This window comes from Sphingomonas sp. Leaf208 (assembly GCF_001421415.1).
In the GTDB taxonomy this organism is placed as follows: domain Bacteria; phylum Pseudomonadota; class Alphaproteobacteria; order Sphingomonadales; family Sphingomonadaceae; genus Sphingomonas.
Genome location: NZ_LMKH01000009.1, coordinates 1 through 57,671 on the forward strand (window position 1 = coordinate 1; position 57,671 = coordinate 57,671).

General features: G+C 56.5%; 35 protein-coding genes, 2 tRNA genes and 14 pseudogenes. 20 read left to right on the forward strand and 31 right to left on the reverse strand.

Going from position 1 to position 57,671, the window contains the following annotated elements; genetic code table 11:
• The 7 genes from ASE69_RS05585 to ASE69_RS05615 form a co-directional block, all read right to left on the reverse strand.
• Nucleotides 1–668 (reverse strand): IS66 family transposase zinc-finger binding domain-containing protein (locus tag ASE69_RS05585; RefSeq protein WP_082452933.1); only part of this gene is annotated, 668 nt, incomplete at its 3' end.
• Between the two features lie 162 nt (nt 669–830).
• Nucleotides 831–1,178, reverse strand: a complete 348-nt coding sequence (gene tnpB / locus ASE69_RS05590) for an IS66 family insertion sequence element accessory protein TnpB (protein WP_056484176.1) — start codon at nt 1,176–1,178, stop codon at nt 831–833.
• A 90-nt stretch (nt 1,179–1,268) separates the two neighbouring features.
• Nucleotides 1,269–1,727: IS66-like element accessory protein TnpA (tnpA, locus tag ASE69_RS05595; protein WP_235518167.1), on the reverse strand; the 459-nt coding region annotated here is incomplete at its 5' end.
• A 964-nt stretch (nt 1,728–2,691) separates the two neighbouring features.
• On the reverse strand, nt 2,692–3,054 hold the full coding sequence (locus ASE69_RS05600) for a response regulator (RefSeq protein ID WP_056484179.1): 363 nt from the start codon (nt 3,052–3,054) through the stop codon (nt 2,692–2,694).
• A gap of 284 nt (nt 3,055–3,338) precedes the next feature.
• Nucleotides 3,339–4,136 (reverse strand): TIGR02281 family clan AA aspartic protease, encoded by a 798-nt coding sequence (locus ASE69_RS05605; protein ID WP_235518169.1) that lies wholly within the window; start codon nt 4,134–4,136, stop codon nt 3,339–3,341.
• 287 nt (nt 4,137–4,423) lie between these two features.
• On the reverse strand, nt 4,424–7,102 hold the full coding sequence (locus tag ASE69_RS05610; RefSeq protein ID WP_156362178.1) for a PAS domain S-box protein: 2,679 nt from the start codon (nt 7,100–7,102) through the stop codon (nt 4,424–4,426).
• Nucleotides 7,103–7,364: 262 nt separating this feature from the next.
• Nucleotides 7,365–7,703 (reverse strand): response regulator, encoded by a 339-nt coding sequence (locus tag ASE69_RS05615; RefSeq protein WP_056484186.1) that lies wholly within the window; start codon nt 7,701–7,703, stop codon nt 7,365–7,367.
• 48 nt (nt 7,704–7,751) lie between these two features.
• Between ASE69_RS05615 and ASE69_RS21135 the strand changes: the two genes are divergently transcribed.
• A complete protein-coding gene (locus tag ASE69_RS21135) occupies nt 7,752–8,129 on the forward strand; it encodes a response regulator (RefSeq protein WP_082452911.1) in 378 nt (125 codons plus the stop codon).
• Between the two features lie 1,693 nt (nt 8,130–9,822).
• Here the strand turns inward: ASE69_RS21135 and ASE69_RS05620 are convergent.
• The gene (locus ASE69_RS05620) at nt 9,823–10,119 is read right to left on the reverse strand and encodes a hypothetical protein (protein WP_056484189.1); all 297 of its coding nucleotides are present in this window, start codon (nt 10,117–10,119) and stop codon (nt 9,823–9,825) included.
• Between the two features lie 313 nt (nt 10,120–10,432).
• Here ASE69_RS05620 and ASE69_RS05625 point away from each other — a divergent pair, with 313 nt between their 5' ends.
• Complete coding sequence (locus ASE69_RS05625; protein ID WP_056484192.1) at nt 10,433–10,795, forward strand: HIRAN domain-containing protein; 363 nt, start codon at nt 10,433–10,435, stop codon at nt 10,793–10,795.
• A 378-nt stretch (nt 10,796–11,173) separates the two neighbouring features.
• On the opposite strand, the pseudogene ASE69_RS22785 reads toward ASE69_RS05625, so the two are convergent.
• Nucleotides 11,174–11,328: pseudogene (locus tag ASE69_RS22785) on the reverse strand (IS630 family transposase); the annotation flags it as partial.
• 996 nt (nt 11,329–12,324) lie between these two features.
• Here ASE69_RS22785 and ASE69_RS23365 point away from each other — a divergent pair.
• Both ASE69_RS23365 and ASE69_RS23370 read left to right on the forward strand, forming a co-directional pair.
• On the forward strand, nt 12,325–12,663 hold the full coding sequence (locus ASE69_RS23365; protein WP_082452912.1) for a PilZ domain-containing protein: 339 nt from the start codon (nt 12,325–12,327) through the stop codon (nt 12,661–12,663).
• An 835-nt stretch (nt 12,664–13,498) separates the two neighbouring features.
• Nucleotides 13,499–13,924 (forward strand): helix-turn-helix domain-containing protein, encoded by a 426-nt coding sequence (locus ASE69_RS23370; protein WP_414882955.1) that lies wholly within the window; start codon nt 13,499–13,501, stop codon nt 13,922–13,924.
• A gap of 868 nt (nt 13,925–14,792) precedes the next feature.
• Here ASE69_RS23370 and ASE69_RS23375 read toward each other — a convergent pair.
• Nucleotides 14,793–15,494, reverse strand: coding sequence for an N-acetylmuramoyl-L-alanine amidase (locus tag ASE69_RS23375; protein ID WP_082452913.1), 702 nt, complete (start codon nt 15,492–15,494; stop codon nt 14,793–14,795).
• 1,091 nt (nt 15,495–16,585) lie between these two features.
• Between ASE69_RS23375 and ASE69_RS22385 the strand changes: the two genes are divergently transcribed.
• Nucleotides 16,586–17,233, forward strand: coding sequence for a hypothetical protein (locus ASE69_RS22385; protein WP_235518173.1), 648 nt, complete (start codon nt 16,586–16,588; stop codon nt 17,231–17,233).
• Between the two features lie 2,421 nt (nt 17,234–19,654).
• Here ASE69_RS22385 and ASE69_RS05640 read toward each other — a convergent pair.
• Nucleotides 19,655–20,614, reverse strand: a pseudogene (locus ASE69_RS05640) (IS630 family transposase).
• Between the two features lie 601 nt (nt 20,615–21,215).
• Here ASE69_RS05640 and ASE69_RS05645 point away from each other — a divergent pair.
• Nucleotides 21,216–21,291, forward strand: a tRNA-Val gene (locus tag ASE69_RS05645).
• Between the two features lie 900 nt (nt 21,292–22,191).
• Complete coding sequence (locus ASE69_RS23380) at nt 22,192–22,617, forward strand: BLUF domain-containing protein (protein WP_082452915.1); 426 nt, start codon at nt 22,192–22,194, stop codon at nt 22,615–22,617.
• Nucleotides 22,618–22,662: 45 nt separating this feature from the next.
• On the opposite strand, the gene ASE69_RS21165 is transcribed toward ASE69_RS23380, so the two are convergent.
• Complete coding sequence (locus tag ASE69_RS21165) at nt 22,663–23,055, reverse strand: response regulator (protein ID WP_156362181.1); 393 nt, start codon at nt 23,053–23,055, stop codon at nt 22,663–22,665.
• A gap of 534 nt (nt 23,056–23,589) precedes the next feature.
• The gene (locus tag ASE69_RS21850; RefSeq protein WP_156362182.1) at nt 23,590–24,072 is read right to left on the reverse strand and encodes a hypothetical protein; all 483 of its coding nucleotides are present in this window, start codon (nt 24,070–24,072) and stop codon (nt 23,590–23,592) included.
• Between the two features lie 1,621 nt (nt 24,073–25,693).
• On the opposite strand from ASE69_RS21850, the pseudogene ASE69_RS05655 reads away from it, so the two are divergent.
• The 3 genes and pseudogenes from ASE69_RS05655 (at nt 25,694) to ASE69_RS05665 (ending at nt 31,615) form a co-directional block, all read left to right on the forward strand.
• Nucleotides 25,694–26,809: pseudogene (locus ASE69_RS05655) on the forward strand (IS3 family transposase).
• A gap of 1,305 nt (nt 26,810–28,114) precedes the next feature.
• Nucleotides 28,115–30,310: a putative bifunctional diguanylate cyclase/phosphodiesterase gene (locus tag ASE69_RS05660; protein ID WP_235518199.1), complete on the forward strand. Its 2,196-nt coding sequence runs from the start codon at nt 28,115–28,117 to the stop codon at nt 30,308–30,310.
• 381 nt (nt 30,311–30,691) lie between these two features.
• Nucleotides 30,692–31,615, forward strand: coding sequence for a crotonase/enoyl-CoA hydratase family protein (locus tag ASE69_RS05665; protein ID WP_082452918.1), 924 nt, complete (start codon nt 30,692–30,694; stop codon nt 31,613–31,615).
• Nucleotides 31,616–31,625: 10 nt separating this feature from the next.
• Here ASE69_RS05665 and ASE69_RS05670 read toward each other — a convergent pair whose 3' ends face one another.
• Complete coding sequence (locus ASE69_RS05670; protein ID WP_162236851.1) at nt 31,626–33,446, reverse strand: putative bifunctional diguanylate cyclase/phosphodiesterase; 1,821 nt, start codon at nt 33,444–33,446, stop codon at nt 31,626–31,628.
• Between the two features lie 709 nt (nt 33,447–34,155).
• Between ASE69_RS05670 and ASE69_RS05675 the strand changes: the two are divergent.
• The 3 genes and pseudogenes from ASE69_RS05675 (at nt 34,156) to ASE69_RS21170 (ending at nt 37,726) form a co-directional block, all read left to right on the forward strand.
• Nucleotides 34,156–34,983: pseudogene (locus ASE69_RS05675) on the forward strand (IS5 family transposase).
• 530 nt (nt 34,984–35,513) lie between these two features.
• The gene (locus ASE69_RS05680; RefSeq protein WP_235518174.1) at nt 35,514–36,401 is read left to right on the forward strand and encodes a replication initiator protein A; all 888 of its coding nucleotides are present in this window, start codon (nt 35,514–35,516) and stop codon (nt 36,399–36,401) included.
• Between the two features lie 512 nt (nt 36,402–36,913).
• Nucleotides 36,914–37,726 (forward strand): helix-turn-helix domain-containing protein, encoded by an 813-nt coding sequence (locus tag ASE69_RS21170; protein ID WP_082452919.1) that lies wholly within the window; start codon nt 36,914–36,916, stop codon nt 37,724–37,726.
• A gap of 290 nt (nt 37,727–38,016) precedes the next feature.
• Here ASE69_RS21170 and ASE69_RS22795 read toward each other — a convergent pair whose 3' ends face one another.
• The gene (locus tag ASE69_RS22795; RefSeq protein WP_082452920.1) at nt 38,017–38,409 is read right to left on the reverse strand and encodes a transposase; all 393 of its coding nucleotides are present in this window, start codon (nt 38,407–38,409) and stop codon (nt 38,017–38,019) included.
• Nucleotides 38,357–38,638 carry a transposase gene (locus ASE69_RS22800; RefSeq protein ID WP_235518175.1) on the reverse strand — a complete coding sequence of 94 codons (282 nt, stop codon included), beginning with the start codon at nt 38,636–38,638 and terminating at the stop codon, nt 38,357–38,359. The genes ASE69_RS22795 and ASE69_RS22800 overlap by 53 nt, the downstream gene beginning before the upstream one ends.
• A 305-nt stretch (nt 38,639–38,943) precedes the next feature.
• Between ASE69_RS22800 and ASE69_RS05690 the strand changes: the two genes are divergently transcribed.
• Nucleotides 38,944–39,020 (forward strand) — tRNA-Pro (locus ASE69_RS05690).
• Nucleotides 39,021–39,239: 219 nt separating this feature from the next.
• On the opposite strand, the gene ASE69_RS05695 is transcribed toward ASE69_RS05690, so the two are convergent.
• The 5 genes and pseudogenes from ASE69_RS05695 to parA form a co-directional block, all read right to left on the reverse strand.
• Nucleotides 39,240–39,730: integrase core domain-containing protein (locus ASE69_RS05695; protein WP_156362199.1), on the reverse strand; the 491-nt coding region annotated here is incomplete at its 5' end.
• Nucleotides 39,731–39,790: 60 nt separating this feature from the next.
• Nucleotides 39,791–40,581 (reverse strand): annotated as a pseudogene (locus ASE69_RS21180) (IS3 family transposase); the annotation flags it as partial.
• Nucleotides 40,582–41,528: 947 nt separating this feature from the next.
• Complete coding sequence (locus tag ASE69_RS21860) at nt 41,529–41,714, reverse strand: hypothetical protein (RefSeq protein WP_156362184.1); 186 nt, start codon at nt 41,712–41,714, stop codon at nt 41,529–41,531.
• A gap of 152 nt (nt 41,715–41,866) precedes the next feature.
• Nucleotides 41,867–42,163 (reverse strand): ribbon-helix-helix domain-containing protein, encoded by a 297-nt coding sequence (locus ASE69_RS22805; protein WP_082452921.1) that lies wholly within the window; start codon nt 42,161–42,163, stop codon nt 41,867–41,869.
• A complete protein-coding gene (parA, locus tag ASE69_RS21190; protein ID WP_082452934.1) occupies nt 42,160–42,846 on the reverse strand; it encodes a ParA family partition ATPase in 687 nt (228 codons plus the stop codon). Before parA ends, ASE69_RS22805 begins: the two co-directional genes overlap by 4 nt.
• Nucleotides 42,847–43,574: 728 nt before the next feature.
• On the opposite strand from parA, the pseudogene ASE69_RS22810 reads away from it, so the two are divergent.
• Together ASE69_RS22810 and ASE69_RS22820 are read left to right on the forward strand one after the other, a co-directional pair.
• Nucleotides 43,575–44,512, forward strand: a pseudogene (locus ASE69_RS22810) (IS110 family transposase); the annotation flags it as partial.
• 1 nt (nt 44,513) lies between these two features.
• Nucleotides 44,514–44,817 (forward strand): annotated as a pseudogene (locus ASE69_RS22820) (transposase); the annotation flags it as partial.
• Nucleotides 44,818–45,052: 235 nt separating this feature from the next.
• Here the strand turns inward: ASE69_RS22820 and ASE69_RS05725 are convergent.
• Together ASE69_RS05725 and ASE69_RS05730 are read right to left on the reverse strand one after the other, a co-directional pair.
• Nucleotides 45,053–45,397: pseudogene (locus tag ASE69_RS05725) on the reverse strand (transposase); the annotation flags it as partial.
• Nucleotides 45,398–46,239: 842 nt separating this feature from the next.
• Nucleotides 46,240–46,767 (reverse strand): annotated as a pseudogene (locus ASE69_RS05730) (transposase).
• A gap of 240 nt (nt 46,768–47,007) precedes the next feature.
• Between ASE69_RS05730 and ASE69_RS05735 the strand changes: the two are divergent.
• Nucleotides 47,008–47,877 (forward strand): 3-hydroxyacyl-CoA dehydrogenase NAD-binding domain-containing protein, encoded by an 870-nt coding sequence (locus ASE69_RS05735; RefSeq protein ID WP_056484218.1) that lies wholly within the window; start codon nt 47,008–47,010, stop codon nt 47,875–47,877.
• 271 nt (nt 47,878–48,148) lie between these two features.
• Complete coding sequence (locus tag ASE69_RS05740) at nt 48,149–48,496, forward strand: hypothetical protein (RefSeq protein WP_156362185.1); 348 nt, start codon at nt 48,149–48,151, stop codon at nt 48,494–48,496.
• 86 nt (nt 48,497–48,582) lie between these two features.
• On the opposite strand, the gene ASE69_RS21865 is transcribed toward ASE69_RS05740, so the two are convergent.
• The 3 genes and pseudogenes from ASE69_RS21865 to ASE69_RS05750 form a co-directional block, all read right to left on the reverse strand.
• Nucleotides 48,583–48,960, reverse strand: a complete 378-nt coding sequence (locus ASE69_RS21865; protein WP_156362186.1) for a hypothetical protein — start codon at nt 48,958–48,960, stop codon at nt 48,583–48,585.
• Nucleotides 48,961–49,058: 98 nt separating this feature from the next.
• A pseudogene (locus ASE69_RS05745) lies at nt 49,059–49,361 on the reverse strand (integrase core domain-containing protein); the annotation flags it as partial.
• Nucleotides 49,362–49,365: 4 nt separating this feature from the next.
• Nucleotides 49,366–50,121: pseudogene (locus ASE69_RS05750) on the reverse strand (IS30 family transposase); the annotation flags it as partial.
• A 109-nt stretch (nt 50,122–50,230) separates the two neighbouring features.
• Here ASE69_RS05750 and istA point away from each other — a divergent pair.
• Nucleotides 50,231–50,845, forward strand: a pseudogene (istA, locus tag ASE69_RS05755) (IS21 family transposase); the annotation flags it as partial.
• Nucleotides 50,842–50,940 (forward strand): annotated as a pseudogene (locus ASE69_RS21200) (ATP-binding protein); the annotation flags it as partial. The pseudogenes istA and ASE69_RS21200, both read left to right, overlap by 4 nt.
• A 295-nt stretch (nt 50,941–51,235) precedes the next feature.
• On the opposite strand, the gene ASE69_RS05760 reads toward ASE69_RS21200, so the two are convergent.
• From ASE69_RS05760 to ASE69_RS05775, 5 genes and pseudogenes are all read right to left on the reverse strand, one after another.
• On the reverse strand, nt 51,236–51,772 hold the full coding sequence (locus ASE69_RS05760; RefSeq protein WP_056484227.1) for a type II toxin-antitoxin system YhaV family toxin: 537 nt from the start codon (nt 51,770–51,772) through the stop codon (nt 51,236–51,238).
• Nucleotides 51,773–51,775: 3 nt separating this feature from the next.
• A complete protein-coding gene (locus ASE69_RS05765) occupies nt 51,776–52,225 on the reverse strand; it encodes a type II toxin-antitoxin system PrlF family antitoxin (RefSeq protein WP_235518176.1) in 450 nt (149 codons plus the stop codon).
• A complete protein-coding gene (locus tag ASE69_RS22825) occupies nt 52,226–52,399 on the reverse strand; it encodes a hypothetical protein (protein WP_235518178.1) in 174 nt (57 codons plus the stop codon).
• 369 nt (nt 52,400–52,768) lie between these two features.
• Nucleotides 52,769–53,011 (reverse strand): annotated as a pseudogene (locus ASE69_RS22830) (recombinase family protein); the annotation flags it as partial.
• A 1,539-nt stretch (nt 53,012–54,550) separates the two neighbouring features.
• On the reverse strand, nt 54,551–57,622 hold the full coding sequence (locus ASE69_RS05775) for a TonB-dependent receptor domain-containing protein (RefSeq protein ID WP_056484230.1): 3,072 nt from the start codon (nt 57,620–57,622) through the stop codon (nt 54,551–54,553).
• Between the last annotated feature and the right edge of the window lie 49 nt (nt 57,623–57,671).

Genomic DNA, 57,671 nt, shown 5'->3' on the forward strand with positions numbered 1-57,671 from the left:
GCGGCTGCCTGACCGACCCAGCCCGCCAGCGTCGAGCGGTCGATGTCCAGGCCTTGGGCGGCCATCATCTCGGACTGCCGGTAAAGCGGCAGATGATGGTCGAACTTCGAGACGACAACATGCGCCAACGTTGCAAATGTCGCCTTCCCGCGGGCGACCGCCTTCACCGGGGCAGGCGCCTGGACGATCTTCTCACAGGTCCGGCAGCTATATTTCGGTCGGACGTTCCGCACCACGCGCCAGTGCACCGGCAGGACGTCGAGCATCTCATGGGCGTCCTGCCCGAGGCGGCGTAGCGCACCGCCGCAGTCCGGGCATGTGCAGGCGCCGGAGGCGGGTTCGTGGACGACCTCCTCGCGTGGCAGGTGGTCGGGCAACGCACGGACTGGTGCCAGTCGCCCGGGCGTGTCTGGCAAGGCCGCGCCGATCTCCGGGACTGCGCTCTCGGTTTCCAGTTCTTCGAGCGCGAGTTCGAGTTGGGCGATCTCGCGCGTCAGCTTCTCGGAGGATGCGCCGAACTGCATCCGCCGCATCCGGGCGATCTGCCCACGCAGTGTCTCGATGAGCAGGTCGCGGGCGGCAAGTGCTGCATTGGCCCGGGCGAGCGACGCCTCCAGCACGGCAATCCGCGCCTCGGCATCAGATGGGGCAAGAGGGGCTTGCGACACCTCGTTTCCATAACAGTTCGCGCACTCTCACACGAGCAAAAATGGCGGAAAAGCTATGTTTTCAGCCGGCCAATGTTGGTGCCCATGTCCGCTCTGGGCGGCGCCAGTCGATGCCCTCCAGAAGCATCGACACCTGCGCCGATGTCAGAAAAAGCTATGTTTTCAGCCGGCCAATGTTGGTGCCCATGTCCGCTCTGGGCGGCGCCAGTCGATGCCCTCCAGAAGCATCGACACCTGCGCCGATGTCAGCGCCACTGTGCCTGTCGCGGTCACCGGCCAGACGAAACGCCCCCGGTCCATCCGCTTCGAAAACAGGCAGAGTCCCTGACCGTCGAACCACAGCAATTTGATCAGGTCGCCGCGCCTGCCGCGGAACGCGAACAGCGCACCGGAATGTGGTTTCTCCCGGAGCACCTGCTGCACCAATACCGCAAGGCCATCGAAGCCCTTGCGCATGTCGGTGACGCCGCACGCCAGGAATATCCGCGTCGATGTCGGCTGCGGGATCATCGCGTCAGCACGCCGATCACGNATCGAAGCCCTTGCGCATGTCGGTGACGCCGCACGCCAGGAATATCCGCGTCGATGTCGGCTGCGGGATCATCGCGTCAGCACGCCGATCACGCGCGACAGCGCCTCGGCGTCGACCGTGCCGTCGACGGTAAGTCGCACACCCGAAGGCAGCTCGATGCCGATCTGCCCCGCGGTCCGGGCGTCCGCTGGCGCCTCGACGGGCGGCGCCGGCAGCATCATGGGCGGCTCGCTGATTTGGACTTCGGCAAATGCGGTCTGAGGCCGGGCCGGCACTCCGCTCAGTGCACCCGACATCGCCTGGCGCCGCCAGGTGTAGATCGCGCCGCTGCCGACCTCGTGACGCTCGACCGCCGCCCGGACCGACCCATCCGGCCCAAACGCATCGCGCAGGATCGCCAGCTTCTCCTCGACCGTCCAGCGGCGTCGACCCGACACCCGCCCGACAATCTCGATACGACCACTCATACGACCGGTCGTATGACTACTCGCTACATCTGCAGCTGGTTCGATAGTCTCGTCCGACATNCCCGACACCCGCCCGACAATCTCGATACGACCACTCATACGACCGGTCGTATGACTACTCGCTACATCTGCAGCTGGTTCGATAGTCTCGTCCGACATTACGGCCCCGTTCAAAGAGCTGCCATCAACCCGTTGAACGCTCCGCCTACAAGGCGGCCCTCAGACCGCGCTTACGATGCACCACAGGTGTCGTGACCGCTCCACTGATGGTGTCGTAATAGCATGCTACTTTGGGTGCCCGGCACTAGCACTGCTGCCCTTCCGTTCTCCGGTGGGCATCAGGCTGCGGCACTGAAGCTTGAGTAGGCTGTCGGACGTAGTCTGCCTGCTTCCTACCCGTGCCTTACCGAACCACGCCGCCTCAAGTTCAAAACGAGAGGCAGTTGGAGCGCGTTCGCTCTTCTCGTTGAGAATAAACCAAAACCCCAACGCTAAACCCGGCGAACCACGCAGACACCGCTTCGCGATCCTGCACAGGCCATGGACACGTTGGGGGCGGTACAAAATGCATCCTCCCCGCCTGTAATCCCTGAGCGTGCGCAAGCGCTACTGGATGAAGGGAGCCAGCCATATAAGCAAAATACCGAAGTCTCTAGTTTTTACAACAGCATAGCGCTGCCTTTTATTGTCGTCCTGGCCATTCAAGCGGTGCACCGACGCCGCGTGCTGGGGCCGTTAAAGGCAAGGTATTCGACCCGACCTTCGCTGAGGTAGGCCATGCATGAGCGGTTGCAGCGTTGCCGACGACCCATATTCTTGAACGCACCGGTGACTTGTACATACGCCACGGAAACCAAGGGCTGCGGGAAGCCGCCTGACACGCGCCGAGCAGCGCGGCAGAAAATCTCACCCAAGACAGCGGGACGTAGCACTGCGCCGCCAGGGCCAAAGTCCGACATGGCGAAGGCTATTGCCATTGCCGCTAAGCGACGGCCCGAATTTAGCCGGTATATATTTTCCTGAATCACACCAAAGCGTTCACTGCGTCTAAGAACCCCGTCAGGGTTATCGGTTTCGAGATATAGGATTGCGCACCAGCTGCCCGGATACGTTCCTCATCGTCAGGTCCGGCATAAGCGGTCACGGCCATTATCGGGATCGTTCGCAGATCCTTGTCGGTCATCATCTCAAGGATCAACTCGTAGCCTGTGACGTACGGCATCTGTATGTCCATTATGATCAAATCAGGATTAAATTCACTAGCCCGCGCCAGAGCTTCGCGACCATCGCGTACGGGCTCGACAACGAACTCATGCGCTTTCAATAAGTCACAGAAAAGCTTTAGGTTCAGCTCGTTATCTTCAACGATTAGTACCCGTTTGCCCATGATTTCACCTATTCCTTTAAGTCACGACAACATCCGGATGATTATAAAGACTCATTTTGCAATGATATAAATGCACGAAGTATTTTCTATTTTACTATTATTGATGAGTATAGTCTTGGATGACGACTAGTGTGATGATTAAAATCATCGTATTGCCGCCGTGAGTAACTCGATAGCCGTGCATGATCCATGAACCGAGTGTGGTTGCCTCCCCCCAATGCTTGGACGAGTTTCATTCTGTCGGCGGGTAACCGATTGCAACGATGAGTCCGCCTGACATGGTATCAGCGCAAGGCGTACTGGACACCCCGGGGGGTGATAGTCATGACACCGTCTTCGATGACGACGCGGCCAAGCCGAGCGATCTCGGTCTGGCCAAGAAGCGTGTAGGCAATGCCACGCTGCCCGATGCGAGCTATCATGCTGCCGAACTGCTGTCCGGCAACTTCCATCGTGCGGAGCTTGGCGACTGCCACCGTGGTCATACCGCCGATGCCGATGGCCGACTCGTTTCGAATGATTGACTGGTAGGCGCCGACCGCCTGTGCCGCTTCAGGCGTTAGTAGCGTGTAGGTCGCCCCGGTATCTATGATTGCCTTGATCGCGACGCCGTTGATGTGGATGTTCGCAATGAAGTGTCCGCTCCAGCCATCGCGCTTGATGCGCATTATCTTGGGCATCGAGGATGGCTGCTCGTCCGAGAGTTCAGACGGGTCCGGTTTGAGGCGTGGTGGCACATAAGTAGGCTGGCGATAGATAGCCTGCTGGTAGGTTGGAGCCCGCGCCGTATAGGCGACGCGCGGCGGTTCGGCATGCGTGACGACCTTGCGCGAAAGAACCCGTCCGTGGCCGTCCTCTTCGACGGTCTCGGTGGTAACGACGACACCGGAGGCAACTTCGACACCGATCTGGCCAGCCCATGGCTGATCGGATATCTGTTGCCCACCGCCCGGCGAGTAGGTGATAACGCGCATTGTGCCGGCGGGCACGTCGATGGCCTTACCGTTGACGGTGACGCGCACCTGCGCGACGGCAGGCACCGTCACGATGGCCGCGGCAGCGATAACAAAGATGCGCAGCATGATCATACCCTTCGGGTAGGGCGCAGAGGTTGAGGTCTGGTAAATTTCAGACGACGACGGTATCGCCGAGACGTGAAGGGCGGATCTGATCACGGACGCTGGACTATCGAACCGCCGACCCCAATCTCGAGAATGAGCGTTGGTGTGGGTTGATCCGAACCGGGCGCTACCAACTACCGCTTTACAAAACTCTTACCAGTACAAGGCCTGCGAACAGGCTACTTTGCACCCTACGATAGACAGAAGCGGCAAAAGCTGCGCAGTTCAATATTGTTCTTTTCAAAATCTCATAGCGCCGCGAGTATTGCGGCTAGCTCGGCGCTTCGGAAGGGTTTTACCAATCGAGGCAGATCCGGAGCAAGACCCTCGAGATCGGCATAGCCAGAAATGATCAACACCGGCAGATTGGGCAACGTTTTTCGGAGCTCTGATGCCAGCTCCACCCCACTCATGCCGGGCATGAGATGGTCCGAGACCAGCAGGTCAGGAAGCAATCCGTTGGTAACAAGTGCCAAGGCCGTTTCAGCGGAGTTCGCTTCGCGAACCTCGTATCCGTATTCTTCGAGCATATCGGCTGTGCTGGCCCGAACAGCGTCTTCGTCATCGACGAGGAGTGCAAGGCCGCTCGCTGTGTTAACGGGTGCAACGTCTGCGGGTGTCTCGCCGCCGTCAGGAGAAACGGCGCTGACCGGCAACCAAAGTTCGACATTGGTTCCGACACCCTCCTGGCTCTGAATAGTGAGCGCACCGCCTAATTGAGCTGCCAGTCCGTGTGCCATTGAAAGGCCAAGGCCGGTGCCCTTGCCGATACCCTTAGTGGAAAAGAATGGCTCGATCGCGCGAGCCAACGTGACCGGATCCATTCCGGCGCCAGTGTCGGCGACCCCTAACCGGACATAATGCCCCCGTTTGAGCGCCCCACGTGGGGTGCGGATGCTAGCGCGATTTGCGGTTATCCGGAGCGTGCCTCCCTGGGGCATAGCGTCGCGCGCATTCACGCCTAGGTTCAGCAGCGCCATCTCCAGCTGGTTTGGATCTGCTTTGGCGGGGGGCAGATCGTCCGCCAGGTCGACAACCACTCGAACCTGAGGGCCGGTCGTGCTGATAAGAAGGTCCGCCATTCCCGCGACGAGTTTGCCGATGTCGACGGCAGATGATTGCAGTGGTTGCCGTCGCGCGAACGCTAAAAGACGCTGAACGAGTGTTGCAGCCCGGTCGACCGATTGGATAGCACCTTCGATCAGCCGTTGTTCGCGGTCGCCTCCGACGCCTCGCCGCTGTAGCATATCGAGCGCTGCCAGGATCGGCGTGAGCAGATTGTTAAAGTCATGTGCGACGCCACCAGTAAGCTGACCCATCGCCTCCATCTTCTGGCTCTGGCGGAGTGCCTCCTGCGCATATTCAAGCTCTTGGGCGGCAGCCTTCTCTGACGTGACATCGCGCCCGACTGCGTAGAAGACATCGCCTTCAGGCACGAGCGTCCAAGAAATCCAACGCCATGATCCATCGGCATGAGCGATCCTGTCCTCGAAGCGCTCGACGGTCTCGCCGCGAAGCAACCGCTCCATGACGCTCTGGACCGCATCATGATCATCAGGGTGGACTTGCTCACGGAACGATAGAGACAACAGCGTCGCGGCATCGCGGCCAAGTGTGGCCTCCCACGCCGGATTTATGGCCTTTCGAGAACCGTCGAACCCCATGATAGCGAGCAGATCGCGGCTCATCTCCCAAACCCGGTTGCGCTCGGCAGTTCGTGTGGTGACCTCGTGTTCGAGGCGTTCGTTAAGCTGATGAAGGTGGATTTCGCCTGCCTTCCGCGCCGTGACGTCGATGGCGGTCCCGATCACACGAAGGCAATTACCTTGCGCATCAAACAGGCCACGCCCCTTTGCTGCGACCCACCGGGTAATGCCGTCCTCCTTGCCGATGGTCCGGTACTCGACGTCGTACAGAGCGCGGCGATCAGGGTCACTTGCGGACTCGTAAGCCCTGCGTGTTTTCTCCCGGTCCTTCGGATGCACGCCGTTATGAAAATCGTCTAAGGTGACCGGAACGCCCGGAGAGATACCGAACATCGCCTTAACCCGCGGTGGCCAGAACATGTTGCCAGTGGCCTGATCCACGTCCCATTGGCCAATTTCGGCAACCTCTAAAGCAAGTCGCAATTGCTCTTCGCTGACCGCCAGCCGCTCCTCAGCTTCACGCCGTTCGTCAATGTCGATTACGGAGCCGGCGTAGCCTAAGAACTCCCCATCGTCACCGAACCGCGGACTCGCAGCATCGATCGCCCAGCGGTAGGTGCCTGATGCGTGCTTGAGACGATACTCGAAGCGGAAGGGTTCATGTTTGGCATTTGCCGCGAAGAAGGCAGCCTCCGTACGTTTGCGATCACCGGGATGAGTAGCCTCTAGCCAGCCGTATCCGTGCGCTTCCGCAATCGTCTGCCCGGTAAATTCATACCACTGCCGGTTAAGGTACGTGCAAAAGCCAGTCGCATCGGTGACCCACATTATAACCGGAGCGTGATCGGCCATATTGCGGAACCGGCTCTCGCTTTCCCGCAGCGCAGCCTCTTTCGCTTTTTCGGCCGAAAGATCGCGCAATTCAATGATCGTGCCGACAGGTTGACCGTCATCACCCGTGATTGGGGACGCGGTGAACGCGACGGGATAGAAGTATCCGTCCTTGTGGACGAATACCTCCTCGCCGTACATCTGTTCAAAGTCGGGGAATGCCCGATCGATTGGACATTCAGCCAACGGGTATGGTGTACCATCCGGGCGCTGGTGATGAACGAGATCGTGCAGGGGGCGGTCGACGGCTTCTTCCAAACGGTAGCCAGTCAATGCCTCTGCTGCTCGATTCATGAAGACGCAGTGCTGACGTTCATCCATGAGGAAGATCGCCATCGTGCTGTTATTCACGATGGCGTTCAAACGACGTTCGCTTGAATCGATAGTCACTTCGCGCCCCCAAACGCCCTCCCATGAGGGTGAGCGTCTTACAGTTAGGCCATACGCTTTCTATCTGCGTCAACTGGTTACTCTTGTTCCGTGACGAGACCGCATATTCACAATCTGTACCCGCTGACCGACGAGCATATGGCGCTGCATGAAATGCATGTCCTCCAAGGACCAGCGCAACCCGCAGTGCCGTAATGCACAACCTTTGCTATCGCAATCGCCGCGAACGTCACCCTTTGACTACGTTCAGCAAGATCAGACTCTAACTGCGAATAGCTAAATCAAGCGTTCTTGTGGTAAAAGGTTTGCTTAGATAGCGCGTACCGCTTGGCAGCGCGTCAGGTTTTGGACTTCCCGACATCAGCACGACAGTTTGCGGCATATCAATTTGCTCGTCCGCGATCAATTCGACGCCGGAAAGCCCTCCCCCTAACGAAATGTCGCTAAGCAGTACGTCTACACCGCCTTCACGAAGACAATCTATTGCCGCCTCTGCCGTGCTAACCGGTATCGGGATATAACCCATATCCTCAACCATATCAGTAATCATTGACAGAATAACGACGTTGTCGTCAACGATGAGCACTTTTAGGGTATCCATGTTGCCTCTTAGGGATATGATTCAGATCAGAGATCTGAGAGGTTTGTGATGAGAAACGGTTACGGAAATACCATTCTGGTCGTTGACGATGAAGAACGGATCCGCTCTATAATTGGCGAGCACCTGCATGAATGTGGGTTCAAAACAGTTCTAGCTTGTAATGGTGATGATGCATTATTGCTTGTAAAAAAATGTCCTGAGATCGATTTAATCATAACTGATGTCAAAATGCCGGGTATATTAAACGGGTTTGATTTTATTGAGAGCGCTTTGGCGTCTCGACCAACCCTTCGCACGATAATCATGTCCGGCTTCACAGACGAAGCCGAAACTCGCCGACATGTTGCCCAACGTTTTCTAATAAAACCATTTACCATGAGCTATTTGGAAAACGAAGTTTATGGCCTCTTAGAGATCGACTCGTAATTCGAACTTAGCAATACGGCCCGCCATTCCCTTGATGGATGACCGATAATCCAAGCCTCGGACGAGGCGATGGAGGTTTTCAGTCCTTTGCAAGACGTCGACATCGACTGAACAATGCCAGGGAGCGCTAAACGACGCAGCGACGCGATAGATTGACCAAACCCGTCACGATCTCGACTGTCAGATGATCAACGCGCGCGCTTGCGGCTTCAAGCTTCCTGCCGCCATAGCCGCCATCATTGAGCTTAGTGAACGTGGGTACGCGTCGCAGGATTGCTCGATCAGGCCGAACACCCCGTCACAGCCCTTAACATTGGCAGGCCATCGAGCAGTTTCGGAAACAATTGAGGACGGACACCGCAGCGGGGAGGCGTCTTGGGGAAAGCTCAACCCGCTGCGATGTCATGTAATTGACACTTATCAGTAAGGTAAGCAATCTTTAACGATTCCCAAATCGGAACAGTGCCGCGACGAGCGCGTGTGACGAGCACGGAACTGGAATGCTCGCCGCGACGGATCACGGTAGTCCCAGTGCTTACCGGGCAGCAACCGCCATCTCATAAAATGCCGCCTTGCAGGGCGATCGTTCGATGGGTCGATAGCAGCACCTTAAACGGAGCCGTGATGCCAGGCGGCTCTATTGAACGAACCAACGGCAGCCACAGCACCCGCTTTATAAGTAGTCATATCGAGATGTCGGTCGGGTGTCCTTGGTCGACACGCGAGGAACCGAAACCTACATCGCCGATGTCACTGGAAGGCTGCAGCTGATTAGAAAGCGGTGCAATGGAACGAGCTCCTGCCATGGAACAGATCCGCGCAAATTGCGGAGCCATAGGCGCAAGCTGCATAATCTGGGGCCCGCCGGGCACGCTACCGTAGCCCGCTCCATGAGCTCTTCCACATATGCGCGCCGACATGCCCGATTACCGCATCTTTTTGTTGCTCGTTCAGATCCGACACCGTGACAACATATCCAACCTTGCGCGTTCGTTCCCGTTGCGTTCCATAGCGTAATGCATCGGCAGAGGCGAATCACAATTGATTTAGCGGTCCAGATCTTGCGCCAGACGCTTGACCAGACCAGCGCGGGGCGAGTGGAAACAGTTCCAGTCCGTCTCGCGCTACGATGCCTATGGGGACACTGCCCCGATCGATGGCCACTGGTAATGTTCTGGGAAGCGGCTCAGCAGGATAACGAGATTGGCAGCCAAAGCGTTTCGGCATCTTTAAGGGCATCGTGAGGCAGTTGCAGCGATCGGACGCCTACTCAGACACCGTGCCTTGACGTTGACCCGGTCGGACAACAACTGCTCTAACGCCCATTCCAGCAATGGTGACGTAAACCTTAGATTTACTTGCGCGAGCAAACTTTAAGGCAATCAACTCATCAGCCGTTTCAACAGATAGATATCTTAAAATCCATCTGGTGCCGTTAAACACCGAGTTCTGTAACGCATACCTTGCCAATTCCGACAATCCGGCAGCAAGCCCAGCGTTTTTGTAAACGCGATCGCTCTTGGAGGCGTAAAGTACACAAGATTGTCGACTGCTGCAGCTACCCGATGCCGGTGCTCAATACGATATTTCGAGTTTAAGATTCTATTAAACGAGTTTGGCACATAGCTTACCGGTTCCTCGCCGCGCAACGCGACAAATTCCGTGGCCTTCGACCGCACGTTCCGATCGCCTATCATATATTAAGGTTACGCCGTTCGATCTCAGCAAGAAGGGCCTTGGCATCTAGTTCGCCGGCTTCACCGTCGGTTTCTTGGTGAGCCTTAACCAAGTCCGTGTCCGTAGCCTCGGCCAGTAATACGCTAATTTCCCGCTGCATGCCTACGATCGCCGCTGCAGGCATCGGGTCATCTGACATCGTACCGACAGACGTGTCGAGCATTGGCGCTGGCATAAGCGCGACTGCCTCCTGAGCGCTTAAAACGCGCCGCAATTTGGATAGGAGGGGTGAAGCGTTGAGCGAATCGGTCATGGGCGAAGCCTATGCTCGGTCGACCATTCGGGCAAACCATCTGCTCAAACGATTTATGCAGTGCATTCAAGGCCACGAGGGGTCTTGGTCTACAATCTCGAACTTCCCTATCTTAAGAATTTCACTCGTTCGGTATGGGCGGCGAGCTCATCAAGCTTCCAGATAGATGCTTATACAACGGTTTTTATTCGTCGGGTCAGTCGTTCCCGCTTCAGCCCAATCTGAAACTGCGCGCCGGCGAAAATACTCGCTCATTACGGCTGTTTTAGAACTTGACCTGTCCGAAACTCGGCCGCAAGGCTAGGGAAGGTCGATGAGCGAACTCACCACCTCCATTGTCGGCTTGGACTTTCCGAACGAGGATAAATCGAAGAGCAGCAGGGTTATGGAGTGCATGCTCTGCAGGCCTGGCGAGATGGTCGAGCTTCGCCTTGAACCGAAGACCCCATACGACCAGAACGCCATTACCGTATGGTCCAGACGCGGTGTACAGATGGGCTACGTCAGCGCCGAGCATGCGCGCCTGATTGGCAAGCGGATGGATAAAGACGAGGTTAGCGCGATCTTCCAAACCATGCACAGGAGCAGGGCTTACATCCGGATCCGGTTCGGAGGCGGGCTTCCCACCCTGCCCGACCCGGTCCCTGATGTTCCGAATTACGCCCCCCCAAGATGAAGCCAGCGCAGCGGCCGGTGCACGATCTTTACGCATTCTATCTTGATGAAGGAAGTCCCGAGGTCGGGCCTTAGTTCACTCCGTGGAAAGGATTTGGGTTTTACCGCCTCCGTCATGCGAGGCATTGAACGAATGATGGAGCAAACTTTTGAAGCTGGTCGGGTTGCAGGCCGGACAATCGACGGCAGTGCACTGGACTGTCCGTACGAAGAACGGCTTGCGCCGAACCTTCGAAACGTTTGGATCTACGGATTTCTGTGCGGCAAGACCGGCCGGGCGTACAGGAAACGATTGCGCTTGAGCTAGAGGCCACGCGGCAATACCAAAACTGCTAACGGCAAGCACAATCGCAGCCGACAGGATGGATAAGTGCGGATTATGGCTGGACAGGTTGTCCATGATGACGACGTTGCCAAGTGAGAGTTCGGACACCAGCACGCGGTCACGTAGGCAATGAAGGCATCACCGTTCATCGGCCCATCGAGAACCTGGGGTGCGATCATGCCCGTACGGCTCAGACCGGCGATGAAAGATCAGGTCCGCGATTCTTTCGGTGGTGATCACCTCCGCCATCAACCGATCTCGCTCTCATGGAACAATACACGGAGTCGCGCGAGATTTACTCAACCGCCGGAAGTCAGCTTTCCATTGCATAGCGAAGGGAGATCAACGGGCGGTTTGCGTCGATGAAAGCGCTTCTCATGTCCGTGTGACAGCGACGGTGCCTAGGAGGGGGCAGCTCAGTGCCTTTGCGCATCGCCTCGGGAGCATGTCTCAAAACGTCCTATGAGGCCTGACCTTTACGCAAAACCGCGCGAAATCGGGCGGAGAACTGATCTACGGGGCGCCGATACTGCCTGCGATCTCGCTGAATTTGATCTTGGTGGACTTACGACAGCGACCTTGCGGTTCCCCTGCCAGATCTCAAGACCGAACGGATTTCTGTGATCAGCACCTTCAGCAATCGATTGCAAATCGTTATCTGCCGATAGGTCTGCCCCGCCTACGATTTCACCACAACTGCCGAGCTCGTAAATTCTATAACGCATACTGTGTCCCCCGCCCCTATCTGACGGGAAAGGGTAAACGACGGGTTAATGCCTTCTGCGAGCTGGCGAGCGACTGACGGAACGGAGAAGATCCAATTCCCGGTCGACGAGCCTCTGCCTCTGCTGGGCTTCCCTCAGATCGGCTGCGTATGCGCCGAGTAGTTGGCGGGAAAGCTCGTCATTCAATCCTGCGACGATACGCCGTACCCGATCACATTCCGTTTCAAGATTTGTCTCAGTCGGCACGTTCGTCTCCATTACGTCGCAGGGAACGACTAATTCAACAACCATCGGAAAATGGTTAACGAGAAGTTAAGCATTTTCGAGGCGTCGACAGGCCGAATCTCGGGCGCGACGAACCGATAAATTTTCAATCATATCGGGGGCGAGCGTTGCTAACGACGACGGCTTTTTAACAGCGAATGGCACAAGTGCGGTGCGATTAACAAAGCCTTCATCCGAAAGTAGGATGAGCGTCGAATGAGCCATGCTGATCATCCAGCCTACTGCCCGCCTTCGTATCCCAGCGATCGACGATCAGCTGTACGATCAAGAATCCACCTATCTGTGTCTCTCATTACACCGGCAGGCGATTTACATGCCGCTACCCTCACGAACATATCGTCGTTGGGATTCAGGATCAGGTCCGAATATGGAGTAACTCTCGGACGCTTCCTGTCGCTGGATATACCCCAACTTACACGATATTCGGGCTGGGTTGCATGGTCTTATTCAGATGAGTTCGGCCTTGATGTGGCCAATCCCATTCCGCAAAAGGTAATTGATCACATTTTGGCGCTCGCGGCAGTCAAAGCCTAAACATAGATTTTGACTTGTCCGTAGCCAACGTCAATCGCGATGTTTCAGCTTGCGTGACCGAGCTGCTGGTCGCAGCGGTCCAAGCGACATAGAGCGCCATCTCGGGAATGGTACCGATTATCAGCATTGGTTCCTTGCCGCCGAACCGGAAGCGCCCGCGGCCGCGGGCTTCGACGTAGAGGGGGCGCTGCCGACCCCGCGTTCTTCTTACAGTGATGGTCAGCAATTTTTACAATCCTGATACAGGTTTGCGCCGGCGTTGCGGCACGAGCTATGAAGCATTGCCATGCAGGGCATAGGGTGCATGACGGAGCGAAGCTTCGAAGCAGGACTGACCAGCAGCCGTAAGGCTGAAGGTAGCCGAGAGGACTGCCCGTACAATGAACGGCTCGCACCAAACTTGAGACGCGCGTGGTTTTACGGCTGGGTGTCCGGCAAGCAGGGTCGCCCTTGCAGGCGAAAGCTAAGACTCAGTTGATGGTGCACGCGACGGAGAAGCCCTTTGCCGCGAACAACGTCTCCCTGCCAGAACGACATCGCAATTAAGGGTTTGTAGTACACCGCTACCACATGGAATAGTACGGAATGACCAAAATCCAGCACTGTACCTTTCCTACAATTTTCTTCGAGCTTAACCTATATTAACCGAGCTTGTTGGTGTTAAGCTATTGTGCCTATCGTACGGCGACGCCTTTCAGATCAACTAATCGCTCTATGTAAGCCTGACGTTCATCGCAATTCCCGTACCTCCCATTCCTAAAGCTTGGAGTGTAACAGTATGGGCGATCTACCCAAGATGCCGAACTACGATCAATTAATGACAATCGAACAAGAGATGATCGCATTACCCCCTCACGATGTAGTCTGGCCCATCCATCTTGATCAAGCTAGCACTTGCGTAACAAATGTTAAGGCCTCCAGCGATCATACCCTGACGGCCAAAGGCCCCCAAAGTTCTCTACGTTCATGGGAACGGGTAGGCACTTTTGCCCATGCGAAACGCGCAGCGCTCGTATCGGCCCTCCAAGATTGCGATTACAATGTTGCAGCGACCGCTACGAGGCTGGAGATTGGCCGGAGCACTATTTACCGCTTATTTGAGGAGTACTGTATTAAGCCGTCCGTTATGAGAGCGTCGGTCGTACTCGAAGATGGCGGACCAATCTGTCGCGTTATTGTAGACCAGCCGCCCAACGTACGGTCGAGACTTTTATTCGAGGGTGGTAAGCTTAAACTCGTGGAACTTGCTGTTCGAAACTGAACTGGAAATGAGATCGCGGCGGGGGATACTTCCGACGCAAACGAGGGCTTTTGTGGTTCAGGGCAAGCCCCCCCCCCCCCCCCCCCCCCCGCGGCCGTCGTCGGCTGTGGACCGGCACCGAAAGCCAGACCCCCGGCAGATTTCGGTTAAACCGTTGATACTGGCCAGCACTTTATAGGCCTGGGGCTTCCCATCGGCACTCATCGGGACCCCATCGCTATCCTCTTTTCCTCAGGTAGTTGGATCAGCAAGAGTCGGGGCTCTGTTCCTGAAGTCTACCTACATACCTCGGCGGCATCTCTCGCCATCTGCCAATCGTGTTTATCATCGTGAGGCGCTTCGTGGCGCCCTTAGGCGCAAAACCGCGAACTCGGCACCTTTGACATGCGGAACTCGCCCGATGATGTCGACAGTGGCTTGAGCGAGAAATCTTTATGAGGTGCGTAGGCACCCGCATGCATCGGCCGCGTGCCGGCCTTCGATTGCGCGCAATTCGTCGTCGACCATGCTCAAGGCTTCGACAAACCTTAACGCAATATCAGTATGGCCACCCTCGTCAGCCAGACGCATCGCTTCTTCCGCTAAGAACCTTATTGTCCGAAGTCGGCCTTCCTTTCGCGCGCGTTCCGGTATGAGCATAAGGCTACGTGCTCGCGCTTCCGATCAATTACTATCCGGGAAAAACCCGGACCTGCCGATCGAACCGATCAAGATTATTTGATCATATTACAAAACTGGCGACGATGCACCGTCGGCAACTCGCCTTTGCCGTGGACGCCGACCGCGCATTCCCAAGAAAGATCCATAAAATCAGCGATGCCGATGACACTTTCGTCACCAAACCGACCTTTCGGGAAGATTTGCGAATTCAGCGGCGCACCGATGCAATGGCGGAAGAGATTTTGTTCGCAATCAAAGTCTGCTGGTTGGGATCAAAGAGCTTGTTTGCATCAGACCGGTTGGTGACATATCCGGTTTCCACAAGGATGGACGGGACACCCGGCGCCTTCAGCAAAGCGAAATTTGCCGTCCTGATCGCCCTCAGGTTCCCCTCCTCTTGGCCAAGCGCAATGCGGATTTTCGACGCCAATTCATATGCAAAGTTTATTGATCCGCGCTGACTTAGGTTTGCCAATATGTAAGCAGTGTCATCGTCGTGATCAACTGACCGGCCTGACCGGGTCAAGCGGCTAACCACGATAGCCTCGCCAGCATCGTTTAAGACATAAATCGAAGGACCACGCGCGGAACTGGGACCGCTGTCAGCATGAATGGAGATAACAAGGTCGGGTGAGCACGACGAGATAACTCGCCGACGTTGAACAAGGGAGAGGTTGCGATCTGTTGCCCTTGTCATGATTACTGCTAACCCCCTCTGCAGGCTTAGCTGTTTCGCCAAGGCGGTTGCGATGCCAAGGGTCACATCCTTCTCATACCTTCGCGGCATGACTGCAGGCGCGCCCACGTCTCTGCCTCCGTGGCCCGCGTCCACAATCACCGTATAGCCCGGTGGCTTTCGCGCAGGCACGCACTGACCAACTGATATAGCGATCGCGGCAAGAAACAGCATTCACATTAGATACGTCAGTGTCATGCCGCAGGCTATACCAACGCCGGCTACTTGGCATTAAGTCGGACGTCGCGTCGGTACGGATACCGGTCTTTGGCACGTCGGCGGCTTCGTTGGCATTGTTGAAGCAGATCAAGGCCTTCCCCAACTATCTTCTCAATCCGCTCCAACGTGCCCCGCGACCAAGGAAGCCTTAGCCATATTTGTGACCGAACAGAAACATCCAGTTTCAAATAACCGAGGCGGTATAAGCTTGTGTTAGCCGGTTATCCTCGTTTTAATCATTATACGTTGAGTTTGCGGACGCCGGATGGGTTGTCCGCCACGCGACAGATAGGGGGGTAGTAGAATGATGTCAGTAGCTTACCCCAGGAAGGGGCTGCCCTGGACTGACGTCGACGATGACACCCTTCGACTATGGTCCGAAACTATGAATACTCGTGAGATTGCGGACTTACTGGGGCGCACGTCACATTCCGTGTACGAACGGAAAAAGGTCCTGGGCTTGAGCCAAAGTCGTTGACCTGCGACAAAGGGCTACGCGTCTCGAACGACAACCGCTACTTATTGCGAGGTAACTTAACAATGATCCCAGAGGTAAGTAACGGCGAAGGCGACACAGCCGAAGAACGTGGGGAAGTTCACTTCCTAGCCGCGATCGTCGACGAATTAATACGGCGCTTAGTGCATACCGGCGCAATGACACAGGGCGATGCGAACGCAATCGAGTCTGCAGTAGCGGACCGGTTAGGAACATCGCCTCGTGCGTGGTGATTGGTCGTTACTGGAAGCACTCCCCCCTGCGGCCCAGGTGTCGCCGCAGCGCCCGGGGCCATACCTTGGTCGCCCCAATCTCGATCTACTACGAAATGCTAGCGGATCCCAAAATGCGCTGGTGCTAATATCACTCGACCATACTATTGGTTAATTAATAAGGTTAATTGATCGAGAGCTGAAACGAAGTGGTTGCTATGAGTCGTTGGGTTGCGTCGTGGTCGGTCACAGGGCTGGGGCTACTGATCGGGTGTACGGCAAAGCCCGAGATCGTCGCGAAAGCCCCGCCGCCCGTTACGGCGCCCGTAGCAGCACCCATGATGCCAAAGGGCGCATCACGGAACATGGTCATTCCCGCGGCGCTCTCTGACGGCAGCTACCCCACCCCAAACCGAAACTTGTCATCTGCCGCCACGGTTTGGCATCTCCGCGCGGCGTTGAACGTAGCAGCGCTTGCTTGCCGTGGCCCTCAAGAACTGGTGATCGTTGCCGCCTATAATGCCTTGTTGTCGGCTCAGCAGCCAGCTTTAGCTAAGGCGCAATCAACATATGCGAGCGAATGGAAGTCAGGCGGTGGGGATTGGCAGGACCGTTATGACGACGCAATGACCCGACTGTACAATTTCTTCTCTCAGTCGCCTTCGAGAGAAGCATTTTGCACATCGGCGAACCGTGTCTTAGCCGACAGCACCGGAGTGTCTCCCGAAGGGCTGCCTGCATTCGCGGCTGAGCGTCTACCAGCTCTGGAGCAGCCGTTCACAGATTTCTATCGCGCGGTTGACGAATGGCGCGGGCGTGGGGTGAGACCGTCTGCACCTCAACTTCGAACTTCGATGGCCGGACTGCCGTTCTCCTCGAGTCGGCCGGCGCAATCAATCACTCAATCGAGTCTTCAGCCGATCTCACAACCAGTCCCACCCGTACAGCAAATCACGTTGAAGATCGATCCGAGTGTCTTTCAATGATTATGCAGAGGGGCGGCCGCTTGCGAACCGGGATCTCCCGCTGACAATTTACACGATCTCACCCCGATGCCGCAACTGGTTATAGGCGACCCGGCAATAGGGCCGCAGCCACTGATGCGGGACGAGTTGTATCGCGAGCTAACCGTGGATTGCGCTACCTTCGAATGCATAAGGAATGGCGCCGCGGCTGATGAGAGCAACCCTTATACCGGCGAACTTCATCCGGCCGAACACGCCTAACGCGGTCACTACTATGGCCAAGGTTCCTTCGCAGATAACAACGGGTTCACCGCGGCGGCACGCGCCTCGACCGTTATCGAACGTCGATCGCCGCCCTGCTGCTGTGGCGCCGGCGTCCCATGCTGGTTTGCAAGCTGCTGCCAACGGACCGCAATCGCGGCGCTAACCGAACCGTACCACCGCCTGTCGACGCGACAGACCGCTCGCGATCGCCGCCACAACCCTGCCCCGAAGATCCACTGAATGCTCGCGCCATCCATGCCAGCCTCCTGCACCGGCAGGAATCCTGAATCAGAAAACCGCGGCGACGGAAATCCCTTATAATTCGGCACGGTGAGAAACCGCTCTAAAGTCACGCAGATGCCGTTGTCGTGGTGATGCTATAGAGGCGGTCGCCGAACACTGCGCGACCATTTAGCGGGTATCGAGGAGGTCCGAAAACGTCCCCCATCCGTTACTACTCTTCCGCACGTCTATAATGTGCAACAGAGCCACTGCGTTTCACGGAATAATGCGGAAGACGGTCTTTTCTGACAACGCTGGACGTACGCATGTCAGGGAATGGGCTCTAACCACGCTGCATAAACGGACAAATTAATGAGAATGCCATTTGTAGTAAACAATTTGTGAACATTAGGTTATCGATGCTGGGCGGTGCCGCTGAGTTGACTCGCACTCAGGTATGCTCGTGGATCGGCGCCGAAAACGAGACGCCAGTAGATTTCATCAAGCCATTGAACTTATATTTACAGCGACGAGCCCGGCTGGCACCCATCGCCCCCCCCTTATGACATGTACGTTTCAAATCATTACAGCCGGCTGTCTTCCCCAAAACGGGATTCCGCTTTCGGCGCTGATCCACATGCAAAGCGGTGCCACGCTGCAGCGGTCTCGGATATGCCACCTAGCTATCGTTCGAACGATGTAGCCGTATCTAGCTGTCCAACCGCTGCGTCAGCGACATTCCCTATGCGATACTGGCGCCAGTATCGATTCCACCTGATGGCGGCGCCGTCGGAAAGGATCGCACAGGAAAGCGACCGCCCGTCCGGCATCGTGCATTGTGCAACCACGCGCTGTAGCTCTTACCGGCTGCCTCACACTGCTGCGTTTCTGCAGTTCACTGCCCGCCTGCCACCGAGACTTATTACCGTCATCGCACCACGCTAACCGCCGCGTTAGGCAGACCAACTGGAGGGCAACATCGGATAATATCGAACCAATTTGAGCTTTCTTCAAACCATGAGGGTTGCGATAGAACTCTGCAGAACCTTAACCTGGTCTAGGTTAAATACCCCAAAAAAATACTTCGGAAAACGATAATGCGAGAGTATCGTATGTATGTTCTCGATAACATCGGGAAAATCATTGAGCGTATCGATCTAAAATACCCAAATGATGCGGAGGCCGTGTCCGACGGAAAGATTTACGCCCGAAAGAACGATGTAGAGATTTGGTGCGGTCAAAGAGTCGTTACCGTTCTGCATCCTCTAGCCTGATTGAGAGCGACGAAGGACTTCCTTTGAAAACCCTAAGGGCACAGAGTCATTCGCAGACGGAATGAAAGTCGTGTATGACCCTAGGCTACCTTCTCGAATGACTCCATCGGGCGCTTGGTCATGCCATCGAACCAATAGGGAACCACTTTTGCCCATCTCGAGGTCGTAGGGATGATCTCTCATTGCCCTCGAATCAACGCCTAGCTCAGCAGCGACACGAAAGCGCTGCTTTTCCATTTCGTCGTTTGTCATAATCTGTTTCAGCCCCGCCACAGGTTCAATACTGGCGCGACAAACCTTCAAAAGATGAAAATTGATCCGGTTTATTTGTTACCGACGCTAGTTTAGCGTCAAGCGTCCGGTCTTACCCCGACGAATGGAAACAACGCGGGGGTGGTCGCCCTACAAGAAACCACGAGTTTTCAAGAGCGCTCCGCACATTCCCGAGCGCTTCGAAAACCATCGAGATTACGATATGGGCCTTGCGTATCGTAGAGTCCGCGCACTGTTCGGAACGATATTCATGTTGCAACGCCATGCGGCGCAATATTGGAAATCTGGACACGATCACGGCCACCCCACTGATTCAGCCAGAGATTATTCGCCAGCCTAAGAATGGATCAAGCCCGTTACGGCGTTCCGTTCCTCGATTACGGTGTAATGCACTTAAGCGATTTTCTGATCAGTCTGCATCGTAGCCAGCAGCTGCGACGTAGTTCAAGCATTCCTGGGGCGAGTAGAGGTCGACGATGCGGCCGATGGCATTCCAGAGGCCGTGGATGATCCGCTCGGCCGCCTTTCGCAGGTGTGCCGTCAGTTTGAGAAGGCCATCTCGATAGGGTTAAAGTCCGGGCTGTAGAGCCTGCCCCGTTGAACGCCGGGGGCGGAAGGAACAGGAGCCGGCGCCTGCGGCTTCAATGGCCGCGTACTCAGCTGGCGCTTTATGGCTGGATAGGTTGTCCATGATGACGGCGTTGCGAGGTGACAGTTCAGGCACCAGCACGCGGGTCACGTAGGTGAAGGCATCACCGTTTATCGCCCGTTGAGGACCCAAGGAGCGATCCATGCCGGTGCGGCTAGGCCGGCGAAGAAGGTGATGGTTTTCCAGTGCCCGTACGGCACGCCTGCTCGCCGTCGTTCACCGTGTGGCGCGCTGCCATAGCGACGCGGCATGTTCGTCGATGCGCAGGTCACTCGATAAAGATGAGCTGTTCGGGATCGAGATCGAGCTGGCCGTCGAACCATTCCTCGTGCCGCTTCAGAATGTAGGGGCGATCCTGTTCGGTCGCGTGCGCTGTTTTTTTGCGTGTAATCCCGCGGCGCGCGAAGAACCGCCATCTCGTGCCGAGTGCGACCTTGGTGCCGTGATCGACCAGAAGCGCCTGCAACTCGGCCAGGGTGATGTCGGGCGTTGCCTTGTAAGCGTCCAGGATCAATACGTCGTGCGCCCCGATCGTCAGCGAACGCCGATCTCCGCCCTGTCCCTGTGACGCCGGCGTCCCGTGCTGGCTTGCAAGCTGCTGCCACTGGACGGCGCTGGCCGCGCTGACACCAAACCGTACCGCGGCCTACCGACGTGACGGAACACCCGCGATCGCTGTCACAGCTCTATCCGAAGATCTACTGATAATGCTCGCGCCATCGATGCCAACCTCCTCCACTGGCAAGAATCCTAAATAAGAAAACCGCGACGATGGGAATTCCTTTATGACTCAGCCCGGTGAGAAACCGCCCTAGTGCTGTGACGAGTATTGTCACCGAAGATCGACCAGTAGCTTGGTCAGGTTCTGTCGTGCCGCCCGCCGCATGTCATGCGGTATACCGCAGAATCCGGCCTCTATACCGTAGAAGGCACCAATGCGTTCGAGTATCCCGGCTATCAGTGGCATTGCGACGAGTCATTTGAGTCTAACACCTTGCGCTGGATTTACCTCGATAGCCGACATCGGTAACACGGCTTAGATTGATGATTATCTCACCAGCAAAAATCTCGACTTGATCAATCGCCGCCCCGCTTCACCGAAGACTGCTCTAGATCGCACGAATGACCAACAGCAATTGTCCAAATATTGTCTCAATCTGCTCAACCGACGCAGTGCACAAACGGATGTGCCCAATTGCGGAATGAGGCGGTGCATCAGTAGATCGTGGCCGCAAAGAATACCGCTTGCGGATTCCGTAACTACCGACCCTTTTGGCTTGCCCCGGTCGCTGGTCTTTGGCATCAGATGTCCACCCTAATGGGGCGATTAGCTCAGTTGGTAGAGCGTCTCGTTTACACCGAGAATGTCGGCGGTTCGAGCCCGTCATCGCCCACCATATATGTTTGCTGTAGGCGCTGGATCGCCCACGGCTCTTTCGCTCTGTCCTGACGAGAAAACGGTGGAAAATCGGGAGCGACGTAACGGCAACCTACTCGTCCGCGTACCCAGCCTTTTTCCGATTCCAGTTCCTTGACCACCAGCGTCATGAGGTTGAAAAACTGGCGCGAGAAATGGACCGGAGAACGAGGAACGTTGCAGTATGGCCATTCTCGTTGCCGCTGAATGAAGGACGGAGTTCTCCGCGCGCAATCAGGTTAGGCCACGAGTTGCCCGCCTCACAACGGCGCGAGACCGGACTTCTGCTAGGCGTAATAGAACGACTGCCGGGCAGGTTTGCGGTCCTGTCACCAAAAAAACCCAAAATAAAATGGTTGTCTGATCAAAAAGCATTTATAGTTAATATTGTTGGAACTCAAACACCTCGCGCGCGTCCCTTACAAAAGCGGTCGAAAGCCACGAGGAGGATATTATGTCTAAAGATTGCAACCCAGGGCCTGATGCGCAAAATGACCTTAGTTCGCCTGACGCGATCCGCGCTTTGATACTTGGCGCAATTGCGGGTGGTATAGTTTGGGCGCTGCTTGGCTATACAGTAAAAGCCCTTATATAGGGTATTGCTAAATACGATTAAATCTAGGCTGGAGAGAGATTATCTAAGCTAAGCTTTTGTTCTACATATTGACCGATTTTAACTTATAGGGCGGGCGCTGATCGCTGTACAAGTTAGCTGGCTTACCGGCGGTATCTTTCTCTGATATAACTAATATATTGTACTCTGTAATATCCTTGTAAAAACTCTTACAACTCGGCAGTTAGGGGTTGAGCACCGCCATAGATTCCCTAGTAGAGCGCCAACTCGTAGACGAGATAATTATCCAAGCGCTCCTGAGGTTGAATGCACCTGATTGTCTATACAAGTTATGCTGTACATTCGTTTGGACAGGAGGAACTCGTAAAACTGCGGGCGTTCTCTGCGTCGGTGAACCGATTTAACGACATTACCGGTTTGCTCGTGTTCGATGGAAAACGGTTTATTCAAGCCCTCGAGGGAGAGGCAAACACCGTGATCGCTACAATGAATCGAATATATAATGATCGTCGGCATACGAAGATCGTGATGATGGAAGATCGAAATATCGTATCCCGTCAGTTCGGTTCCTGGTCTACCGAGTACAGGGAGACATCCGGAACCTCGAATGACGCAGCCTTCGTAGACCGAGTAAAATCCAAGGTTGTCAATGTTGAGGATGATTCGACAAAAGCGGCGTTTATAGGCTTTTCAGCCTTGTCGATACGCCGATGGGCACGATCATCGATCTAGCCGTGCCATCCGTGTTTACCACACGACGGCAACAACAATAGATCCTTAAACATGCGGTCTTTTCTGACACGATGCTTGTAGTAGAAGCCGAAGCACCACTTCACTAAAGTGGGATACCCGAACGGGCTTTTCTAAAAATATATCAGCTCCGGCGTCCGCGGATCGCGTTTTGAACTCATATTCAGTTGCTGCAGTGATCGCAATTATAGGTACCAGAATGTTTTCCGGCGAGGCTCGCAGTGCGGAGATGATCTCGTATCCAGGCCTATCTGGCAATCGAATATCGACAATAATAAGGTCCGGCTTCGTTGCATTCGCGATAGCCAGACCGTCATTTCCAGTTAGCGCTGTCACGGAAGAAAGCCCTACTGCTCGGATGACTTCTGAGAAAAGCTTTGCATGAAGAGGTTGATCTTCGATAATTAAAACGAACGTCATCGCCCCCCCCTCGCTTTTCGCGAGCTTCACTCAAGCCGTAGCGCATAACATCAAAAATAAAACGGTTTTGTTTATCTTCTAATGCTACTTTGTAAAAAGGTAACGGTAATATTTTTAATGTCGGAAGCAGAAAAGTCCTCCGCTATGATGACAGTACGTATGCACCGCGTAGTATAGGTGAGCATTTATCAATATTATCCGCGGAATAAGACGCCATCCAAATTGCGCAGCTGGCAAACGCCGGCGGTTTAAAGATCGCTCGCCCGTTACGCACCTCTGAGCCAGAACGACGAGGTCGCGGGCGGTGCGCCGCGGCGTTAGCATAGCCCACATTGGAGAATCGTGCGGCGAACAGACTGCTATGCCTGATAGGTTCTAAAAGTCTGACTCGATTGAGCACCGGTTTTTAGTCTTAAGCCCGATGGGCGGTATTTGATTACTCAGCAAGTATAAGCGCGACGCGCCCGCAGATTTCAATCAATCTGAATACTTTTCGTTAAAAACGTACACATACGCTATACGCGTTGTCATAACTTAGCTAGTCGATCTATTTATTTGAACGCTTGCTACAGCGGAAGGGAGATTGTTACTTAGCCACTCGTTTACTAATGGCATCGCTAATAAAAGCGCTAATTCACCAAACGTACCATTTTCAAACAAAATATTAGTTCTTTTATGACCAAGAAGCCTTCTCATTGACGATCGACACGCATTAATGGTTTCGCGCGATGCCATAGAACAGCAGCAGCTCTTGTCTATAGCATTAAAACAGTTTTCCTGCTTGCTATTTACCCCTTCATTATCACTTAGGCACAGATCATGCACTGCAAGCGAGCTCTCTTCTATATTAAACTCATATTGGCAAGGCGTTGACGAAGGGACATCTAACACCGTTAGTATTTTCACATGTTTATCAGTTTCATTTATATTACTATCTGATAGTAATATTTCCTGGACTTGAACGAGAATCTTACCAAGCTTGGTACCTATATTTTCGTGGCTCGCTACATTTCGCATCTGGTGCTCAAGTTTAAATCATGGTCGGTCAATATGATACCTCATACGATTTGATCCCAGGCGCCTCGCATAGCCGACATCGACCGAAGTTTTTTACAAACATCGCATATGGAACGAACTTATCGATTGATAACTAATCTCAAATGTGGGTGTTTTACCTCCCTCTGTTTCTGCAAACGTTGCCAAAAAGTAGCAGGAAGGCAGCTTGTGTCACTAATATAATCCGCCAGTTCCTCGGCGATTAGAGCGGTTGCGAGATAACGCCGGCGACGTACTGGATCCTGGCATTTTTCCGCATGGGCTCGTTGGCTTGATGCTTTGCATCGTAGCGCTTGCGCGTGATCGTCCAAAACGTGTCCTTTATCCGTTTTTAAATGACGGTTAACCATAATGAGTAGATAATGTGAATAAGATTTCAGCGCCTGACTCAAAACCTGGTTTTGCGAACATGCGGAGGCTGTGATTGTTGCGGTCGTGTCCGATACGTCCGGTCATGCGATGCATGACCGTATCGTAGTACCAGTCTGCAAGATAGTGAACTGAGCCGTTCACTCCCGTACTGTAGACGACAGCGACCCTTACCGCTGCAGATTTAGTTTTCACTATTATGAATAAATTGATAGTGACAACGTATAGTCATTGCTTTTTGGTATAGGAACTATACTCTATACTATAAGCTATCTAATCAAACTCTTCAATATCTTTGAGCCCGACGATGACGTGTGTCATCTAAATCTGATCATGGTCCTATATTTATTGTACTGCGTTTATTTTATCTAACTTAGCCCGTAGAATGCGTTGCTTTTGCTGTGCTTTTCGCAAGTCGGCCGCGTACGCGCCAAGTAATTCACGAGAAAGCTCATCGTTTAGTCCTTCGACGATTCGGCGTACTCGATTGCATTCCGTCTCTAGGCTCACATCAGTCGGCACGTTTCTCTCCGTTTCGGCGCGAGGGGGCGTCAAACCTGACAACAGCCTAAAAATGGTTAACGAGACGTTAAGATATTTAAGGCTGCGGATGGGCCGATTGGCTGGCGCGATGAGCGGATGCATTCGTGTTGAATTTACCTCCGATTTGGCGCGTATCCGTAATGCGCGTCCGAACTGATGAATCCACCGCAGTCGCTGCTAGAGAGCGTGGCTAACTAATACGGGCCCGTCGCTCACAGTGCCAGCGCACGGATTAGCGCCGCTGCGCGCCAAAGCGGTAGGTTGACGATGGCGAATGATTTATGCCCATGCCATCGACAAAACCGGTCTGTTGCCGAGCGGAAGGCAATGACCGTGGTTACACGTTGTTGCCGGTCGCTTGAGCGCAGCAGCCTGGCATCAGCCGTGACATTTTACGATTGATTGCATCCTGCACCTCCTGCGGATTTCGCAGTCATTCGCTAGGGCAAATACTCTGCCTGTCTTTAATGGTTTGCCGGCAGCTGGATGCAGCACAAGTTGCTCCGGCAAGCAGCATAAGTTTGAGCCTTCACGTAGATCGCGACGCTGACGATTGGACAAAAATAAATTCCCCTACTGCTGGATTAGCTCGTCAACGCCGAACCCAAGGTGAGCTGCTGCCGATTTCGTGGACACCAAGATAGGGTGTTTTCGGATCCGGAAGGTGACAATGCAACGACGAAAGCTCAGCCGAGAGTTCAAGCTGGAGGCGGTGAGGTTGGTCCGCGACCGGGGCGGGACGGTTGCGCAAGCCGCGCGCGGTCTGGACCTGCACGAGAACGTGCTGCGCAAATGGGTCCGCGAAGCGGAAGCTGATCCGCCGTCGGCCTTTCCGGGCACCGGCCAGAGGGGCCTGAGCAGCAGGAGATTGAATGGCTGCGCCGCGCGTTGGCCCGGATGACGGCTGAACGTGACATCCTAAAGAAGCCACGGCATACTTTGCCAGGGCCTCCGGATTGAGTTCGGGTTCATCGCAAAGCATCGAGCAATTTGGCCGGTGTCGTGGCTTTGCGGGGCGCTCGATGTCTCGCGCAGTGGTTTCCAAGCCTGCCTCGTGCGCGCGCTGAGCGCCCGGTCGCGCAGTGGCGAAGAGTATGCGGGGAAGATCCGTGCCAGCTTCATCTCCAGCTACCGAACCTGTGGCGCGCGTCGCGTCTGACACGATTTCTTGGCCAAAGGCCTTTCATGCGGCCTGCATCGTGTCGAGCGGCTGATGCGGTTGCACGGTCTCATGGCGCGGCCGGGGCGCCGCGGTCTGCCCAAGGATCATGGCGAACGCTCGGTCATCGCCGGCAACGTGCTCGATCGTCAGTTCAGCGCCGAGGCGCCGAACCAGAAGTGGGTGGCCGACTTCACTTACATCTGAACTGCCGAAGGATGGCTATACGCGGCCACGATGATCGACCTGTCCTCACGTCGGGTGGTGGGTTGGTCGATGAGTAACACGACGACGGCGCAACCCGTCACCGATGCGCTAGTCATGGCGATCTGGCGGCGCGGCACGTCCGATGCACTGCTGCATCACTCCGACTCGGGCAGCCAATATACCGGCGAGCAGTTCCAACGGCTGATGGCCGACAACGGCGTCACCTGCTCGATGAGCTGGTCCAGCAACGTCTGAGACAATACTGCGATGAAAAGCTTCTTCTCCTTGCTGAAAACCAAGCGGATCGCGCGCGAAACCTATCGCACGCGCACTCAGGCAAGGCAGGACGTGTTCGATTACATCGAACGCTTCTACAATCCCACGCGCAGGTACTCGACCTTGGGCTATCTCGGCCCATAGGCTTCGAGAAGCAGGCTCATGTAGCCTAACTTGGTGTCCATGGGACCGGCAGCAGCTCACACGGGAGCCGTTGACCGTGCTCCCTCTTATTTATCTAACCGCTGATTATACCCGCGCTATCGGAGCTTGGCCGACTGGTATCGGACGCGCTTCCGAGGTACTGACCTCATAACAAATTCATACCTATATTTTCGGTAGCGCTCAGCGCATAACATTCCGGGGCAACGATTAATGAACCAAGACGATCTGCGCCAAGCGATGCAGCGCCGATTCGAAGCTATAAGTTTGCGTGAGTGGTGCCGACTTACAGGTTGTAGGGCCAGCCACGTTACCGAGTTTATGTTAGGTAAACGTGGACCACCCTCTGACCTCTTGAATGCACTTAACCTTGAGATACGATATGTTCGACGCTATCGTGCTAAAGGCACAACGCCTTAATAGATACTGCTGATCCTTTACCGGTCGTGTAAGGAATTAGTATGTTTTAGATCTAGAATATTTCGTCGATTAATTGAGACAGAGGCTACCTGAAACCGAGCTATTTGTGTGCTTATTCTGACTTATGTAAATAGGTTTGCGGAACCTAGGCTATCTAGTCATTGTCCGGTATGAAATGCTGGTTGAATTTAACCAAGATGACCTACAGCACCCATTCATGTCCCACCTCTATTTACACCCTTCAAGCTATCTTTCTTATCAAACGAATTAGGTGCTTGATGGTAAGTTCCTTCTTTTAAATGGAAGGAACCGTATGGAACAGGTACGTCATGGGCGCGCCTCAACCGGTCGCGCCGCCAGAAAAGCAATATAAGGCATCGCAGGCTTCGCGGTCGACGCCTGGTCACGAGAGGGGGATCAACACGAAGACGACGGCGAGATGGCACAAGCGGCAAACGGTTGAGGATCTCAATTCTTGGCCGAAGGCCCTCAACCTACAACCCTGAACAAAACCGTAACTGTAGCGGTCGTCGCATTCCGCCGTCACATATTGCTGCCGCTCGGTAATTATTTTTGCGTTGTACGAGCAGCTACGAATGCCTCTGGCTGACTTGAATGCGCACTATAGTCTTACCCGTCGACCCAAGTCGGTCATTGGGTTTAGATCTTTACGAATTTATCGCTGAAATATAGGCGTAGCTAGTTTGCATCAGACCATCGCTACCGAAGCATTTGCGCCCGTTTTGGTTTATTTACCTGTCGTTAGCTGCGATCTCCGATCAGTGGTTCACGTGCGACGATGCGCGGCATCCAAGGGGCGAGGGTTTGGATCAACTCGACTATCGGGCGTTCGGGGCCAGTGACGACATGCCTAGGCAACTTGTTGATGCAGCGTACCCTGATCAAGATGAACCAACGACTGTTATTGTTCGTCGGTCGCCGTCAAATGGTAGCCTAGACGAGTGTGATGAGGACGCTCGTTATGCCGTTGCTCTCAGTCCCCAGATCAGCTGGACCGCTGGGCCTGACGGTCGGGTCGAACGTGTAAGCCCCCGATGGCGTGAGATGACGGGGGCGGATCCATCAGCAGCATTAGGGGATCGGTGGATCAGTAGGCTTCATGCCGACGATGCGACGAATGCAGCGAATGCCTGGAGAATGTCGATCGAAACAAAACTGCCGATCGACATTGAGTATCGCTTGCAGACGTGCACTGCAGGGTATCGGTGGGTACGTTCGCGTGCGGTGGCTCGGCTCGATAGTTCAGGTCAGGTCGTACGCTGGTACGGGACGCTCGAGGACGTGCATGATCGCAAGTTAGCGGAACATGCACTACGGGACAGCGAAGAGCGCTTCCGGCTGGCAGCGCAGGCGGCTGGCCTCGGCATATGGGACTACAATGCGTCCGACGACCGTCGCGAGTGGTCCGAAGAATTCAAGGCTATGTTGGGCCTGCCAATCGATGCCGCACCATCGATCGACACCGCGCTGTCCTGCGTCGTATCTGACGACCGGTCCAAGTTACTGGCTTTGATCGGCGCAGTTCGCGCGGGCCACAGCGGGCATCGGTTCGAAACAATGGTAAGAATCCAACGCGCCGACACAGGCGCTGAGCGGTGGATGAAGACCGCCGGGTGGCGGATTGAAGCACCACTGGGCAGGTTACACCGCGTTCTAGTAACAGTTCGCGACGTGACCGAAGAGCGGAACGTTGAAGACCGGATCAGATGGACGGCGGATCACGACGGAATGACGCGCATACCCAATCGCACGGCATTCGTGGGTCGGTTAGAGAGCGCCATTGCCACCGCTTCCAGGGAGCATACGTACGTTGCGTTGGTCTTGTTCGACGTAGACCATCTAAAAGAGACCAACGATACAATCGGTCACGACGCCGGGGACCTACTTCTGCAGACCTTGGCTAGCCGGCTTACAAAATTCTTCGGTGAGCATTGCACAATTGGTAGGCTTGGTGGTGACGAGTTCGCCGCCATCCTCGAACGGACGGACGATCACTCCCTCGTCGTCGAGGTCCAAGCTGCACTGGATGCACTACGCGAGCCCTTCACCTATGAAGGTCGGATCGTCGATTGCCAGGCGACAGCCGGCGGATCGGTATACCCGCAGCATGGTTCGAGCGCCGCAGAAATGCTGAAGGCTGCCGATATTGCGCTGTACGCTGGAAAGGAGCGCAACCGTGGTGGGTTTCTCCCCTTCCGAGCGACGATGCGCGCCGACCTTCAGCGACGGTCCTCGATGATCAGCGTTGCCCGCGATGCGGCGCGTGATAACCGTATCGTGCCATACTATCAGCCAAAAGTCTCTCTGCAGAATGGCGCAGTCTGTGGTTTTGAGGCGTTGCTGCGCTGGCGTCACCCGACGCTAGGTGTGCAAGCGCCTGGGACGATTGCCGCCGCATTCGAGGATCTGGATCTAGCTACGGGTATAAGCGAACGCATGCTCGCCCAGATCGTTGACGACATGAAGCGCTGGCTCGACAATGGCGTTGAGTTTGGGCGCATCGCGGTCAATCTTTCGCCTGCCGAGTTCCGCCATGAGTCCCTCGTATCTCGGATCTTAGAACGTCTGCACCGCTCTGGAATAGCAACCTCTCGTATCGAACTCGAGGTTACCGAAACCGTATTCCTTGGTCGCGGCGCGGACTCCGTCGCAGAGGCGCTAAACGTCTTCAGTCGCGAAGGTGTGAAAATCGCACTGGATGATTTCGGCACCGGGTACGCGTCGCTAACGCACCTGAAGGCCTTTCCGGTCGACGTTATCAAGATCGACCGTAGCTTCGTCAGTAATCTGGATACAGATCCCGACGATGCCGCGATCATCGATGCAGTGGTTGGGCTTGGTCATAGGCTAGGTATGGAGGTCGTGGCCGAGGGGATCGAGACCGGCGTTCAGGCTCGGTACCTGCTCGACCGCGGTTGTGACTACGGTCAGGGGTATTTGTTCGGTAGGGCCGGCCCAGCTGAAACGGTGCCTTCCATCATGGCCGGCAAACGTATCCATGTCGGACGCAGTCCATCAATTGGCGCTAAACCTCTCGGCTAATCACCGGCTGATCGCATGAGGTTTCAGTCCGGTCAGCTACCACATGTGGGTCACATGCGTACATGCCTGTCCTGCAGCTTGCACTCCGTCCGGGTCGGCACGGGGGATTAGGCATGTCGAGAACGTTCTACGTAGAGACTGATCGTTCAATTTGAAGGGCAGCGGACTTTCCCCATTTAGAGAAGTATTTTCCCCCTGCCCCCCCATACTCTTTTTAGTTTTTCCAGTGTCTTGGTCCTAATGCTAAATTATTTGGCATCATCGCGCCACATATGTTGGTCTGCCTCTTTCATTGTGAACCCTAACTCAATCGGTATCAGCGCCAGTTTCAAACTAAGATCCTTCGGCAGCAAGATTGCTGCGCTTGACGAAGGACGTCACATGACTTTCGGAAATTTCACCAACTCAGTTACCGTAGACGATACCGCAGAACCGTGCCGTTCCCGCGGGGGCCAGCCAACGGTTTCCAGCCGACGACCGTTCGAGTTCGACGATCTAGAGACACAGTTCGATCCCGAACAAAATACCCTGTGGACCTACATGCGACAGAGGAGCCGACCGAGCTTTAACCCTGGGCTGCTGGCGGAATTCGGGCAATGGCAGGATGACGTGGTGGACGCACGAGAGTCTGGCAAGATGCCGATACGGTACCTGGTTCTGGGCTCAAGGTTTCCGGGTATTTTCTCGCTGGGCGGCGACCTCGACTTGTTCGCAGCACACATCCGGGATGGGGATCGGGCCGCTCTTGTCCGCTACGGCCGCGCGTGCGTCCGAATCCTTCACCGCAACATGCGTAGCCTGGATCAGCCGATCGTCACGATCGGGTTGGTCGAGGGCGATGCGCTGGGGGGCGGCTTCGAGGCGTTGCTGTCGTTCAACGTTGTGGTCGCCGAACGGGGCACAAGCTTCGGGCTGCCGGAAACCAACTTCGGCCTATTCCCCGGAATGGGAGCGCACTGCTTCCTTTCCCGTCGCCTCGGAACCGCCCGCGCCGAACAGATGATCCTGAGCGGCCGAACTTACACCGCGGAGGAACTGTACGATCTCGGTATTGTCCACGCACTGGCTGCGCCGGGAAGAGGCCGAGCCGAGGTCGAGGGTTACATACGGCAGAACCGTCGCCGTCACAGCGGCCACTGCGCGATCTATGAAGCGTCGCGTTCCGTTAATCCGCTTCCCCTTACCGAACTGGAAACCGTCGTCGACCTTTGGGCGGATGCGGCATTGCGGCTGAGCGAAGCAGACCTGAAGCTGATGCGTCGTCTTGTCGGTGCCCAGACGCGCCTACTCGACAAAGCGGCGTAAAGACCTCCGCTTAGCGCAGTTTCACTGCTGACGGGGCAGCGTCGGCGAGCATGGTTGCGACCATGCTCGCCGACATGGGCCGTGCAAGAAGAAACCCCTGCACGGCATCGCATCTGGTTCGACGCAGTTGATCAAGCTGCGCCTGTGTTTCTATCCCTTCGGCGATAGTCCTCATGCCGAGCTTGGCCGCCATCTCAATCACGGTTTGCACGATCGCCACTGAGGCCGGGTTCAACTCCGAGTCCTGCACAAAGGAGCGGTCGATCTTAAGTTTCTGGAACGGAAACTTCGTCAGATAGCTCAGCGACGAATAGCCCGTTCCGAAGTCGTCGAGCGTTGTGCAAACCTGCAGGCGATTGATGGCCTCTAGCGCGGCGAGTGATGCCGTGATGTCCTCCAGCAGCACCGATTCCGTAACTTCGAGCTCGAGGCGTTCGGCGGCCAGCCCATTGGTAGCAAGGGCGCTTACGATCGTCATCGGTAGATCGGCCGAGCGCAACTGGATCGGCGAAAGGTTGACAGCGACCGTTACATCGCTCGGCCAAGTGCTGGCAACGCGACAAGCCTCGCGGATCACCCATCTGCCTATCTCAACGATCAGTCCGCTGTCCTCCGCTATAGGGATGAACTCGGCGGGCGAGATCGAGCCATGGCGGCGACTGGTCCAGCGTAAGAGGGCCTCGCACGATAAGACGTGCCCGCCGGCCAGATCGAAAATAGGTTGAAACATCAGACTGAATTCGTTCCGTGCAAGAGCACCTTCCATTTCCGCTGCCAGTTCCCGACTGCGTTCGACCTTCTGGTCCATCAGTCGTTCGTAGAAGCACATCATCCCGCGACCGCTGTCCTTCGCCCGGTACAACGCCAGATCCGCATTTTTCAAGAGAGTGTCCGCATCTCTGCCGTCGGCAGGCGCGATAGCAATGCCGAGCGAAGCTTTCACGCGCAGTACATACCCGTCAAAATGTAGCGGCCGTTCAACCAAGTCCAATATCGTCTCACCGATCGTGACAGCGTCGGTTCGGCTCTCAATTTCGCAGATTACAGCAAATTCGTCTCCGCCCAGTCGAGCGACGATGCCGTGAAGCCCAAAAACTTCGTTCAATCGGTGAGCCACGCCGGCCAGCACCGCATTGCCTGCTAGATGACCGAACGAGTCGTTTATCTCCTTGAAGCGATCCAGATCGAACCAATGAATAGCAAGGCAGCGGCCGCTAGCGTCCAAGGCATTCAGCCGTTCCTCAAACTGCTCGCGGAAAGCCGTTCGGTTGGCTACTCCCGTCAGATCATCCCGGCGGGCCACGGCAGCATGGTAGTCCGCGAGCGCGATTTTCTCTCGAGAAACCGTCGTTGCTTTCAATATGACGCCGTATGTTTGCAACGTGATGTCCATCATTGCGACGACGAACAGGACGATAACGGCTGCGAGCGCCATTCTGAGTGGCTCCAGCGACGCTGCCAGTCCTGCAGCTAGCGGCAGCGAGGCCAGGGAGAGCTGTGAAAGCGCGATCCACGGACGACCGGCGTTGCGACCGGCAATCCCCGCGGCGTATCCGATCGTAGTCGTCACCGCGAGCATCTGCAGCGTGCCGCTATCGCTCTGAAGCAGAGTAAGTAGGCCGAACGTTCCAAGCAGCGCCGAATAGCAAAGTGCCCCGGACCGATAGAGAGCTTCCTGTCGTCTCGGCCGCTTTGCTAGCGACAGTTCGTCGGCGTTCGCGCGATGTGACGGAAGGAACGCATCGACGATACGGCCACCGGCAACGAGGGCAATCGCGAACCCACAAGCCAGTATTGCCGTGCTACCAATGGCCAGTGTGACGATCGCCACGATTCCGGTGGTCGATAACGCTCCGATTACCAGGGACTGCGGGGATGCGTAGAGTGACTCCACCAACGTCTCGCGGACCGAGGCCGCGATTGCCTGGTCGGAATGTCGCAGCTGCCTTAATCGGGATATCAGACCGGTCATCCGCCCGGTAATGACGTGTAGAGGTGTAGAATACACGAAGAAACGTCCGTCAGGTAGGCGAACCGGGGCAGACCGAGTTGTCTCCCGTAAGGGGCAAGAGATCTGCTCTGGGAAATCATTAACCCAAAATGATTGACCAATGCCCTCCCCTACTCGCGAAGTCGCGCGTTGAATCGGTCAGGAGTTTGAAGCTATACATCGCGACATGATGGCTATTATTAATGCTGACGGACGCGATCGAGTTGAGGATCCCCTGTGCGCTTAGATGCCGTCGACCTTAGTTTCATGCCCGGGTCACATAGCGACACACTTTACGGTTGATCCGCCACCTGGACTAACAGGTGTATCATGCCCTTCAGATGTACGTAATGAGCTGCCTGACATGCTCGTCTTAATAACGACGATACGATTTATAGATGCGCAAAACGGCGATGTGCGAACCGAACGGCAATGCGCCAAACGTCATGTATAGACCAACGGATCAGCGATGAGAGCCCGACCGAAAATTGAGTTGAACGATTTCAGCACCTTGTGATTCACTGGGGGTTGCGAAGACCACGAGGATCACATGGGCTGGACTGAAACCGCTCGGCACGAGCATGACAGAAGCGGGCTGCGCTATGCAAGCGACTGCACCGATGAGGAATGGGCTGTCGTCCGGCCATTATTGAGGCGAACCTCCAGGGTTGGACGCCCGCGCAAACACAAGGCGCGGACCCTGTGAGATGCGATCCAGTATATCGCATCGACGGGGTGCCAATGGGCGCAACTGTCCAAGGACTTCCCGCCCTTCACGACGGTGCAGTACCATTTCTACCGTATGCGCGACAACGGCCTGCTCGTTGTCATCAACGCGGTGTTGGTAGGATGGGTGCGAGTTTCGGAGGGTCGCACGCCGGCGCCGACCGCAGGCATCATCGATAGCCAGTCGGTGAAGACCACCGAGGCGGGTGGGCCTCGCGGATACGACGCCGGCAAGAAGTTAAAGGGGCGCAAGCGCCACATCGTGACCGACACGCTTGGCAACATGCTCGAAGGCGTGGTGCACGGGGCCGATGTTCAGGACCGCGACGGGGCGCCCGACCTGATTGAGCGATCCTGCGACGCGTATCCCACGCTCACCAGACTGTATGCCGATGGCGGCTATGCCGGCCAGAAGCTTGAAACAGCGGTCGCGCACATTGATCGGCTGACTATCAAAATCATCAGACGATCCGACCTGACGGGCTTTGTCGTTCTGCCCCGGCGCCGGGGCGTGGAACGCACCCTGGCGTGGCTCAGTCGATGCCGGCGTCTCGTCAAGGATTGGGAAGCCTCCATCGCATCGTCCGAAGCCTGGATGCTCGTCTCGTCCATAAGACGAATGACCCGCCGTATCGCTAAACTCAAATTATGAGTCGGGGTCTGAGGTGTCTTGTGGAATTTTTTCAGAATTACCGCGTTAATATGTGATGGGGCACTGCCATCATGGAGAACGCAAACCTCACCAGCCATAAACGGCGATGCCATCCGTGCCAGGACTGGGTTTGGCTGTAATCGGAGTCGAGTTCGGTCGTTTCGAAGATGCCGAGATTCCCAGCGGTGATCTAACAACGGCACTAGGCCTTGCATGTCCGGACCAAACGATCGCTGGATAGCCGCGGATCGGGATGCTTCAGGGTTTTCCGTGTAATAGCACGAAGCCTCCCTCTTGCGCCGTATGGTGCACGACAGGCCGCAGCGTTTTCCTCGTAAAAGCACGAGGAACGCTGCCGGGCGACGTCGTTCTGCTAGAATCATCGTGCCTTTCCACAGGCCGCCAGTCTGTGTGCGCGAAGCAGCGATCCAGCCCTGATAATGTTCGTGCTATTACACGGAAAACCCCCTTTCCATTGGACAAGCATCCCCTGGAGACACAGGTTAAGGACTGGACAAGGCGAGTTTGGGATGATGGGCGATGTTTCGGTGTTCCAAGGCGATCTGTTTTCGCTCCACAGCCCGCTGTACGGCGATGTGCAGGGCGAACGCACGGTAGCTGAATTTCCGTTTTTCGCATTGTCGAAAAAAGCTCACATGACACCGATGGTTTTTGAATCAGGTGAGGCTCGGATTGAAATCAATCCGAGCAAGACCGGGGTGGCCACAATTTATGACAAAGAAATATTGCTCTATATCGCTAGTCTGATGGCTGAGCGTGCCGAGAAAGGCGAAAAAGCCGACCGGATCATGACATTCACTGCCAATGATCTCTTCCGCGTAACCGGAACTAACTCATCCGCGCGGTCCTACACGTCACTCAAGGCCTCGTTAAATCGGCTGCAGGGTACGCAGATCGTTACCAACATTGAAACTGGCGGCGAGGGGTCTGACAGTTCATTTTCTTGGTTGCTCAAAGCCGATATCAAATACATCAAGACACTGGCCGGGGAACGCCGTGTCAAGTGGGTCGAAGTAATGGTATGTGATTGGCTGTATCGCGCAATCCTAACAGATCAGCGGATAGCAGCATATCACCATGACTTCTTTAAGCTAGGTCCGATTGAGCGACGTTTGTACGAGCTCGCGAAGTTCAACTGTAAGGACGATGATGGCTTCAAGCTTGACATTGGCGAGCTTGCTGCGCGTGTCGGGTGCGCTTCGGATCGGCGCGGCCTTGAATACTTCAAAAAACAACTCCGCGACGTGTCGGAACAAGATAGTCTACCTGAATATACACTCGACGTGGTTGAGACAAAAATTCCGTCGGGACGGGGCGGTCGGCCGCGGTTGCACACGATGATAGGCTTTCGGCCGAAAATCGATCCTACGATCCTCGCCAATGCCGTAGATGCATAACCTGTGCGCGGGCTGCGAGGGGTTTTCCGTGTGATAGCACGAACATTTCCTGGGTTTTCCGTGCGAAAGCACGAGCCTTGCTGCTTTGTCTTGAACGCATAAACCGCAAGGATGGGTAACGGCATCCTTTGTTCGTCAGATTCGGTTCTTCGCTGATCTGTTGAATGATGGACGCCGTGACGATCATCGGCAGAGAAGCCAGGTGTCGGCAATTCTGAGCGGCATCATACGCAGCGTCCACGCCAGCGCATGATACATGAACACTCAGATTGGCCCCTGCCCTATCTGCCAGTTGCAGCAGTAACGAAGGAATGGACGTGAGCAGATAGAAGGAAACCCGGCGCAGAGGCCGGGCATCCCGTAAGCACATACTAGGTTCGTGCCGGCAAGCACAAACGATCGTCTCAACAACGAAGCCTAGATATGCGCTTTTCAGATTAAATTCAAGGATGCGCGTTTCGTGCCACGGGTAACTTTTGCCTGTTTCCGCCACCCTCACAAGGGAACGGACGATGGGGACTATTACGATAGGTGACGCCGCGCTGAAGGCGTTCGGCCTGCTGACGCGGCAGCGTTCGCCGGCGCTCTCGGGTGCGCCGCACCGGACAGGCGCACCTGTCCTGCGCGACAGCCTAGAAGCTGGCACTTTCGAGGAGGTGTTCTGGACGGCGCCTGCTAAAGGTGAGACCGACCGTTTGCTGCACGTAGCGCGCAGAACCCTTGATGCTGCACGACGATTGCGTCGCGACGAGCGCTCGGGAGAACGGAAATTGACGGTAACCGAGCGAGGTATCGCTCAGCTTACTTCTAGCGCCGTGAGGGTCTTCGAAGAGATTCTCACGCTCGCGCGATTGAACCGGGGCCGTGTCTACCCCTCCTATGACTATCTTGCAGAGGCCACCGGTCTTGGCCGTGCAACGGTAGGGCGTGCGCTTAGTATTCTAGAAGCAATCGGGTTTCTTGTCCGCCAGCGACGCTTTAGCCGTGTAAATGTCGATGGCCCCGGGCCGCGGTACGTCCAAACATCCAACGCCTACCGACCTCTGCTGCCTGATAGCGTGCAATCCTATCTTCCGCGCTGGATGCGTCCTGTACCATTACCCGATGACACTGTGCAGCATTACGCCGATCATGCTGCAGAAACCGATGCGATGCTGAAGACGCTGTCATGCCGGGAGCTAGCGCAGATGACGATAAGTGGTCCGCTTGGTAAGATTCTTGCTAAGCTGGGCGAGGCAATTGATCGCACTGAGCGCGAAGCTCAAAACGATCCAAAAACACTAAATGATTCTATCATATACAGGGTGAAGCGTTTTGCTGAATAATCGGCCGAGCCTCTAACACCCTGACTAGGGCCTAAACCTCAGACCCGAACGAGTGAATAACACGCGGAAAACGGTGAACGCAGCGACACAGTCACTGCGAAGGCTTCCTAGTGACCCAAAGGGCTTCTGGAATTTTTGATCATTGAACTCCGATTGTACCGAAACGTTGAAGATTCAAAAAAGTAGATACTGTTGTCTTATCAGTATGTTAGCTAGGCCACGTGGGCAAAGGCGGCCACAGCGTAACTGATGCGAGCGCGACGAAGCCGAGATATGACTCTGTTGTCTTGTCATAACGCGTTGCGACACGGGCCAGTTCTTGAGCTTGCTGAACAAGCGCTCGACGAGATTGCGCCAACGGTATTTCTCGCGATCATGCGGGATCGGTATGCGGCGGTTACTTTTGGTTGGAATGACCGCCTCGACATCCGCCCTGGCGAGTTCCTGGCGAGTTCCTGGCGGATGGCATCGGCGTCATATCCCTTATCGGCAAGCAGGGCCTCGATCCGGTCAGCCAGCATCCCGAACGAGGGTCCGAAGCCCTTCACGTCGTGGGCTTGGCCCGGCGTCAGGACGAAACATAACGGTCGTCCCTGACCATCACAGCGGGCGTGCAGCCCTTCGACGAGCTCAGGAGAGCCTTGGTTGTGAAGCCGCCTCGCGAACGGCCGAGCCCTTCGAATTCTTGATCCCTTTTTTTAGCCCGACGGCGCAGTGGTGCGCCCGGACTACGGTGCTGTCGATCATGTCGGCGCTAGTATCCCGCTCGACGACAGCGACCAGGGTCTCCAGCATGGCTTCGAACACGCCCGTCACGACCCAGCGACGATACCGCCGGAACACACTGTTCCACTTGCCATATTCATCCGGCAAATGCCGCCATTGCGCGCCCGTCCGCGCCATCCACACCATGCCTTCGAAATAGGGCCGGTTGTCTCCCGCGGATCGTCAGCCACGTCCTCGCCCCGACGGCAGCAGGGGCCCAATCAGAGCCCACTCAGCCCAACGCCACCTCCAAAAGACAGCCTTGAGTCAACCGATCGGACGCGCGTCAACCTTTGTCCACGTGGACTAGTTTTATAAATCGTCTTCACCCGTAACATAAAGCTAATGGGGATCACCGGTCCGGTAATTTGAGATCAAAAACTAAGACGATTTACCATCCCCGCGACATGAAGCTTGCGTATTGAAGCTGGTATGCCTAACCGAAGCGCCGTCGGGGAGTGGCGCAGGCTGGTAGCGCACCTGGTTTGGGACCAGGGGGTCGCAGGTTCGAATCCTGTCTCCCCGACCATGAAGGATAACGATTTTGTCACGCACGTTGTCGCGAATTCGCGCCATGAACTAGCGGGCTAATGGACAGGCCAAAGCCGGGTAAAGCCACCTGAGCACAATAAGCAAACCAGCCGGGAAGTTGGTCGATATCGCTCGGCACAATCGGCGTTGGGTTCGCGCGGACATAATTTCTATTGAGGGTACTGAGCAGCCCCCACCGGGTGGTCCGGGTAGATAGTTAGTGCATTGTCGCCTCCGCCGCCATTGCCGGGCGTAGGTGGAGCGAAGCGGAGCCGGAGGCCGGCAATAGCGGGGTCGCTGCTGCTGGTGCCGGAGGTCGATAGCCCAGGCTGCTGTGTGGTCGGACGGTGTTATAGTGACGCCGCCATGCCTCGATCAGCACTTTTGCCTCAGCGAGGCTGTAGAAGATCTCGCCGTTGAGGAGCTCGTCGCGAAGCGAACCGTTGAAGCTCTCGTTGTAACCGTTCTCCCACGGCGAGCCCGGTGCAATGTACAGCGTCTTCACGCCTACCTGCCCAAGCCATTTCTGGACCGCGGTAGCGATGAACTCGCTGCTATTGTCCGACCTGATATGCGCGGGCGGCCCGCGCTCGATAAACAGTTCTGCAAGCGCCGCCAGCACGTCTTCGTGTTTCAACTGACGTGCGACGATCAGCGCCAGGCATTCCCTGCTGGCCTCGTCGATGATCGTGAGGATCCGGAACTTGCNGTGCACGTTCAGACCGAATGTGCGATCGAAATGATCCTCGTCGACCGCGTCGAGGGTTGCAAATTGGCAAGCGCCGCCAGCACGTCTTCGTGTTTCAACTGACGTGCGACGATCAGCGCCAGGCATTCCCTGCTGGCCTCGTCGATGATCGTGAGGATCCGGAACTTGCATCCATCGTGCGTTCGCGCTTCGACAAAGTCGTATGCCCAGACATGCCCCGGATACTCCGGCCGCAGCCGTATGCACGAGCCGTCGTTCAACCACGGCCAGCCACGCTTGGGTTGCTTCTGTGGCACCTTCAGCTCCTCACGCCGCCAGATGCGTTCGACACGCTTATGATTCACCGACCACCCCGCGGCATGCAGCAGTGCGGTCACCCGGCGGTAACCGTAGCGTCCATACTGCCCGGCTAGCGCAACGATGTCCTCAGTCAGTGCCTGTTCGTCATCTGCCCCACACGGCACCTTGCGCTGCGTCGACCGATGCTGCCCGAGCACGCGACACACCCTTCGCTCGGATACGTCCAGCACCTCTTTCACTTGGTCAATGCACCGTCGGCGCCGCGCGGGGCTTAGAAGTTTCCCCGTGCCGCCTCCTGCAGGATCAGCTTGTCCAGTGTCAGGTCGGAGATCGCACGCCGCAGCCGCAGGTTCTCCTTCTCCAGATCCTTCATCCGACGAGCCTGATCCGTCTTCAGSCCACCATATTCCTTGCGMCAGCGGTAATAGGTTTGCTCGCTGACCGCGATCCGCCGACACGCCTCGGCGGTCGTCCCGCCCTGGCCCAGGACGATTTCAACTTCACGCAGCTTCCCGATGATCTCTTCCGGCTTRTGCTTTTTCGCAGGCATTCGTCGACCCTTCCTTGATCCAGATTCTCATAGTCGATGGACCGCTCAGAAGGGGGCAGCTCAGTACGGACCAGTATCGTTCTCAAGGTCGATCCGATGTGTCAGATGAACAACCGCGGGTTACAAGCGACGTAACTGATACCCTTCGGCTCACTAGGGACACGATTATTGGCGAACCGGTCGATTGATTCAGGCAATTAATTCCCGACTCCGTCGCGACGCTCCACCGCCATGGCCATTGGGTCTGGGACGTCTACAACAGCAATGCCGCCCATCATCGCCAAGTATTTCATCGCCTCGCCTACGCAGCAGTCGAACGCGAAAGCGACAAGCTCTTTCCTGCATTGTCGCCAAGTGGTCCCAATCCGTAGGAGCGCTAACGGGTATTACGCGGGTCTACAGCAACACGGCCATCGTGACGCCGCTCTTGGCAATGTTCGCCGTCTCGCTGTAGCAGCCCCCATACCTCGATGACACTGTAGACAGGATTTAAAACACGCTTCGCCCGCCAAATCTTTCTCTGAAAGTCTCACAGTGCAGAACATAAATGCGCCGGTAGCCATACAGCATAAGGTCTACCACGGCCAAGACCGGGGTCGCAGATCGGCGACAAGCTGCCGTTGTTGGCAACCAACTTGCTATCCGGCAAGAGATGGTCAACCGTGCGATCGGGAAGCTGGGCAATATTGTATTGCAGACAGGTATGGATAAGTAATGCCGATCGCCGCTGCGACCGCGCTCACCGTCCACTCCACGGCAACGAGTAGAGAGCAATAGCACTTTTAAACGTGCGGCTCGGAACTCAGCCTCGCGATGTAGCTCGTTCTCCATGGCATTCTTGCCGAACAGCCCATGCGATCGAGGCATCTGCGCCAAGAGGGCACGTTGATCGGCCGTCAGGACCATTTCCTCGGCAGCTATCGAGGCGGGAAGTGGCCCAGACACGATCAACCCGCATCAAGCGAAATCTGATACCCACCGATGCCGTATCGGCGGACGGCAAGCGACACGCTGATCCCCGGTAGATGCGTCTCTTTGAGGAACCGGACTTTTTCACTGGTGCCCATCCTCGGTCGTTGAACACCGGAAAGAACCTCGCCATCAATGTGACGCCGGATCGTACCGTAATTCATATGCCCTACTCTCGTCCGAGAGCGGGTATCGTCGGATTATTATGGGTCAAGTCATTAGGGCTGACCTTAACGGATAGTTTCTACCGGTTTGATCGTGATCAGCCGCACTTGGCACCGCTAGCGTGATTAGACAAATAATACTCCGGTGTTTGTCAGTCCCCAATTGGACTTTCGCCGTGCTTGCGTAAGACATCGTTGAACGCTTCGGCCATCAGCGCCTGAAGGCTCCTTCCCTGGCGGCGGGCTAGCATATGCATAGCGAATGACATCTCGGGCGAGAAAAAACCTGCTATCTGCTTGCGACCCTGCCGGCTTGCGGGGCCCAACGTAGCCCCCTGCCCGCCCGTCTGGTTTACCGTTTGTCCAGCAGGTGATGATCCCGTAGGCGGTACGACGGGTTCCGCCGAGCTACGATCACGCAAGTTAACGAAGGACGGCTTGCGGCTCATGCTATGACTTTTCCAGTATGTATGAGATGTCTGACGGAAGGATTCTTCGGTCGCTTGGTAGATATACCGAGTTGTAGACATGTCCACTTGTAGAATTTCCGGATGTCGTCGGCTGCCTTACCGTTGGATTCAAATTCCATGACGGTGCGCCCTTCCGCGCTCGCATGGCGAAAGGCCGCACGATCAGCAATCTGTATCGGGCAAGCTGGTGTACCGAAGCCTTCGACGAGCTCGATCGCCTCCTGGTACATTCGTGGAGCATTGGGCGATCCGGCAGTAAACACCACGAAGGCAGGCTTACGCAGCAATTGGACGAGCTTAGCCGTCGTCTGGATCGCTGCCAGATCGAACGCGCTAGGACGGCATGGGATCAGGACGAGATCGGCTACCTCGACCGCAGCACGCGCCGCACTGTCAGCGTGCGGCGGAGTATCTATTACAATAAAATCAGCCCCCTGCCCTCTCGCTTGTTCTATCTTGGCAGAGAGTCGTGGTGGTGGGCTGTCGATCACCTCGGGGGGCGCGTCCTGACGCCATGCAGCCCATTGGCTCGCAGTGGCCTGGGGATCAGTATCGATGACGAGCGCTATGCGCCCAATTTCATGGGCGGCAGCAGCGAGGTGAAGCGCCAGCGTCGTCTTGCCGGCACCTCCCTTCTGGCTAATGATTGCTATGGTCGGCATAACATTATCATACATGTCGACACTGCCACAATGCAACACCCCTTACTTGAGCCGATCAAGTTTCTTTTCCATAGGCGCAAGAGATATCTACATATCTCAATCACTTATTAAATCGCCAGATTGGCTCGCTTAAAGGTTTGCATTTCTAGGATAACAATCATTCAGCATGTCGACGTTTAAGTGCGTTTCAGCATCCACACGCACAGATCTTTACATGTCAACATAGCTACATGTCGACATGTAGTTATGTTGTTGAATCAGTGTGTAAATGATGTGGTAGCACAGGTGTAGTACCTGACAGGCTCATTACGTGATCTGCGGGCCGGGATGCCCTGGATACCCTTGGCGTCCAAGGCATCCATGACCAGTCAGCATCATACCCGTCGTCGCCGGGCTACCACTGCGCCTTCGGCAGGTAATCGAGCAGGCTGCGGCGGTGCCCGTATCGTTACTTATCTGTCCAGCGGTAATCAAAAGATCAAGGAACGGTCGTTTGGGTCGCTGACGGCTGGCAGCGTGATATTAATGTCGTTTTGGGTAAGGCCGATAAGCCGACCAAGGCCCCCTTTATGGATGGCTCGCCCGTTATCCGAATCGTTGTCATCCTACGACAGCAGGTCGTTTGAGGAAGGAGCGAAGGTCATGGACGTATCGGTTCTGGGAATTGATCTAGGCAAGAACAGCTGCAGCGTGGTGACAGCAGGTCGTTTGAGGAAGGAGCGAAGGTCATGGACGTATCGGTTCTGGGAATTGATCTAGGCAAGAACAGCTGCAGCGTGGTTGGGCTGGATGCAACCGGCGAGGTCGTCGTCCGCCGACGGATGCGGCGCGACACGGTCATCACATACGCCGCAGGCCTGCCGGCTTGCGTCGTGGCGATGGAGGCCTGCTGCGGAGCTCATCACATGGGACGGACGCTGGCACGACAAGGCCATGCCGTTCGGCCGATGTCGCCGGAATATGTCCGTCCATACGTTAAGGTGCAGAAGAACGACGACCGCGACGCCGAGGCGATCGCGGAAGCGGCAACACGGCCGACCATGCGGTTCGTCGAGTTGAAAAACCGAGGAACAACTCGACATGCAAACGCTGCACCGCATCCGTGACCAGCTTATCGGTGATCGCACCTCGTTGATGAACCAGATCAGGAGTCCTTTCTGGAGCGCGGCTACATAGTCCCGCAAGGACGTGCAAAGCTTGCCGTCCGGCTGAGTGATATGCTCGATGGTGACGAGCCAGTGCCGGGCTCTCGTATCCACTGGCTCGTCAGCGATATGCGCCTGCGCTGGATTGCCCTTGATGACCGGATCGCAGATCTCAATGCCGAGTTTACCGAGGCTGCCCGCTCGGATGAGCGAACGCGGCGCCTCCTGTGGCTCGTCAGCGATATGCGCCTGCGCTGGATTGCCCTTGATGACCGGATCGCAGATCTCAATGCCGAGTTTACCGAGGCTGCCCGCTCGGATGAGCGAACGCGGCGCCTCCTGACTATTCCTGGTATCGGCGCGCTGAACGCGACGGCGCTGGTAGCTGCAGTTGGCGACGCTCGAACTTTCGGACGCGGCAGGGATCTTGCCGCCTGGCTTGGGCTCGTGCCGCGTCAAGCGACGACCGGGGGTAAACCGCGGTTGCTCGGCATCACCAAGCGCGGAAGCCGCTATCTGCGNCAGGGATCTTGCCGCCTGGCTTGGGCTCGTGCCGCGTCAAGCGACGACCGGGGGTAAACCGCGGTTGCTCGGCATCACCAAGCGCGGAAGCCGCTATCTGCGGAAAAACCTGATCCAGGGTGCCCGGGCATCACTGCCCACGATGAGCAAGAGCGACACACGACTTGGCGCCTGGCGGCGCGGCCTTTTGTCACGTTCCCATCACAACACCGTCGTGGTGGCGCTGGCAGCCAAAATGGCGCGCATCGTCTGGGCGCTGCTGCGTCATGAGCGCACCTACGATCCAGCCGCACAGGCGGCGTGAACGAGATCAGCCAATGCACCTTGCACCGGCTGGATGATGTCTGCGGGAGGTAAGTGAAAGATGGTCTGACAGTCGACCGGTGACCTGGAACCCTATGGCTTAAAATGGCATTCGATGCCGGCCCCTTTATGAGGACCAGGACGCGCGGATCTCCATCTTGGCCAACGACCTCGCGTCGAAAGGCCGGATACGTTTTCGCAGACTGCTCAGAACATCAGACACAAACCGCTTGCCGACGGGGCGAGCCATACGTTTTAACCCGCAGGCTCGACGCCGTGCGGTGCGCCTTCAGATAGGTCGCGTCGATCATGATCGTCTTCGGCGTGGCGCTCGCGGCCGCCAGTTCTTCCATTATGCGGAGGAAGACACCCCTTTCGCCCCATCGCTTCCACCGGTTGTAGAGGGTCTTGTGTGGGCCATACTCCCGAGGGACATCGCACCATCGTAGCCCGTTGCGGTTGACGAAAACGATGCCGCTCAACACTCGCCGGTCATCAACCCGTGGCTTGGCGTGGCTCTTGGGAAAATACGGTTCGAGCCGTGCCATCTGCTCGTCGGTCAGCCAGTACAGGTCGCTCATCCTCGGTCTCCACAAAGAGCCTGAATCAGATCGAGCCGCTTAGATCAATGGGTCCTGACCTTACTACATTCACACTTGTTTCCATGTCTACATGTCGAACAAAAAGTCAGTATTGGTCATACGCTTTAGACATATCCATAACGCATGTTTCCAACGTCCGGAGGAGCCAATCGGCTGAATGACGAGGCGATATCCCAGGTATAACCGTGCAGAAACAGGTCCGCACGTAGACAAGCATACATGAAGACAAGTCCCGCCAACGACGTGTCTTTAATCCGACTTTGCCATTCAGTATTTTTGGCCGCTAAAGGAAAAATGCCAATCCACCCTAAGGACCGCTGCATCTACCTAATCGACTCCCAGCAATTATCGGAAGCGATCCGCCGGGGTCGAGCCGGCGGACGTCGTAAACGGTGCCCGCACCCGTATCGGCGCTTCGTTGTACATCTCGGAGACGGACGACGGTGGAACACCAGTGCCGGATATTGGCCTCAGGATTGGGGTCGATGGGTAGCTGTGCGAGGTCGGCTGACATGACCGTTCCTCGTACGACCTATGCAGTGTTCCTGCGCCGATCTTAATCACGCCCCTTATCACAAATATTCTAGCAAATCTCGCTGCATTATGCCAGCACCGCCATAGCTCCATAACCCTGCTGCACATAGCTGGCAGCTTTGGTGGAACATCTTTGCCTATGCGTGCTCCGCGACACCTACGTGGAACATTGTTTTACACGGGAGCGTCTCGCACGTTGGCTTGAGATTAGTGGCGGGGAAGAGCCGTTGACGCTACACCAGCTTGCACAAGCAATACGGGTATCTACCGAGACCTCAGACCCCGACTCATAATTCGAGTTTAGCAATACGGCGCGTCATTCGCTGTTGGACGAGATAACCATCCACGCTTCGGATGACGCGATGGAGACTTCCCAGTCCTTGGCTAGGCGCCGGCATCGGTTGAGCCACGCCAGGGTACGTTCGACGACCCAGCGCCGTGGCAGAATAATGAAGCCCGTCAGGTCGGATCGTCTGATGATTTCGACCGTCAGCTGATCAATGTGCGCGACCCCATTCTACCAACATCGCGTTGATGACAACGAGCAGGCCGTTGTCGCGCATACGGTAGAAATGGTACTGCACCGTCGTGAAGGGCGGGAAGTCCTTGGGCAGTTGCGCCCATTGGCACCCCGTCGATGCGATATACTGGATCGCATCCCACAGGGTCCGCGCCTTGTGTTTGCGTGGGCGTCCAACCCTGGAGGTTCGCCTCAATAGCGGCCGGATGACAGCCCATTCCTCATCGGTGCAGTCGCTTGCATAGCGCAGCCCGCTTCTGTCATGCTCGCGCCGAGCGGTTTCAGTCCAGCCCATGTGATACTCGTGGTCTTTGCAATGCCAGTGAATCACAAGGTACTGAAATCGCTCAACTCAATTTTCGGTCGGGCTCTTAGCCCCGAAGGCACGATACGATCAGTCTTTTTTGCGCAATATCGGGTAATCGCGACCAGTGCGACGGCAGAAAAGATCAATTTGCACAGAATAGTTGCAATCCAGTGGTCTGTTGGGATCGGTGGAAGTAGCTAAGGTGGGGAAACAAATCGGGAGAGTGATGTGCAGACGATCGGCGTGATTGGTGCAGGGCAGATGGGCGCGGGTATCGCGCAGGTATCGGCGCAGGCGGGGTATCGCGTCCTGTTGACAGACGTGTCACTAGAAGCTGCCGAGAAGGGTAAGGCCGGGATCGCCAAAGCGTTAGCGCGGTTGGTAGAGAAGGAAAAGATTGGCTCGCGCGAACGCGATGAGACGCTTGCGGCGGTCGAGCCAGTCGCAAGCCTGTCAAACATGGGCGACTGTACAATCGTAGTTGAGGCAGCCACCGAGCGTGAGGGCGTCAAGCGCGCTATTTTTGCAGAGGTCGGTAAGGTACTGGGGCGCTACGCAATCCTAGCGTCGAACACGTCGTCAATCCCAATAACCCGGCTGGCGCAGGCGGCTCCTGACCCGGCACGGTTCATGGGCGTGCATTTTTTTAACCCGGTCCCTGTGATGCGGCCGATCGAGCTGATCCGGGGCCTCGCGACGTCAGATGCCACGGTTGAGGCGGTCGAGGCGTTTGCCGAAAAGCTTGGCAAACAGGTCGTACATGCGAACGACGCGCCGGGTTTCATTGTCAACCGCGTGCTAATGCCGATGATCAACGAAGCGTGCTTCGCGCTGGGTGAAGGTGTTGCGAGCGTGCGTGACATTGATTTGGCGTGCCAGTTGGGGTTGAACCACCCGATGGGGCCACTGACGCTGGCAGACTTTATTGGCCTCGATACTTGCCTCGAGATCACGCGCGTACTGTTCGACGGAACGGGCGATCCAAAATTTCGGCCTGCGCCAGTACTGGTGAAATATGTCGAGGCTGGATGGTTCGGGAGGAAGACCAAGCGCGGCTTCTACGATTATTCGGGCGCGGAACCTGTGCCGACCCGATAATCCGAAGGCATCTGTGTCAGCGCGGGAAGTCAGGCGATCTGACGCTGCATCCAAACCGTGATGCGGCTTGGACGTGTGACCGACGATCGACTTCGGTACGACTGACGTTCCCTCTGTTATGGATGACTCGCCCCTTGTCCGAAACGTTGTTGTGTCACAACTGCGGATCGTTTGGGGAAGGATGGCGGTCATGAACGTATCAGTTCGTGGGGATCGAGCTCGACAGGAAAAGCTGCGGTGTGGTCGGCCTAGATAGGACGGTAAGGTCGTTGTGCGTCGGCTGAACCGGCGTGAGACCGTCATCGCTTATGCCTCCATGCTACTGGGCTCCGCCCATGGGACGGACATTGGCAGACAGGGGCACTCCGTACGGTTGATATTACCGACCTATGTTCGTTCCTATTTCGAGGCGCAGAAGAACGACGACCGCAACGCCGCAGGGATTGCGGAAGCCGCGACCCGTCTAACTTTGCTGTTCGTTGAGTTGAAGACTGAGGAGCAACTCAAAAGGCAGACCCTGCACCGCATTCGCGACCAGCTCTTCGGAAGTTGGACCCTTTTGACGAGCCAGATTAGCATCGCCTTCCTCAATTGCGACTATCTCGTGCCGCTAAGCTGAACAAACGTAGCGGTCGGACTGTATGAATTGCTCTGCGGAGACGAGCTAGTGCTCGGCGCTCGCATTCATGGGCTCGACAGCGATATTCAACGGACCCGACGCCATACGTCACAGACGCTCGGGTAGTCGGCAACTCGGCGAATGAACGTCCCGTACAGATAAAGCGGGTCGCTGCCGTCCGGCAAAGTATGAGTGGCATCAGCAGCTAATATCCTCGTAGTTTTATTGAACGTCGCATCGTTGCTACTGAGCGTAATTGTTGTTGTGAACGGAATAGCTCGGTGCAGCCTGATGACTACGTAGTCATCGCCAAGAGTGTACACTCCAACTGCTTCGGGCGATGTACCGAGCCTTACCTCTCCTCGATCGAGAACATAAAATTCTCGGCTTGTCCGATCGAAAGACTGGTCTTCAACGAGGTAAAACCACTCGCCCTGGAGTGCCGCTTCGGTGATAGACGCCATCTCGAATCCTCCCGGGGCGATCTATGAACTTTTAGCTGGAAACGGAAGGGGTAGGTTACTGAACCGCCCCGGGTCTGCCGGAGGCCTTGGGTTGTGAGTCATGCTGCCATATCGATGTTGGCCGCGGCAGCATAATATTGATCTTCGGCTTCGGCGGGTGGGATGTTGCCGATGGGCTCCAGCAGCCGACGATGATTGAACCAGTCGACCCATTCGAGCGTGGCGTACTCGACGGCTTCGAAGCTGCGCCAGGGTCCGCGCCGGTGGATCACCTCGGCTTTGTAGAGACCGTTGATCGTTTCGGCCAAAGCGTTGTCGTAGCTGTCGCCGATACTGCCGACCGATGGCTCGATACCGGCCTCGGCAAGGCGCTCGGTGTACTTGATAGACACGTATTGAGCGGATTCAATCGGTCGTTGCAACGCGCTGTTTGTCGATCTGCTCAAGGCATTGGTCAAGCGCCTCGGCGGGCGTTCTCCAGCCCAGCGTCTTGCGCGGTCTGCCATTGAGCGTTGCGGCGACCGCCGCGAGCGTATCGGCGCTATGCGCGCTAAGGTCGGTGCCCTTGGGAAAATACTGGCGCAGCAACTCATTGGTGTTCTCGTTCGTGCCGCGCTGCCAAGGGCTTTGCGGATCGCAGAAATAGATTTCGACGCCGGCTTCGACCCTTAGGCGCGCATGCTGCGCCATTTCCGCGCCCTGATCCCAAGTTAACGAGCGACGCAGCTCTGCTGGCAAGGTGGTTATGGTACGCGTAATGGCATCGCGAACGGCTTCGGCGCCGTGTCCGGCCAGCGCCGGTCCGTTCTTAATGCTCAGCCCTGCGCCGTGACCCTCCATCCTCGGCAGGTGCAGAAGCATTGTGAAGCGCGTCGTACGTTCAACCAGCGTACCGATCGCCGAGCTGCCAAGCCCCAGGATGAGGTCGCCTTCCCAGTGACCGGGCACAGCCCGGTCTTCGGCTTCTGCAGGGCGCTCGCTAATCATGATTTCAGACGACACGAAACCTTTGCCGCGTTGACCGACACGCGCCCGTGGCACCCGCAACGCCCGGCCGCTGCGCAGGCATGCGGTCAGGTCACGGCGCAGAGCACCCCGGCCTTGCACAAAGAGTGCTTGGTAAATGGCCTCGTGGCTGATGCGCATGCTGTCGTCATGTGGATCGGCGTGGAAAAAGGACCCCGATAGCGGGGTGATCGGCGTCGAAAAAGGACCCCTCATTCCGTTGGTCTAAGGCTGTCCGCTTGGCAGATGTCAGGCGGCGATCGGGATGTTGGTATTGGAGACGGTATTGAGGATCCGGCGCGAGCACGCGTCGGGCAAAGCCATCAAGGTGATAATGCGGGACCTGCATTTGTCACGCGGTGTCGTGCGCAGGGCGATCCGGGCGCCGGAGGCGGACACCAAGTACCGGCGAGAAGTACAGCCGTTGCCAAAATTGGGGCCGTTTCAAATGCGGCTCGATGCGCTGTTGGAAGAGGATGAGGCACGACCGCGGCGCGAGAAGCTGCGCATTACGCGTGTCTATGATCTGCTGCTGCGCGAGGGGTTCGACGGCTCGTACGACGCGGTGCGCCGCTACGCTACCCGCTGGCGGCAGGCTCGGCGTCGCGACGTAATGGACGCGCCAGCGTTCATCCCGCTGCTGTTCTGGCCGGGCGAGGCCTACCAGTTCGACTGGAGCCACGAAGACGTCGAGATCGCGGGCAAGCCGATGCGGGTGAAGGTTGCGCATGTGCGGCTGTGCGCATCGCGGGTGATGTACGTGCGAGCCTATCCGCGCGAGACGCAGGAGATGCTGTTCGACGCCCATGCGCGGGCATTCGCCTTCTTCGGTGGCGTACCGACGCGGGGCATCTACGACAACATGAAGACTGCCGTGACCCCAAGATGACCACCGCGCTGCTAGACCGCATTACGCACCACTGCGACATCGTCGAAACCGGCAACGACAGCTGGCGCTTCAAGCACCGCAGCTAGCCTCGGGAACCCGACAGAGGAACGCTTCGCGCTGGTTACGCCTCCGGACGGGCTACGCCCGCCCTACGCCGCAACCAGCGCGAACGGCGCGTCCGTTACCGTCACGCCGCCCAACGAAGGGGGTCTCTTTTGGACGCCGATAGGGGGTCCTTTTTGGACGCCGATTGACAAGAAGGATCGCCATCACAGCTTGCCAGCCTGTTTCGAGTGTCCCGATCGACGGTACAGCGCGTACTCCGCAAGAATCGTAACCGGTCGTCCGTGGCGTGAGCTCGCCTAGGCGAGCATCGGAGCATCAGGAACGATCAAGGGGCGTATGATCGTCGAAAATACCGGCTTCCTGATCAAGGTCCGCCATCCGTTGAAGGGCATTATGGCGAGCCATATCGGTAGACCCAGCTTGGATCAGCGTTGCCCAATCATCAGGAGGATTTCCCTTGTCGAGCATCCCCTTGAACACGGCATAGGCATCTGTTTTGGAGTCGTACGTTCGCAGCGTGGTGTCGTCATTCACCCAGGCGAAAATGATGACTTTGGAGCGGCTGTCATAGCGAAAGAACAGGCGGAAGCGTCCGTTGCCGAACTTTGCCCGAAACCAGTGCTTTCGGGCGGCGCCCAGTGTGCCACCCTGCCGATACTCGGGTCGAGTAGGATCGCTGGGAACTGTCTCGAACATCAAGGATCGCACAGCCGCCAATACCTTGGCGTTAGCGGTCCGAGCCCAGCCATGCGAGTCTTTTGCCCTAGCCTTCTCGACGACTCTGGTCAGCTTTTCCAGCTGATCGAGCAGCAGCGGGTGCGCGTAAATGGTCCAACCGTTGACGACGATCATGAGTCAGAGCGCAACCGGTCCGTCGATTTCCTTATCTAGGTCGACCCGGACATGCTCGGCTAGCGTTGCCATGCGTTCGGCCAGAATGGGCGGGAAGGCGACGACGTTCTGTGGAGTGCGCAGCATGTCCTGTTCCAAGAAACCTATGAACGCTCCGATCACCGGATCGGCTTCCTCGACCTCGACGCGCCGAACGCTGACGCCATGCTCATCAACTACAAAGGCGATCTCACCGCCATAGCTGACCCCAAGCGCCTGGCGCACAGCCTTCGGCACGGTTGTCTGTCCCTTGGCAGTGATCCTGCTGCGCTCTTGAACAATGGTAGCCATGACATCCTCTAAATAGGGAATGTAAGGAATAATCCTTACTTTTACAACAAGAGGTTTTAGCTTGTAGCTGAGGCCGTCGCGCCGTCGCGCCGTCGCGCCGTCACTCTGGATGCCTGGCAGCACTCATCGCATGTAGGGATATAACGATCGGCTGTCGTCGAGCATGCTGATCGGGGTGGGGGTGATCCAGTCGCCTCCCAGCATGGGGTAGGGACCGTAAAACAGGTCGCCGAGCGCGCGCCTGTAATGCGCATTCATCCAGCGCCGGCGTCGATGTTCGGGACCGTCATGGATCATGTGGCATCGCTGGCAGAGCGCTGCCAGCTGGTGAAGCGCGCTGTTGCTGGGATCATGGTTGAGGTGAGCACAGGCCAGTACCACTGGCGTCCATCGTCCATGTAGTAGAATGTTCTCTATAGGTCGTCGTACGCGCCGGCCTCGGCCGTTGCGCCAGCATTGCCGGCTCCGATTCCACCACCGTCCGTCGCCGAGGTGGAAGACCTTCTGCATATGGGGACGCCCACAATGCTCGCAGCGCCCCCCTGCCCGCACGAAGCGTATCTGGTGCGAGAGCTGGACCCAGTCGAACGGGTACAAGAACACGTGCTCAGGGGGATAGGCATTAGGCGCCCTCTTCCGAAGCGTCAGGTTGCGGAGTGCCCGGCATTATGGGGTCAGCGCGCGGTAGAGCGTCGCATGGTGGCATTTGAGGAGCTTGGCAGCCTTTCGCACGAATGTGCCTTCAGTCACCAATCGTTCGCCTAGCGCAATCTGATCGGGAGTGAGCTTGGGCGGGCGCCCGAAGCGTACTCCCCTCGCCTTGGCCGCCACCCGCCCGCTGCTGGTGCGTTGGTGGATCAGCTCGCGCTCGAACTCGGCGATGGTGAGCGATTTCCTTGGCGATGGTGAGCGATTTCCTCGGCTTTGCACTCATGGTGGGCAAGCCGCAGGCAATTCCATCGGCGTCAACGAGTTGTACAGCATCTGGTCCATCGCTTGCTCGCCATGCTCCATCAACATCTCTGCCGCCAGTCTCAGCGAAACGTACCTGTCGGGTGTATTAAGCTAGGTCTGCTGACGACAGGCCTACGACTTGGCCCCCTGGAGGTCCATATGACGGGAGCGCATCATGGATTGGCACGGTAAGCGCCTGCCATGCTGAGTGAACTAGCGGTTGCGGGATTTTGCCTCGCATAGACGATTTTAGGCACGACCAACGCTATCTGGCTTACCGCTGACGATTGCCGACTCGCGTCGCCAAGATCGCTCGCCCCGATCACCGCACAAAAACAGCGATATTTCGGCTCTGAGAACGCTCGGACAGCGGTTTGTAATAAATGGCACGAATCAATTCGTAAATAGATGCAATGCCTAGAAAATATTATGGTATAACCCGATTCGGTTCAGTTATCGGCTTACCAGCTATCGCTCCCGGGGGAGTTTTTAGTCATGCCCTCTTTTGAAGACTCTGCACGACGAGAGCGCGAGTATATCGCAGCTCAACTCCATATTACCGTCTCCGAGTTAGTCCAATATCCCTATTACGCAGGGGTTGAAACCGTACGCGGCAAGATTGCACTAATGATACATTGGTTAGACGATACCCCCGATGGGGTTATACGCGACGGAAATATGCGAGGGTCTTTCATAACCGATATTGAAATGCCAACGTGATAGTAAAACCTCCACTGAGTCTTGAGTATAATGATTAGTTAATTGTTGCCACGCAACCCGGGGCATTTTCATGCGCCTGAGCTACTATTGCCCAAGTGTCTCGCTCCAGAACTTGGTATCGTTCTTTTACGTATTTGGAGCCGGGCCGCTTGGCGCGACTAAGCGACTGGGCGCGTTGTTTGGGCAATTGCAGTTCCGGTTAACCGGCCGGGGGTAGACCTGCCGAGTTCATCTTAGAAAGCGGCTTCGATCGCGCTGACGTACGCCATCGTTCTAGACGATAAGAACGGTAGCGCTTAATCTGGGCGCCCAGTCAGCGGCTTGTTTCGCGGGGTGCGCGCGCAAACCGGAACGTCCGCTAACCTCTCCATCTCAAACATTTCCCGAAACTCGATCCCTCGCGAGAATGCCGGCTGGGGCAAGAACGCCCAAAACCGGATATTCGAAAAGCCCGACCTGCTTCTCAGCTTTAGTCGTTAGTTCATTTTAATAAAAAACCGTGTTCGGTAAGCGCAACGACGTCGGTCTCGTGTCGCTTATCGAATTTTGAACGCAGACCCATACACTGTAGGGGCCGAAGACAGCGGGCTGGGATCGGTTTTCCCCGACACAATGTTCTCTCCGACAACGTTCCCGCGCTTCAGGCCATGACCTGGTTTTCAACGGCTCAGTATATGTATTAACCGACGCAGATCTCGGTTCGCCTGCCCATCAATCCGAAACCAGAAACACGTAAAGGGCCCGCAGCTGGCGAGCCCTTAATTGCGTCGGGCTTTAGAACCGAATAGTAGCGCCAACCGCGATGTTGCGACCGAGCGAGTCGTAGCGCGCGGGGATCGTGTTGCTCCGTGCGAGGCTGATGTCGTACGAATTCGCGAGGATCGGCGGGGTCTTGTCGAGCAGGTTGTTGGCAATAAACCGCAACGAAAAGTCCTTGGCGATCGCAAACGACAGCGCCAGATCGAAATAACTTGCTGGTGCGATGTGGTAGAAGGTCGTGCGTGCCCGATCCGGCGTGCCACCGATCGCTTCGTCGCCCGAATTGTCCGCGCTGGTCAACGAACCGACATAGCGCCAGTTGAACGACGTACTGAAGATGCCGTCGCCGGTAGTGTAGGTCGTACGCAGGCCGTGCGACCATTTCGGCAGCAACTGGCTACAGCCATTGCCGTAATAGCCGACGCAGTTGCGCTTGGGCTGAAGCGGTGAATCCTGGCTGCCGGCAAAGGTTGTCAGTGAGCCATTGAAGCTCCAGTCGACCTTGCCCGCACCGCCAAGGGGGAGCGTATATTGTGCCTGAAAATCGATGCCGCGAGCGATCGATTTGTAATAGTTAGTCGTGCCCTGACGAATGAAGCCGCTGGTTGGGTTGCTGCTGGCCGGTGCGTAGAGGATGCCGGTACCGGGCTGGCGGACGATACCCGAGCAGAAGAAGGGATCGCCGTTCGAGCGCTGACAGCCATCAGTGTAGTAGGTATAATCGTTATACCCCAGCGAGTTGTCGATCTTGATCTGATACCGGTCGACCGAGAAGACCAGTCCGCGAATGAAGCTTGGCTTCACCACCAGGCCGTAGGTCAACGTGTAGGCGGTCTCCGGGTCCGCGGTGTATCCACCCGACTGGACGGTGCACTGGTTGCCGTCGCCCTGGTTACACAGCAGCGTGGGGCTACCGTACAGCGCGTCGGAAAGCCCGGTCGCACGGCAGACGTCGCGCGACGCAACGGGCGTGCCGTAGCTGATGGCGCCGGTGGTCGGATTGGTCGTGACGGTCGGTGCGCAGAAATCGTTCTGAGACCCGCCTTGCAGGCCATAGCTGATGTTCCGCGCCTGGCCGATCTCGATCACCGTCGGCGCGCGCTGCGCCTTGTTGTACGAGCCGCGGAATGTAAGGTCGCTGACCGGTGCGTAGATGCCTTCGATCTTCCAGGTATTGAAGGTCTTGGGATTGCTGCTGTATTTTGACACGCGGTAGCCGCCATTCGCCTGCAATAGATGCGCGAACGGGCGATCCTCAATCAACGGCGCCTGCACTTCGATGTTCGATTCCCAAACGCTCTGCGAAATATCCAGATCGGCACCACCGTTGAGATCGCGGTAGAAGGAATCCGCTGTCGATGTGTAGTTGTCGTGACGATATTCGGCACCCAGCGCGATCGCGACGCCCTGGTTGGCTAGTGGCGAGGTAACACCGTATTTGCCGAGATCGCCGGTCACAGAGAGCAGGCCGTCCCAGAGCGTACCCACCCCCTTGGTGCGGCCGCCTGGAGCTGTGAACAACCAGTCCGCGACTGGTTGGCCGGGCGTGTTGGCGGTGAAGGCGTTGAACGGCACGCAACCCGCGACGCCGCTGGCGCAGGTCGGCACGCCGTTGACGTTGACGACGTCAAGCGACTGGTTGACGCGGTCGTAGTCAGGCAGGTTGCCGTAGTTCACAACCTGCTGGTTGCGCGCGTAGACGCCGCCGACATCCCAAGTCCACGTATCGTCGACCTTGCCGCGGAAGCCGCCGGTGGCGCGGATGCCGCTGTTGATATAGGTATCGGAGATGTCAGCAAGATCGTTGAAACGATAGCGGAGTTCGATCGGTGCCTTGGTGTTGGTACCGGCTGCACCGCCGCAGATCGCGCTTGCCTGCGAACCCGATAGATACGGGTTGTTGCAGTTCACCTGGTACGGCTGATTGCCATAGACGGTGTAGCTGTAGATCCGCGCCGGATAGACGTTCACGGACTTGTCGCGGAACCAGATTCCCGATCCGTAAACTTCGATATCGGAGGTGAGATCGGCGCTGACGAAGCCGCCCGCGTTCCACCGCTCCGACCCGCGCTGATAGGAATAGCCGTCATACGGGTTCGCCGCATTGCCCGCGCCGACGCTGTAGGGGACGAAGGTGCGCGTGCCGTTCGGGTCGTTGACGTAAGTGGCGCCGTTGTTCGCACCCGAGCGTGGCGAGATGTAGCCGCTGCGCGAATAAGTCGACAGCGAGCATGAAAGCGGGCCATCCTTGCCGGTCTGGACAAGTTGGCATGCCGAGCTGGAGCGCGCGTCGTAATCGACCGCGTCGGTGTGGCGGTAGTTGACGAAGCCCGACAGGCGCAGCTTGCCGTCGAACAGCTTCTTGCCCGCGGTCACGGTAATGTCGGCCCGGCCGCCGTCGTTGGTCATGCCGCGCGGGCTGCCGAAACTGTTCGCGCGCGCCAGCGGTGATACGATCGTGTCGTTGTTGTCGTGATTGTAGAAATTGTAGTTGCCGTCGATCTGCAACCCCTCAAAATCCTTTTTCAGGATGAAGTTGACCACGCCAGCTACCGCGTCCGAACCATAGACCGACGAGGCACCGCCGGTCAGCACGTCGACACGCTCAAGCATTGACGGCGGGATGATGCCGACGTCCGCGCCGTTCTGTGTGCCGATACGCTTGCCGTCGATCAGCGTCAGCGTACGCTCGAAGCCGAGGCTGCGCAGCTTGATGCGCTGGCGGCCGTCCGAATCCTGGTAGTTCTGCTGCGCGTCCGGCGCGATCTGCGGGAGACGGTTCAGCACGTCCTCGATGTTGGTCGGCGCTTGCGCGCGAATGTCCTGCGCGGTGACCGAGGTGATCGGTGCGGCCGACGTCATGTTCGGACGCTGAATGCGGGATCCGGTCACAACGACCGTGTCATCCGATGAGGACGCAGGATTGGGTGCGGCAAGCGCGGTCGCGGCATCCGCCTCAACCTTAGCCTGTGCCGGTGTCTGAGCGGGACCCGTTGCAACATCCTGATTTTGCGCCATTGCCGGGACAGCGCAGAACAAAAGCGACCCTGCAAGAGCGATACGCGACACAGTTTGGTCGAAGATCATATACTTCCCCTTATCCGGCTGCGCCCTGACGCTTTGACCGGTTCGAACG

What these genes read in the sequence shown, in the direction of transcription:
- ASE69_RS22825 (WP_235518178.1), bottom strand. Translation starts at nt 52,399, where the DNA reads ATGATCCATGACGGTCCCGAACATCGACGCCGGCGCTGGATGAATGCG.
- ASE69_RS05615 (WP_056484186.1), bottom strand. Translation starts at nt 7,703, where the DNA reads ATGGATACCCTAAAAGTGCTCATCGTTGACGACAACGTCGTTATTCTG.
- ASE69_RS21165 (WP_156362181.1), bottom strand. Translation starts at nt 23,055, where the DNA reads ATGACGTTCGTTTTAATTATCGAAGATCAACCTCTTCATGCAAAGCTT.
- ASE69_RS05620 (WP_056484189.1), bottom strand. Translation starts at nt 10,119, where the DNA reads ATGACCGATTCGCTCAACGCTTCACCCCTCCTATCCAAATTGCGGCGC.
- parA (WP_082452934.1), bottom strand. Translation starts at nt 42,846, where the DNA reads ATGCCGACCATAGCAATCATTAGCCAGAAGGGAGGTGCCGGCAAGACG.
- ASE69_RS22385 (WP_235518173.1), top strand. Translation starts at nt 16,586, where the DNA reads ATGATGCCAAAGGGCGCATCACGGAACATGGTCATTCCCGCGGCGCTC.
- ASE69_RS05680 (WP_235518174.1), top strand. Translation starts at nt 35,514, where the DNA reads ATGATGGGCGATGTTTCGGTGTTCCAAGGCGATCTGTTTTCGCTCCAC.
- tnpB (WP_056484176.1), bottom strand. Translation starts at nt 1,178, where the DNA reads ATGATCCCGCAGCCGACATCGACGCGGATATTCCTGGCGTGCGGCGTC.
- ASE69_RS23375 (WP_082452913.1), bottom strand. Translation starts at nt 15,494, where the DNA reads ATGCTGTTTCTTGCCGCGATCGCTATATCAGTTGGTCAGTGCGTGCCT.
- ASE69_RS05660 (WP_235518199.1), top strand. Translation starts at nt 28,115, where the DNA reads ATGCCTAGGCAACTTGTTGATGCAGCGTACCCTGATCAAGATGAACCA.
- ASE69_RS22805 (WP_082452921.1), bottom strand. Translation starts at nt 42,163, where the DNA reads ATGAGCCGCAAGCCGTCCTTCGTTAACTTGCGTGATCGTAGCTCGGCG.
- ASE69_RS23380 (WP_082452915.1), top strand. Translation starts at nt 22,192, where the DNA reads ATGCACCTGATTGTCTATACAAGTTATGCTGTACATTCGTTTGGACAG.
- ASE69_RS21860 (WP_156362184.1), bottom strand. Translation starts at nt 41,714, where the DNA reads ATGAATTACGGTACGATCCGGCGTCACATTGATGGCGAGGTTCTTTCC.
- ASE69_RS05625 (WP_056484192.1), top strand. Translation starts at nt 10,433, where the DNA reads ATGAGCGAACTCACCACCTCCATTGTCGGCTTGGACTTTCCGAACGAG.
- ASE69_RS05605 (WP_235518169.1), bottom strand. Translation starts at nt 4,136, where the DNA reads ATGCTGCGCATCTTTGTTATCGCTGCCGCGGCCATCGTGACGGTGCCT.
- ASE69_RS21170 (WP_082452919.1), top strand. Translation starts at nt 36,914, where the DNA reads ATGGGGACTATTACGATAGGTGACGCCGCGCTGAAGGCGTTCGGCCTG.
- ASE69_RS22800 (WP_235518175.1), bottom strand. Translation starts at nt 38,638, where the DNA reads ATGGTGTGGATGGCGCGGACGGGCGCGCAATGGCGGCATTTGCCGGAT.
- ASE69_RS05760 (WP_056484227.1), bottom strand. Translation starts at nt 51,772, where the DNA reads ATGATCGTCGTCAACGGTTGGACCATTTACGCGCACCCGCTGCTGCTC.
- ASE69_RS21850 (WP_156362182.1), bottom strand. Translation starts at nt 24,072, where the DNA reads ATGCGAAATGTAGCGAGCCACGAAAATATAGGTACCAAGCTTGGTAAG.
- ASE69_RS05775 (WP_056484230.1), bottom strand. Translation starts at nt 57,622, where the DNA reads ATGATCTTCGACCAAACTGTGTCGCGTATCGCTCTTGCAGGGTCGCTT.
- ASE69_RS23365 (WP_082452912.1), top strand. Translation starts at nt 12,325, where the DNA reads ATGAGCCATGCTGATCATCCAGCCTACTGCCCGCCTTCGTATCCCAGC.
- ASE69_RS05665 (WP_082452918.1), top strand. Translation starts at nt 30,692, where the DNA reads ATGACTTTCGGAAATTTCACCAACTCAGTTACCGTAGACGATACCGCA.
- ASE69_RS21865 (WP_156362186.1), bottom strand. Translation starts at nt 48,960, where the DNA reads ATGGCGTCTATCACCGAAGCGGCACTCCAGGGCGAGTGGTTTTACCTC.
- ASE69_RS23370 (WP_414882955.1), top strand. Translation starts at nt 13,499, where the DNA reads ATGATCGCATTACCCCCTCACGATGTAGTCTGGCCCATCCATCTTGAT.
- ASE69_RS21135 (WP_082452911.1), top strand. Translation starts at nt 7,752, where the DNA reads ATGAGAAACGGTTACGGAAATACCATTCTGGTCGTTGACGATGAAGAA.
- ASE69_RS05600 (WP_056484179.1), bottom strand. Translation starts at nt 3,054, where the DNA reads ATGGGCAAACGGGTACTAATCGTTGAAGATAACGAGCTGAACCTAAAG.